We start from the raw sequence: 57,671 nt of genomic DNA on the forward strand, positions 1-57,671 counted from the left end.
CTTGAAAATAGCAGACAGAGTTGCTTATTGGCAGGTGTAGCGATTTTATTAAAAAGATTTTAAACAGGTTCTTAGAAGGAATGCCAGCTAATCTTGCAAAAAGGCATGCGTTACAGTGGCTAGAAAAATTAGAAATGACACCACATTTAAAGAAGAAAACAGAGGAATTGTCAAAGGGAAATCAACAAAAAATTCAATTGATTTCAGCGATATTGCATAATCCGGAATTCATCATACTAGATGAACCATTTAGTGGATTGGATCCTGTAAATGCAGAGATGTTAAAAAATGTTGTGCTCGAGTTAATCGCGCAAAGAAAAACGATTATCTTCTGTAGTCATCAAATGGACAGTGTAGAAACGTTCTGTGAGGAAATTTGTATTATGAAAAATGGTCAACTTGTATTATCGGGTGCCTTGTCAGATATTAAGAAAAGTTATCAATACAAATATATGACGTTGCAAACGGAAGGGGATATTGAACCTATTCTTAAAAAGAAAAATTTCAATTTTGAAAAAGTTAATCGTACGTTCATGATTAAAGTTAATGATGGAGAGGATGCATTTTCGCTGCTTGAAGACATTAAAACTAAACAATATATCCGAGATGTTTCTATTAAAGAACCTTCTTTACATCAAATCTTTGTTGAAAAGGCGGGTGCATAAGTAATGAGGAATTTCTGGATTGTTTTAGGGCAAACGTATTGGGATCGTGTGAGGACGAAAATATTTATTGGGATGACATTGTTATTAATAGGGGGAGGGATATTCTTATTCTCCTTTCCAACTTTAGTACAAAAGTTTTCTGGAGAGAAAGAAAAAGCAAAAGTTGTATTTATTTCCGAAGCACCTAATGTTACTTTGGATCAATCTAATCTTAGTAAAGCTCTTCCAGAATGGGATTGGTCTTTAGGTGATAAAACAAAATTAAATCAATATAAGCAAGATTTGTTAGATAAGAAAGTCGAAGCGCTCTTTATATTAAAAGAGGGTGCGGGTGCTGAACCAGTATTAGATTACTTTATGAAGGTGGATAATCCTAAGTTGATTCAAAGTGCGCAGGTATTTGTACAAAATCAGTATTTTCAAAGTGCGGTAGTTAAACAACAGTTATCAGAAGAGGCTGTGAAATCACTGACGATGAACGTGCAAGCGAAAAAGCAAAACTTAAATAACGAAGAAACAAGCTCATTCTTACTGGTGTATTTATTAGTAGCGATTATGTACTTAGCAATTACTTCGTATGGAAATGCGATTGCTACAGCGGTAGCGTCAGAGAAGGCGTCGCGTGTTATGGAAGTGATGGTAACGAAGGTGTCGCCTGTTCACATGGTCTTTGGGAAGATATTAGGAGTCGGTCTTGCTAGTTTGACACAGTTATTTATTTTCTTCCTTAGTATGGCGCTATATATTAAATCTGGAATTTTCAAGGTATCGGATTCGTTTTTTGGAGTGAATATTGATGTAAATATGATTACAGGTGAGCATGCTGCATATTTCTTGTTATATTTTGTTCTCGGTTACTTCGTTTATGCGGCACTTTTCGCAGTGTTTGGTTCTATGGTAAGTAGGCCAGAAGAATTATCCGGAACAACGATGCCGATTACTCTTATATTGATGGGAAGCTTAGTGGTGGAGTTATTAGTAGTACTTGATAACCCTGAAGGGCTAGTATCAAGGGTGACATCATATGTTCCGTTTACAGCTCCAATTAGTATGGTAGTTAGGATTATTAATGGATCCGTTGGGAGTTTAGAAATTATTACATCTATGGTTGTATTACTGGCTAGCATTAGCTTAATTGCTATGTTTGCAGCGAAGGTCTATCCGAAAGGTGTATTAAGAAGTGGTAAGAGCCTTAAATTCATTCAATTGTTAAAAAATAATTAATTGCAGGGGGGAATAAATTATGGGATTTTTTTCGAAAAGAAAACAAAAAATGATGGATAGTAATAACGAGAGAAGCGTGAAAAAAATAGTTGAGTTGTCTGTGGAAGAGATGAGAGGAATTCAAGGAGCGTCTAGTGAATCGAACGATTATCTCTATGATTCCTATGTAATTAGGAATCAAAGTTCCTTAGCTTTAAATAAGAGGTTTCTTTCTTAATTAAGAATCGTAAAAGAGTAGTTAGGCATAGTGAAGTGTCACTATACCTAAACTGCTCTTTTTATTTTGGAATTGAACAGAGATAAATTTAATGTTGTTATATATAAAATTAAGGGTTACTATTAGTATGTGGTAACAAATAATTGAGTTTATTATTTTCTTTCAATATTATTCAAATTTAGGTTGTAAGTTGTAAATCTCATTAATACATATAAATTAATAATATTTTGGAATGGGTGTCTGTGATAGCATTCTCCTTTTACCAAACTTATTGTACAATAGAAACAAGGGGGAGATTAGTTTGAAGGCAAGTCTTTTACAAGAACAAAGCTTACGTTTGGCAATGACACAAGAGTTAAGGCAAGCGATTACAATGCTCCAGTATAATGTACAAGAATTATCGGAGTTTTTGTATGAGCAATCGTTAGAGAATCCCCTTATTGAGTTAGGTGGTTTTGAGAGGGAGAAGAAAAAGAGCTCTAACAACAGTAAAAGTACCAGCAAACAAGTCGAGAATCAGATGGAGATCTACAGTGTGGATTCTACAACGATTCAGCAACATTTATTAAATCAAATACAGTATTATAAAATAGATGAAGAAGAGCGAAAAGTAGCTTCTTTCATTATTATGAACATGGATGGAAATGGATATTTACAAGAAACGAATGAAGAGTTAGCAGAGCTCCTTTCTGCGCATATTCATGTAGTCGACCGCTCTGTAGAGCTTGTCCAATCACTGGAACCAGCAGGGGTAGGGGCGCGTAATATTCAGGAATGTTTAACCTTGCAATTGAAGCGCTTACAAAGACGGAATGGATTAGCAGAAGAGGTTGTAGAAGATCATTTCGCTTATTTTGTGAAGAAAGATTGGCGAAAGCTCGTTCAAGTGTTGAAATGTAGTAATGAGGAATTACAGAGTGCGGTAAATTGTATAACGTCATTACAACCAAAACCAGGTCTTGCGTTTTCTTCAGATAAACCACTTTATATTGTGCCTGATATGGCGGTGAAAAAAGATGGCGATCGCCTCGTTTTACAAATGAATGAGAGAAATATGCCAAGAATTGAAATTCATTCTGAATATAGTGCGCTTCTTAATAATAGTGAAAGTGAAGTAGCATCTTACGTATCAGAAAAGTATCAGCATGTGCAGTGGATTATGCGCAGTTTGAAGCAGAGAAAACAGACGCTGCTGCAAGTGATGAATATTATTATGGAAAAACAACGTGATTTCTTCTGGAAAGGTCCAGAGTATTTAAGACCTCTCGCTTTAAAAGAGGTAGCGGAAGAGTTAAGTGTGCATGAATCAACAATTAGTCGTGCGACGCGAAATAAATATGTGCAAACACCACACGGTTTATTTGAGATGAAATCGTTCTTTAGCAATGCCGTTTCGACGACTGAAGATGAAGCAGTTTCTACAAAACGTGTAAAACAATTTATTCAAACGCTAATTGGGGCAGAGGATAAGAAAAAGCCACTTTCAGATCAAAAGATTTCAAAATTATTAGAAGAAGAGCATGAAATTGTTATTTCTCGAAGAACAGTGGCGAAGTATAGAGAACAAATGCATATCCCAGCTTCGTCATTACGAAAAACGATCGGATAGGTGAAGAAGATGAAAGTTGTACTGTATACTAAAAAAGATTGTGGCCTTTGCGTGAAGGCGAAACAAGTTTTACAGGAAGTACAATGTGAATATTCTTTTCAAATCGAGGAAATAGATATATATGAAGATAATGACCTTTTAGAAAAATATCACTTAATGATTCCGGTTGTAGAAATGGACGGAAAACAAGTAGAATATGGTAACATTCACAAAGGTGTCATAATAAACTATATAAAGAATGCAGTTAAGAGTTGAATAAGTTTCTATCTCCTGTTACAATAATACACGTAGCAGGGATTATTTTTTTAACCTATGTGGGACACAAAATGTCACTACGGGACGTAAAGTGACCATGAAGGAAAAATGAACCAATGTAGTGAGGAGAAAAGATATGCGCTCATGGATTCAGAACACAAAAAAATTATTACCTGATCTGCTACCTGTTATGCAAACGAGAATGCAAATTCTTCAATACATTAGGCTCATGCAGCCGATTGGAAGAAGAAACTTATCAGCAAGCCTCGGTATGACAGAACGAGTATTGCGAAGTGAAGTTCAAGTTTTGAAAGAACAAAACTTAGTTCACGTCGCTTCTTCTGGAATGACTTTGACAGAAGAAGGAACAGCTTTAGTTCTTGCTTTGGAAGACTTTATGAAAGAAATTTCCGGGTTAAAGGTTTTAGAAAAGCAACTTAAGGAAACATTAGACTTGGATGAAGTTTTCGTTGTCCCTGGTGATAGTGATGAATCACCTTGGGTCAAACTGGAGATGGGCCGTGCTTGTGTGACTTGTATAAAAGACCGTCTGACAGCGAATAATATCGTTGCTGTGGCTGGAGGAACTACGCTAGCTGCTGCTGCGGACATGATGCAACTTGATTGCAAAGATTTACATATGCTATTTGTCCCAGCACGTGGTGGAATTGGAGAAGGTGTTGAATTAGAAGCCAATACCATTTGTGCCAAGATGGCGCAAAATACGATGAGTAATTATCGCTTATTGTATGTTCCAGACCATGTTAGTAGCGAAGCATATGCGTCTATTGTGACAGAGCCTTCCGTGAAAGAAGTTCTTGAGTTGATTCGATCTTCCAATATCGTCATTCATGGAATAGGTGATGCGTTAACAATGGCACGTCGCAGAAGTACTTCAGAAGCAGATTGGTTAAAGATTCAGGCAAGCGAAGCAGTTGGCGAAGCTTTCGGTTACTACTTTAATGAAGAAGGAAATGTTGTTCATAAAGTAAGAACAGTGGGTATGCAACTAGAGGATTTACAAAATGTATCTCACGTTGTTGCAGTCGCTGGAGGTTCTTCAAAGGCAAAAGCAATACAGGCTGTAATAAAGCAAGGGCACACTTCAATTCTAATTACAGATGAAGGTGCAGCAAAACAGTTAACAAAGGGTTTTACCCTTTAATATAATCCCCCAAGGAGGAAATTCAAATGACTAAAATTGGTATTAATGGATTTGGACGTATCGGACGTAACGTATTCCGCGCAGCTCTTAACAACTCTGAGGTAGAAGTAGTAGCAATCAACGACTTAACAGATGCTAAAACATTAGCTCACCTTTTAAAATATGACACAGTTCACGGAACTTTAAATGCAGAAGTATCTGCTAACGAAAACAGCATCGTTGTTAACGGTAAAGAAATTAAAGTTATCGCTGAGCGTGACCCAGCTCAATTACCATGGAGCGACTACGGAGTAGAAGTAGTAGTAGAATCTACTGGCCGTTTCACTAAAAAATCAGACGCTGAAAAACACTTAGGTGGATCAGTTAAGAAAGTTATCATCTCAGCTCCAGCTTCTGACGAAGATATCACTGTAGTTATGGGTGTTAACCACGAACAATACGATGCAGCTAACCACAACGTAGTATCTAACGCTTCTTGTACTACAAACTGTCTAGCTCCATTCGCTAAAGTATTAAACGAAAAATTCGGCGTAAAACGCGGAATGATGACAACGATTCACTCTTACACTAACGACCAACAAATCTTAGACTTACCACACAAAGATTTACGTCGTGCTCGTGCAGCAGCTGAAAACATGATCCCAACATCTACTGGTGCAGCTAAAGCTGTAGCATTAGTATTACCAGAACTTAAAGGTAAATTAAACGGTGGCGCTGTACGTGTTCCAACTGCTAACGTTTCTCTTGTTGACTTAGTTGTTGAACTTGACAAAGAAGTAACAGTTGAAGATGTAAACGCAGCATTCAAAGCAGCAGCTGAAGGCGAATTAAAAGGTATCCTTGGATACAGCGAAGAGCCATTGGTATCTATCGACTATAATGGATGTACAGCTTCTTCTACAATCGATGCATTATCTACAATGGTAATGGAAGGTAACATGGTTAAAGTACTTTCTTGGTACGATAACGAAACTGGTTACTCTAACCGCGTAGTAGACTTAGCAGCTTACATGACTTCAAAAGGTCTTTAATTCTTAATTATATAAGTTATCAATGACAAAACGAGGGAGAGGGTTTGTTCCCTCTCTCTCTTCTTTCGTTTTAAAAGCAAATGTGTTAAGCTTTTGAATGGGTTTTGTCAATCCTAACTAGTAGTCGGAGGGAAATCCAATGAACAAAAAATCAATTCGTGACGTAGATTTAAAAGGTAAGCGTGTATTTTGCCGCGTTGATTTCAACGTACCTATGAAAGAAGGCAAAATTACAGATGAAACTCGTATCCGTGCAGCTCTTCCTACAATTCAATATTTAGTAGAGCAAGGTGCGAAAGTTATTTTAGCAAGCCACTTAGGCCGTCCAAAAGGTCAAGCAGTAGAAGAATTACGTCTTACTCCAGTAGCAGCACGTTTAGGCGAGCTTCTTGGTAAAGATGTTAAAAAAGCGGACGAAGCATTCGGACCAGTTGCACAAGAAATGGTTGCAGCAATGAACGAAGGCGACGTATTAGTTCTTGAAAACGTACGTTTCTATGCGGGCGAAGAAAAGAACGATGCAGAACTTGCGAAAGAATTTGCAGCACTTGCTGACATCTTCGTAAACGATGCATTCGGTGCAGCTCACCGTGCTCATGCTTCTACAGCAGGTATCGCAGACTACCTACCAGCAGTATCTGGTCTATTAATGGAAAAAGAGTTAGATGTACTTGGTAAAGCACTTTCTAACCCAGAACGTCCATTTACAGCTATCATCGGTGGTGCGAAAGTAAAAGATAAAATCGGTGTAATTCGTCATCTATTAGACAAAGTAGATAACTTAATCATCGGTGGCGGACTTGCTTACACATTCGTTAAAGCTTTAGGTCATGAAATTGGTCTATCTCTATGTGAAGACGACAAGATTGAACTAGCTAAAGAATTTATGCAACTTGCAAAAGAAAAAGGCGTAAACTTCTACATGCCAGTTGATGTTGTAATCACTGAGGAATTCTCTGAAACTGCAACAACTAAAATCGTTGGTATCGACTCTATCCCTTCTAACTGGGAAGGCGTGGACATCGGTCCTAAAACACGTGAAATTTATGCAGATGTAATTAAAAATTCTAAGCTTGTTGTATGGAATGGACCAATGGGTGTATTCGAAATGACTCCATTCGCAGAAGGTACAAAAGCAGTAGGACAAGCATTAGCAGATGCAGAAGATACATACTCTGTTATCGGCGGTGGTGACTCTGCAGCAGCTGTTGAAAAATTCGGTATGGCTGATAAAATGAGCCACATTTCTACTGGCGGCGGTGCGTCATTAGAATTCATGGAAGGTAAAGAGCTTCCAGGTGTAGTTTGTCTTAACGACAAATAAGTAGCAGCCAAAGAAAAAGGACGGTGCAAAGCATGCGTAAACCAATTATCGCAGGTAACTGGAAAATGAATAAAACTCTATCTGAAGCAGTTAGCTTCGTAGAGGAAGTTAAAGGTCAAATCCCAGCAGCTTCAGCTGTTGATGCAGTAGTTTGCTCTCCAGCTCTATTCTTAGAGCGCCTTGTAGCAGCAACTGAAGGAACTGACTTACAAGTAGGTGCACAAAACATGCACTTCGAAAAAAATGGTGCATTCACTGGCGAAATTAGCCCAGTAGCACTTAGCGACTTAAAAGTTGGCTATGTAGTACTTGGCCACTCTGAGCGTCGTGAAATGTTTGCTGAAACAGATGAATCAGTAAACAAAAAGACTATCGCAGCATTTGAACATGGTTTAACACCAATCGTATGTTGTGGTGAGACTTTAGAAGAGCGCGAAAGCGGAAAAACATTTGATCTAGTAGCAGGTCAAGTGACAAAAGCACTTGCAGGTTTAACAGAAGAGCAAGTTAAAGCAACTGTTATCGCTTATGAGCCAATCTGGGCTATCGGTACAGGTAAATCTTCTTCTTCTGCAGACGCAAACGAAGTATGTGCGCACATCCGTAAAGTTGTTGCAGAAGCTGTTTCTCCAGAAGCTGCAGAAGCTGTTCGTATCCAATACGGCGGTAGCGTAAAACCAGAAAACATTAAAGAGTATATGGCACAATCTGACATCGACGGCGCTTTAGTTGGCGGTGCTAGCTTAGAGCCTGCTTCGTTCTTAGGTCTTCTGGGGGCGGTAAAATGAGAAAGCCAACAGCTTTAATCATTCTTGACGGTTTCGGACTTCGTGAAGAAACTTACGGGAATGCTGTAGCACAAGCTAAGAAACCTAATTTTGATGGTTACTGGAACAAATTCCCTCATACAACGCTTACAGCTTGTGGTGAGGCGGTAGGTCTTCCAGAAGGTCAAATGGGTAACTCTGAGGTTGGTCACTTAAATATCGGTGCTGGCCGCGTAGTATATCAAAGCTTAACACGCGTTAACGTTGCAATTCGTGAAGGTGAGTTCGATAAGAACGAAACTTTCCAAAATGCAATTAAAAGCGTAAAAGAAAAAGGTACTGCACTTCATTTATTCGGTTTACTTTCTGACGGTGGTGTGCACAGTCACATGAACCATATGTTTGCTCTTCTTCGCTTAGCAGCAAAAGAAGGCGTGGAGAAAGTTTATATCCATGCATTCTTAGACGGCCGCGATGTTGGACCACAAACAGCAAAAGGTTATATCGATGCAACGAATGAAGTAATTAAAGAAACAGGAGTAGGACAATTCGCGACTATCTCTGGTCGTTATTACTCTATGGACCGTGACAAGCGTTGGGATCGCGTAGAAAAATGTTACAGTGCTATGGTGAATGGTGAAGGCCCTACTTATAAATCAGCAGAAGAGTGTGTAGAAGACTCTTATGCGAACGGTATCTATGATGAATTCGTATTGCCGTCTGTAATTGTTAACGAAGATAACACGCCAGTTGCAACAATCAATGATGATGATGCAGTTATCTTCTATAACTTCCGTCCAGACCGTGCAATTCAAATTGCTCGTGTATTTACAAACGAAGACTTCCGTGAGTTCGATCGTGGTGAAAAAGTACCTCACATTCCAGAATTCGTATGTATGACACACTTCAGTGAAACTGTAGATGGTTACGTGGCATTCAAGCCAATGAACCTTGATAACACTTTAGGTGAAGTTGTTGCGCAAGCGGGATTAAAGCAACTTCGCATCGCGGAAACTGAAAAGTATCCGCACGTTACATTCTTCTTTAGCGGTGGTCGTGAGGCTGAATTCCCAGGAGAAGAGCGTATCTTAATTAACTCACCAAAGGTTGCAACGTATGACTTGAAACCTGAAATGAGCATTTACGAAGTAACGGACGCTTTAGTAAATGAAATCGAAAATGATAAACATGATGTTATCATTCTTAACTTTGCGAACTGTGATATGGTTGGCCATTCTGGGATGATGGAACCAACAATTAAAGCAGTAGAAGCAACTGACGAATGTTTAGGAAAAGTTGTAGAAGCAATTCTTGCAAAAGATGGTGTAGCACTTATTACTGCTGACCATGGTAATGCTGATCAGGAGTTAACTGCTGATGGCGGTCCTATGACAGCTCATACAACTAACCCGGTTCCTTTCATCGTTACAAAAAATGATGTAGAGCTTCGTGAAGGTGGTATTTTAGGAGATATCGCTCCAACAATGCTTACACTTTTAAATGTGGAACAACCGAAAGAAATGACAGGTAAAACAATTATTAAATAATTTGCTTATATAAAAAGGAGAGAATTTATTATGTCAACAATTATTGATGTTTATGCTCGCGAAGTCCTTGACTCTCGTGGTAACCCAACTGTAGAAGTAGAAGTTTACACAGAAAGCGGCGCTTTCGGACGCGCTATCGTACCAAGTGGTGCATCTACTGGTGAGCACGAAGCAGTAGAATTACGTGACGGTGACAAATCTCGTTACCTTGGTAAAGGTGTTGTTAACGCAGTAAACAACGTTAACGAAATTATCGCTCCAGAAATCGCTGGTTTCGATGTAACTGACCAAGCTGGTATCGACCGTGCTATGATCGAATTAGATGGCACTCCAAACAAAGGTAAACTAGGCGCTAACGCTATCCTTGGTGTATCTATGGCAGTAGCTCACGCAGCAGCTGACTTCGTAGGTCTTCCATTATACCGTTACCTTGGTGGATTCAATGCAAAACAATTACCAACTCCAATGATGAACATCATCAACGGTGGTTCTCACGCTGATAACAACGTTGACTTCCAAGAGTTCATGATCTTACCAGTTGGTGCTCCAACATTCAAAGAATCAATCCGTATGGGTGCTGAAGTATTCCATGCACTTAAAGCTGTATTACATGACAAAGGTCTTAACACTGCAGTAGGTGACGAAGGTGGATTCGCTCCAAACCTTGGTTCTAACCGTGAAGCTCTAGAAGTAATCATCGAAGCTATCGAAAAAGCTGGTTACAAAGCTGGCGAGAACGTATTCTTAGGAATGGACGTTGCTTCTTCTGAGTTCTACAACAAAGAAACTGGTAAATATGACCTTGCAGGCGAAGGCCGTACTGGCTTAACTTCTGCAGAAATGGTTGATTTCTACGAAGAGCTTTGCAAAGACTTCCCAATCATCTCTATCGAAGATGGTTTAGACGAAAACGACTGGGATGGTCACAAATTATTAACTGAGCGTATCGGTGATAAAGTACAATTAGTTGGTGACGATTTATTCGTAACTAACACTCAAAAACTTGCTGAAGGTATCGAAAAAGGTATCTCTAACTCAATCTTAATTAAAGTTAACCAAATCGGTACTTTAACTGAGACTTTCGAAGCTATCGAAATGGCTAAACGTGCTGGTTACACAGCAGTTGTATCTCACCGTTCTGGTGAAACTGAAGATGCTACAATCGCTGACATCGCAGTTGCAACTAACGCTGGCCAAATCAAAACTGGTTCTATGAGCCGTACTGACCGTATTGCTAAGTACAACCAATTATTACGCATCGAAGACGAACTAGGCGAAATCGCTGTTTACGATGGTATCAAATCTTTCTATAACATCAAACGATAATTGTAGAAAATAAACGACAGACCGTGAGAAATCACGGTCTGTTTTTTTATGTTAAAATTGTTCACCTGTCATAAGTGACATGAAATGTTTGAAGAAGCGGTTATAATCAAAATTAATTGCTATTTGATGACTCGGCCAATCAATAAATGGTTTAGGTTCTCCTAAAGAGCGAAATTCTCCAATGCTTGCCCCCTGTGCATAAGATTCTGTCATGACAACGATAGGTGATTTGTGATAGGTAAACATAGAGTTATCAAGTAAAGCGAGTATTGGCATTGTGTCATGGAAGGGGCTGCCCTTTAAATGTGGTAGGGCGTCTTTATAATATCCGTAGTAATAATGATCGAATAACGGTTTGACAAGTGGGGCTTTTCCTTTGGCCTCAATGTATTCGGCCATTTCTGGTGTAATGATGGAATATTGGGTGACGTTTAATGGGTATATGTACATGTTAGCTGCGGATTGAAGGACTATATTAGCTGCAGTAGGGTCGCCATAAAAGTTTGCTTCGGAAATAGGGGTAACATTACCAGGATGTAAAAAGGCACCGCCCATTACGTAGTAGGGTTTAACTTGCTCCATTAATTGTTTACATACGATAAATAAAATTGCTAGGGAGGTAAGTCTTCCTAAGCTCACAATAATTAATTCATCTTTATACTGTTCAATAAGAGGAATAACTTCAAAAAAATTCTCCATTTCTTCGTTAGTTACATTCACCTTTGGAATAATTGGCCCGAGCCCTTGTTTCCCGTGTACATCTGTAAAAAAAGCAGGAGGAGCACCAGTAATTGGACGTTCTGATCCACCAAAGATTTTGATATTTCTACCCTTTACTTCGCTTGTAAGAAAATGAGCATTTTCTACGGCCATTTTTTTTGGAACATTGCCATAATCAGCAACGATACCGACGATTTCTATTTCATTGATAAAGAATGCTAAGAGGAGAGCCATCGTATCATCAATCCCAGGATCACAAAAAATGAGAACTTTTTTGGGCATATGTTCACCACCTATCTTGTTTATCCCGTACAAACCCGCTTGGTGAGGAATGATCAATGGGGATGAGGAAACCCTCAATGATTAAAGTTTCACTTTATATATATGTAAGTTTAAGGATAAAAAGATTATTTTATTGAAATAACAGTCTTATAAATTCAGAAAATAAAAACTTTTTATATTAGGTCAAGGTTTTTGACGTAATTTTTGTTTGAAAATGCAGTCATATCAAGGTTGTAAGCGTGTAACATAGGCTGTTTTTGCTGTCAAGTTGATAAATTGCAGCTTTTTACAATTTATACTATGATAAAGATATTAACAGAAGATCGTATAAACATGAGGGATGATGAACATGAAATTTACAAAGATTCTTGTCCAAATTGCTGCTCTTTACGTGTTTTATATGGTTGGAACTTGGGTGCAAGAAATGTTAAACATTCCAATTCCAGGAAGTTTGATAGGGATGTTCCTCTTACTTGTTTTACTTAGCCTAAAAGTTCTTCCAGTGAAATGGTTCGATTTAGGAGCAGAAACACTCGTTGCTATTATGCCGTTTTTATTAATTCCGCCAACGCTTGGCCTAATGAATTACGGTGCTTTTTTTATGAGTAAAGGAATTTCTCTTTTCATTACAGTTGTAGCGAGTACATTTTTAATTATTATTGTCGCAGGACATACAGGACAATATCTTGCGAATAGGAAGGAAAGAGAGTCGCGATGAGCCAAATATTAATCGGAATCGGTTGGGTTCTTTTTACGGTGCTATTATATCAATTATCTAAAAAAATCTATAAATTATTTCCAACACCATTCACCATTCCAATGCTTGTAGCAACAGGATTAATGGCTTTCCTATTTATCGTGCTTGATATACCATATCAACATTATATGGAAAGTGGTGGTGGCTGGATTGCAAAGCTACTTGGACCCGGTGTTGTAGCATTTGCAATTCCTCTTTATAAACAACGTCATGTTCTGCAAAAATATGTTGTACCGATTGCTGGCGGGGTATTAGTAGGTACAACAGTCGCAATCGCTAGTGATTTTGCTATTGCTTCACTTATGGGAACAGATAAAAGCTTAATCTTATCGTCTTTACCAAAATCGGTAACAATGCCAGTTGCGATGAGCGTTTCTGAACAAGTTGGTGGTGTACCTTCCTTAACAGCAGCTTTCGTTGTTATCGCAGGTATTACTGGAACAATTACAGGACCTCTCTTATTAAAATGGAGCCGTGTTACAAACTCAGTTGGTAAAGGTATCGGATTTGGATGTGCTTCTCATATTATGGGTGTTATGAGAGCAATGAAAAATAACGAGCATGAAGGTGTTATTGGATCGGTAACAATGACATTAACAGCAATTTTGACATGTTTACTTGGACCGTTATTTGCAATGATGTTTATGTAATAGAAGAAAAGCGAGGGCAACTCTATAGCTCTCGCTTTTCTATAGGATTTATGCTACAGTTACAATAACTGAATCTTTGTAGGAGGTACGCCAAGTGCATACGTTATTATCCGTTTTACTTATTACTGTATCGATTTTAATGATTGTTATGGTACTTATGCAGTCTAGTAATAGCTCAGGCCTTTCAGGTGCAATTTCAGGCGGTGCAGAGCAATTATTTGGTAAGCAAAAAGCACGTGGAATTGAAGCAGTATTAAACCGTATTACAATTGTTTTAGCTGTATTGTTCTTTGTATTAACAATTGCTGTTACGTACTTAAACTTATAGAATTGAAAGAAGAAGCGTTAGTAAGATGTACTAATGGTTCTTCTTTTTTGTTTTGCCATTTGAAAGATGTTTCTAATTAGATTATAGAAATGTAAATATGGTACACTAGATATAGAAAGAATACGACTAGATTACAGAAGAGAAAGAGGAGAAGTACATGATGAAATTAGCATCTCCGAAACCATTTACATTTGAGGGTGGAGACCGCGCTGTTTTATTACTACATGGATTCACAGGGAACTCAGCTGATGTACGTATGTTAGGGCGTTTCTTAGAAAAGAAAGGCTATACTTGTCATGCACCAATTTATAAAGGGCACGGTGTACCACCAGAAGAGCTTGTTCATACAGGCCCTACAGATTGGTGGCAAGATGTAACGGAGGCATATCAGCTTTTAAAAGATAAAGGTTTTGAGAAAATTGCTGTTGTTGGATTGTCACTTGGCGGCGTATTTTCTTTAAAATTAGGTTATACAGTACCGGTTTTAGGTGTAGTACCAATGTGTGCACCGATGTATATTAAGAGCGAAGAAACGATGTACCAAGGTATATTGGCATATGCCCGCGAATATAAAAAATGTGAGCAAAAATCACCAGAACAAATTGAACAAGAAATGTTGGAATTCCAAAAGACACCGATGAATACATTAAAAGCATTACAACAATTAATTGCTGACGTACGTAACAATGTGGATATGATTTATGCACCAACATTTGTTGTACAAGCACGTCATGACGAAATGATTAATACAGATAGTGCTAACATTATTTATAACGGTGTAGAATCTACGTTAAAAGACATTAAATGGTATGAAGACTCTACGCATGTCATTACACTTGATAAACAACGTGACGAGCTACATGAGGATGTATATAACTTCTTGGAGCAACTAGATTGGTAAGATCTAGTTGCCTCTTTTTTTCATAAGGAATTTTTTGTGAAAACTGTAAAAATCATAAGGGGAGTATTGAAGTTTCGCTTTATACATCCCCTATCTTTCGGATACACTAAATAATATAAGGTTTTAAAGGAGGTATTTTTGCTTGGAAGAAATCACACAAGAACATATTGATAAGTTGTTATTATTTATGAGAGAAGAAGCGTATAAACCGCTAACGATACAAGAGTTAGAAGAGGCATTTGGAATTGAAGGTTCTGAGGGCTTTAAAGATTTTGTAAAGGCACTTGTAATGATGGAAGAGAAGGGACTTGTTATTCGTACACGTAGCAACCGTTACGGTCTTCCTGAAAAGATGAATTTAGTAAGAGGTAAGTTAATTGGACATGCACGTGGCTTTGCATTCGTTGTACCAGACGAGAAGAAAACGGGAGACGATGATCTTTTCATCCCTCCTACAGAATTAAACGGTGCACTTCATGGCGATACAGTATTAGCACGACTTAGTTCTCAATCGAGCGGTTCACGTCAAGAAGGTTCAATTGTACGCATTTTAGAGCGTGGAACGAAAGAACTTGTTGGTACATATACAGAATCGAAAAACTTTGGCTTTGTTATACCTGACAATAAGCGCTGGACGAGTGATATCTTTATCTTGAAAAGTGCATCAATGGGTGCTGTAGAAGGTCATAAGGTAGTTGTGAAAATTACGAGCTACCCAGAAAACCGTTTAAGTGCAGAAGGTGAAGTTATTCAAATTCTAGGTCATAAAAATGATCCAGGAGTAGATATTTTATCTGTCATTCATAAACATCATTTACCTTTAGCATTCCCTGAAGAAGTGATGGAGCATGCAAACAGTGTACCAGAAACGATTTCAGAAGAAGATTTAAAAGATCGCCGTGATTTACGTGATCAAATGATCGTAACGATTGATGGTGCAGATGCGAAAGATTTAGATGACGCTGTTACAGTAACGAAGCTTGAGAACGGCAATTACAAGCTAGGCGTTCACATTGCGGATGTAAGTCATTACGTTCAAGAAGGTTCTCCAATTGATGTAGAAGCAGCGGAAAGAGCGACTAGTGTGTATCTTGTTGACCGTGTAATTCCAATGATTCCACATCGTCTATCTAACGGTATTTGCTCATTAAATCCGAAAGTAGACCGTCTGACATTATCTTGTGAAATGGAAATCAACAACTTAGGTGATGTTGTTAAACACGAGATTTTCCAAAGTGTGATTAAAACGACAGAGCGTATGACGTATGCTGACGTAAGAAGCATTTTAGAAGATGAGGACGAAGAGTTAATTAAGCGTTATGAGCCATTAGTACCGATGTTTAAAGAGATGGGGCAATTGGCACAAATTCTACGTGAAAAACGTATGCGCCGTGGTGCAATTGACTTTGACTTTAAAGAAGCGAAAGTATTAGTAGATGAAGAAGGAAAACCGACTGATGTTGTTATGCGCGATCGTTCTGTATCAGAGAAGTTAATTGAAGAATTTATGCTTGTTGCGAACGAAACAGTAGCAGAGCACTTCCACTGGATGAACGTACCGTTTATGTACCGTGTCCATGAAGATCCGAAAGAAGATAAGCTTGAGCGTTTCTTCGAGTTTGTAACGAACTTCGGATATGCGGTAAAAGGACGTGCGAATGAAGTGCACCCTCGTGCGCTGCAACAAATTCTTGAAATGGTTCAAGGACAGCCAGAAGAAGTAGTTATTTCAACGGTTATGCTTCGTTCTATGAAGCAAGCACGTTACGATTCGGAGAGCTTAGGACATTTCGGCTTATCAACTGAGTTCTACACGCATTTCACATCGCCAATTCGTCGTTACCCAGATACGATTGTTCATAGATTAATTCGTGAATACATCATTAACGGTAAAGTCGACAGTGAAACACAAGCAAAATGGCGTGAAAACTTACCAGAGATTGCAGAGCACTCTTCTAATATGGAACGCCGTGCTGTTGAAGCAGAGCGTGAAACAGACGAAATGAAAAAAGCAGAGTATATGGTCGATAAGATCGGTGAAGAGTATGACGGTATGATTAGCTCTGTAACAAACTTCGGTCTGTTTGTAGAGCTTCCAAATACGATTGAAGGTCTTGTACACGTTAGCTACTTAACGGATGATTACTATCGTTACGACGAAAAACATTTCGCAATGATCGGAGAACGTACAGGTAACGTATTCCGCATCGGTGATGAAATTACAATTCGCGTTATTAACGTAAATAAAGACGAGCGTGCAATCGACTTTGAAATCGTTGGCATGAAAGGTACGCCTCGTCGTAAGTTCAAAGATCGTCCAGTCGTTATCGAGCAGCCAAGAACAGGCAGAAAGAAACGCGGTGGACGTAGCGAGCGCAGTAATGAGCGCGGCGGTGAACGTGGCACAGGTAGAAAATTTGACCGTGGTGGCAAAGGAAAAGGAAGAGGATCCGCATCCACATCCGCATCCGCAAGTCAGCCAGGGAAAAAAGATGGTAACGGCAAGAAGAAAAAAGGATTTTTCGAAAACGTACCAGGATTCAAGAAGAAAAAGAAAAAGCGTAAGTAAGAAAAGAGTGGCTTCGCTTTGATGAAAAGCGGGGCCGTTTTCTTTTTTCTTCGTGGCTTGAGAGCGAGCCACTTTCGCTTTTTGTTTACATTTGTTACAATAGTAAAAATAGAGGAGGGACGTTATATGCCAAAGGGTACAGGTAAGGTTATTGCACAAAATAAAAAAGCGTTTCATGATTATTTCATCGAAGAAACATACGAAGCAGGGCTTGTCCTTCAAGGAACGGAAATTAAGTCGATTCGCGCTGGTCGCGTGAACTTGAAAGATGCGTTTGCACGTGTACATAATGGTGAAGTATGGGTTCATAATATGCACATTAATACATACGAACAAGGGAATCGTTTCAACCATGATCCACTTCGTACGAGAAAATTACTTCTTCATAAAAAAGAAATTGATAAGCTAGCGGGCGCTGCAAAAGAAACAGGTTACGCATTAGTTCCACTTAGAATCTATTTGAAAAATGGATTTGCAAAAATGGCACTTGGTTTAGCAAAAGGTAAGAAACAATACGATAAACGTCACGATTTAAAAGAGAAAGAAGCAAAACGTGAAATTGCACGCGTGTTCCGTGATCGCCAAAAGATGTAATACAGATATTTACATTTGTAAAACGGCGCGCGTATGATATAATAACTTATGTAAGGTTGTTGCACATTGAAAAACAGCTTTTAGTAGCTATCACGATATTTTCTTCGTATGCTCCATTTTTATCATGGGGACGTTACGGATTCGACAGGGATAGTTCGAGCTTAGGTTGCGAGTCGAGGGGATCGGCCTCGTTAAAACGTCAAAGCCTATAATTGGCAAACAAAACAATCTTTCTTTAGCTGCTTAATTGCACTAAAGGTTCCTCCCTCCATCGTCCATGTGGTAGGGTAAGGGACTCAAACTAAGTGGACTACGCCGGAGTTCGCCGTCTGAGGACAAAGGAAGAGAACAACCAGACTAGCAACTTGGAAGCCTGTCGATAGGCCGAAGAGTTCGCGAAATGCTAATATATCGACTACACTCGTAGAAGCTTAAGTGCCGATATTTTTGGACGTGGGTTCGACTCCCACCGTCTCCACCAATACATATTTGGTGGTTTTTTTATTTTGTATAACAGGAAGCATAACTTTGCATGATGTGCAGGTTTATGCTTCTTTTTTGTTATGTAAAGATATGCTTCTTCAAAGTGATATTAATTAATAATTCATGTTGTTTTAGAATAAAGTTTGTTCAAGTTAAGCAAATAACCTTGATAAACAAACAAAAAGAAAAAAGCGTGTTTTGAAAAAAGTTTGTTCAAAACACGCCCTTGATATTTTCAATTGGTTTATTCTTTTATAAAAAGTTGGATCATTTCCTATCTATATTGCTCAACAATTCCACCCTATAGCTTAATAAGAAAACCTTTTATTCAAATACAACCATTTCTCCGACATCTATAAATCCAAATCGCTTATAGATATTTTTCCCATCATCTGAAGCCTGTAATACAACTGGTTTTTGTTTATCTGTTGTTTGATTTAGAAGAAATTGAAACATTTCACTGCCAATTCCTTTACCTCTAAATGTTTCTTTTGTCATCACATCATAAATACCATAACTATCTTTGCTTTCTATTAATAAACCAGTAGTTACAGGCATGTCATCTATGCATCCAATAAACATTTGAACTTCTGAACCTAATTTTACTTGTGAAAACTTATTAAAATAACTTTCTAATGCATCTTTTTCTGGTGTACCCTCAAATAAGCTCATGAATACGTCTATATATTTTAAAAGTTCTTCATTATTTTTCACATTAGTAATCATAAGTTGATGGGAAATTCTTTGATCAACATTAAGAGTATTGTCAAGTTTCATCATTACATTACGTTCCGCTTCTTTTAGGTCATATTCTTGCATAAGTTTTGTCCAATCCTCAGTTAAATACTGAGCATCAATCCAAATACTAAAGGGATATTTTTTATATGAAAAATTATCGATTCCATGTCTAATCTTAACTGCATTTTTGATATTTGGAGATTTCGGCAATACAACATTGAATGTATCAGTAGGAATTTCTGTATTTGCTATGATGAAATCTTCTTCCTTTGTAAGTTTTCCACTAACTGTATGAGTAAATACTTTTAATTTTTCTTCCAAATTGTTTATTACTAATTGTTGATTTGTAATCATGTTTTTGCACCTTTCAATTCAATTTAGCGCGCTTTTTTTTATTATAAGGTCAACTAAACACTAAATATACAGTGTTCACAGTATTTACATCCTCCCATAATATTCAGAAAACATTGAAGTGATTTGTTTTCTAGATTTAAAGTAATAGAAAGAATACCGTTTTTTCATTTTGTGGTTTTATAAAATGCTTAAGTTGATGGGAATCGGGCGGTACCTCTGAAACAGAAAATGAAGAACTAGTTATTGATGATAAGCAGATAGATACTATAGCTGACCGTAAACGCCCAATTGGTGAGATCTCATTAAAATTTCACTTTATTCAAATCTCTATATGTTTTGTGTTTTTATCCATACCTATTGTAAGATTATATAGAGTTCTCCTAATAAACTGTTTTAATGGATTATTTAGGAGTTTTAAATTTATAAATCTTAAATTGTTTTTTGGGGATAATTTTTTATCTAAATAAGTTATATTGAAGTAGAGGTGAACCATCGGTGAAGCAGGTGTTGGTGATTAAAAATGAACGGTCTTCAGCAAAGAAAATTGTAAGCGGTCTAACGCAAGAAGGCTATTTCATTTTAAAACTTCACAATGAAAACCAAGGTTTAAATATAATATATGAACAAGATTGGGATATTATCATATTGGATTGGGATTCATTAAGTATATCCGGACCAGAAATTTGTAGACAAATACGATTAGTTAAAACGACACCGATCATTATTGTGACCGACAATGTTTCTAGCAAGGATTGCGTAGCAGGGTTACAAGCAGGAGCAGATGATTATATCAGAAAACCATTTGCGAAAGAAGAATTAGTAGCAAGGGTTCAAGCAATTTTAAGAAGAAGTGATTGTAACCAGCAAAAGGAGATAAACTTTTTTCAGTTTAAAGATCTCTTTGTTGATGCATCAAGCAATATTGTGAAAAAAGGTGGCGAAAACCTGTCGCTTACGAAGCGCGAGTACGATTTACTTGTATTTTTAATCAAGAATAAAAACACAATATTGAGCCGTGAAATGCTTTTGAATCAAGTATGGGGATATAACGTAGTAGTAAATCCAAATGTAGTAGACTTATATATTGGGTATGTAAGAAAAAAGTTAAAGTGCGAGAAGAAAGACAGATATATTCAAACGATACATGGCAGAGGCTATTCAATGATTGACTGATAAAAATAAGATAATAAAAAATGAGTAAAATTATTTCATTCGGTTTTACTCATTTTTTTATTAAATATGATAATCAAATAGTTTCTTAGAAGTATTAAAAGACGTGAAAAAATGGATTACGAAAATATTAGCTATTAATGAGCGTGTTTTGTAGAGGAAATCATGGTTAATCAACACGCCTGACGTCACATATTACTTTTTATGCCTGATTTTATGAATTCACACCATTCACAAGATTTTCACAGAATTAATGACTATACTAATTAACAGGATGTTCAAATGAAAATGATTATCAATAGCGATTCAATTGAATAAAAGTTACCTTCTAATTCAATCTATGGATGTCATCATTTTCGAAATAAATCACACTATAAGGAGTATACATATGAAAAAATCTATGCTTTTAAAATTAGTGAATATTCTAGCAGTTTTCACTTTAATGTTAGTAGCTTGCTCAGATTCAAGTAAAGAAACTTCGAAGGCTAATAATAAAGATAATGGTAGTGATAAGCCAAAAACGGTTGAAATCACTGATGCTCATGGAACTGTTAAAGTCCCTGTAAACCCAAAGAATGTAGTTGCTTTGGATAACAGAACTTTTGAAACTTTATCTGATTGGGGAATTAAATTAGCGGCTGCTCCAAAGGATATCATGCCTGCTGATTCAGCATATAAAAAGGATGAAAAAGTTCAAAATATTGGGAATCACCGTGAACCAAATCTAGAAATTATTGCAGCGGCAAACCCTGACCTTGTAATCGTTGGTCAAAGATTTGCTGACCATTACGAAGAAATCAAAAAATTAGTACCAAATGCAGCAGTTATTGATCTTAATTTTGATGTTTCTGAGAAAGCTACTAAGCCTGGCGAAAACTTAGTAAAAGGACTTAAAGATTCTACAATTACTTTAGGAAAAATCTTTAATAAAGATAAAGAAGCTAAACAATTAGTAGCTGATTTTGATAAATCTATTGAAAAAGCAAAATCTGCTTATAACGGAAAAGATAAAGTTATGAGTGTTATCGTTACTGGTGGTAATATTGGTTTTGCTGCTCCACATTCTGGTCGCGTTTGGGGACCAATGTATGAAATTTTCGGTTGGACTCCAGCGTTAGAAGTTTCAAATTCTACTGCAGGTCATAAAGGTGATGACGTTTCTGTTGAAGCTATTGCACAAACAAATCCTGATTGGATTTTCGTATTAGATCGTGATGCTGCAACATCTGATGCAGCTAAGTCAACACCTGCTAAGGATGTTATTTCTAAATCACCTGCTCTTCAAAACACAACTGCTGTTTCTAAAAAACAAGTTATTTATGCACCAGAAGATACTTACACAAATGAATCAATTCAAACTTATATAGAGTTATTTGGAAATATGGCAAAAACTTTAGCTAAGTAGTGTAAAGGGGTACGAAACAGTGTCAAAAAATATGATTTCTAGGGTTGAGAATATTTCTCAACCCCAGTTTTATAATCAAAATAAAATATGGACAAAACCTTTTATAATAGCAGTTATAGTTGTTATAATTTTAGGGATTATATCACTGTTTACTGGAGTTTATGATATACGTGGACAAGAGGACGGGACAGAGATGTTTTTCATAACTCGTGTTCCGAGAACAGCTGCATTAATGCTTACTGGAGCTGCGATGGCGATGGCAGGGCTCGTAATGCAACTCATTACACAGAATCGCTTTGTTGAACCTACTACAACGGGGACTATTGAATGGTCAGGCTTAGGCCTGCTTTTTGTGTATTTATTATTTCCTGCCCCTACTTTAGTTCAAAGAATGACTGGTGCAATCATTTTTTCTTTTATAGGAACTATGATTTTCTTTCTATTTTTAAGAAGAGTTAAGCTTCGTTCGTCTTTAATTGTTCCGATTATTGGATTGATGCTTGGAGCAGTAATTTCTGCAGTGTCTACTTTTTTAGGACTCCTTTTTCAAAAGACGCAAAGTATTGAAACTTGGTTTGTAGGTTCATTTGCTAACATTCAGGTGGGAAGATATGAATATTTATGGCTGATTGTTATCATTACTTTTCTTATTTTTATGTATGCTAATAGATTGACTTTAGCTGGACTAGGAGAAGATGTCGCAACAAGTCTTGGAGTTAATTACAATAGAATTGTTCTTTTTGGGACTGCTCTTATCTCTGTTGCAGTTGGAATTGTTGCAGCTGTTATTGGACACTTACCTTTCTTAGGATTAATTGTGCCAAATATCGTTTCAATGTTTAGAGGTGATGATCTTAGGAGTAATTTACCTTGGGTTTGTGTGATCGGAATGGGATCAATAACTGCCTGTGACATCATTTCTCGAACAATTATACAGCCTTTTGAATTACCTGTTTCTTTAATACTTGCAACAGTGGGAGCAGTCGTGTTTATTACTATTTTATTGAGACAAAGAAAACCAAGGAGGCTACGATGATCACATTAGAATATAGAAAAAAAGAAAATGTCGAAATCGATTCTAGCCTTCATAATGAAAGTAGATCAGCTAGCGCTTTTCGTTCTAAGAAGGAAGCAAGGCGTTATTGGATTTTACTGATAACATTGATTGGTTTAGGTCTCCTTTCTTCATATGGCCTTTTAGTGTATAACAATCCAGTTCCGATAGATTCACCTTCTTTTATCCCAGTCGTTAAGAGAAGGATAGTAGCTATTGTTGCAATGATTATTGCTGCGGTTTGCCATAGCTTGTCGACAGTTGCTTTCCAATCTATTACGAATAATAAAATTATTACTCCTTCACTTTTAGGTTTCGAATCACTTTATTCAGCAATTCAAACGAGTACAGTATTCTTCTTTGGTGCTAGTGCGTTAATAAATTTTAATGGAATTGGCTCATTTTTATTCCAAGTTGTTGTTATGGTCTTCATGAGTTTAATACTTTATGGATGGTTACTTTCCGGTAAATACGGGAATTTACAACTTATGCTTTTAGTTGGAATTATTATTGGTACCGGGCTAAATTCTGTGTCAACTTTCATGAGAAAACTACTTGCGCCTTCAGAATTTGATATTTTACAAGCAAGATTATTTGGTTCTGTTAATCATGCAGATCCTGCATATTTTCCTATTGTAATTCCTATGATCATAATTGTAGCGGTATTAATTTTTGCTCATTCTAAGAATTTGAATGTTTTGTCACTAGGAAAAGATGTTGCTACTTCTTTTGGAGTTAAATACCAACCTAGTGTAATTTATACGCTTGTATTAGTAGCTATTTTAATGTCCATTTCAACAGCTCTAATTGGGCCACTTACTTTCTACGGCTTTTTAGTGGCAACTTTGAGTTATCAGGCAGCGTCAACTTATGATCATAGATATATTTTTCCGATGGCTTTTGCTATAGGATTTTTAATAATGACGAGCGCATACTTTTTAATGTATCATGTATTCCATGCTCAAGGTGTAGTTTCAGTTATTATTGAATTATTTGGTGGAATCATATTCTTAACTATAGTTTTAAGGAAGAGGGCTTTATGATAAAAATCGATAATGTTAAAAAGTTCTATACTGATAAGGTAAAAATAGGACCTTTGGATATTGAAATACCAAAAGCAGGCTTTACTTCTTTAATTGGACCAAATGGTGCTGGAAAGTCAACAACACTTTTGATGATTGGCAGACTGTTAGATATGGATGAAGGCCAAATTCAGGTAGCAAATATGGATGTTTCTGAATCCAAATCAAAAGATTTAGCAAAAGTTTTGACTATATTGCGACAAGAAAATCATTTTGTAACTAGGCTTACTGTGAGACAACTAGTTGGATTTGGGCGCTTTCCTTATTCAAAGGGAAGATTGACTAAAGAAGATGAGGCTATCATCTCTAAATATATCGATTTCTTAGATTTAACTAGTTTAGAGAATAGATATTTAGATGAGCTTTCTGGTGGTCAAAGACAAAGGGCATATGTAGCGATGGTATTGTGCCAAGAGACGGAATATGTACTTTTGGACGAACCTCTGAACAACCTTGATGTTGCTCGTTCTGTTCAAATGATGGAGCATTTGAGACGTGCAGCTAATGAATTTGGACGAACAATTTTGACTGTCATGCATGACATAAATTTTGCAGCTAAATACTCGGATAAAATTTGTGCTATGAAAGATGGACAAATTGCTGCTTTTGGAACAGTAGAAGAAGTTATGGACCCAACACTTTTGACAGATATTTTTGAAACAAAAATAGAAATTATTAATGGTCCTTATGGGCCGATCGCAGTTTATTAGTTATAAAATGTCTTGCGTAGATTATGCAAGCTACTCTAGTTGAAGTTGCTGTCTATATTTTATAGGCAGCAGCTTTTTTTATGTGATTACTCATAAAATGCAAAAGAATGCTTCACCTTTTCAAGTATGTACCAAACGAAAAAATATCTCTGTATAATTTTTCAAAAGAATTCAGCTTGTTTTTTGTATATGTAATATTGCATATCAGAGTGTATTGATAAAAGTGTAAGGGGTCACTATAATGAGGGCATAAAGATAAATCACATTTTCGTAGCAATAAAAAGGAGGAAATAATATGGAAATCGCAATGGCAGTTTTAAAATTTGTAGGTGGCGTAATCCCGTTAATTCAAGAACTTTTAAAAGCATTTATGTAAATTTATTAGTTAGCAATCATTTATCAATCATTATCATATTTTACTAAAAAAAGAACGGGGTGATTTTTCTGAATATTAAGAAAAACACTAAAAGAAGAAAGTTCCTTGCATGTTTATTAGTTAGTCTATGCACTATTAATTATTCATCTATTTCCTTCGCAGAAACACAAGCAAGTAATGCAACTGATGTAACCAAAAATGCTAGTGGCATTGATACTGGTATAGCAAATCTTAAATATAATAATCAAGAGGTTTTAGCTGTAAATGGTGATAAAGTAGAAAGTTTTGTTCCGAAAGAAAGTATCAATTCAAATGGTAAATTTGTAGTAGTGGAACGCGAGAAAAAATCACTTACAACGTCACCAGTCGATATTTCAATTATTGATTCTGTAGTGAATCGCACGTATCCAGGAGCTGTACAACTTGCTAATAAAGCTTTTGCAGACAATCAACCGAGTTTATTAGTGGCTAAGAGAAAGCCTTTGAATATTAGTATAGACTTACCGGGCATGAGAAAAGAAAATACAATCACTGTCCAAAATCCGACATATGGTAATGTAGCTGGAGCAGTAGACGATTTAGTATCTACTTGGAATGAAAAGTATTCTACAACACATACGTTACCTGCAAGAATGCAGTATACGGAATCTATGGTTTATAGTAAATCACAAATTGCAAGTGCTCTTAATGTTAACGCTAAATATCTTGATAACAGTCTAAATATTGATTTTAATGCGGTTGCAAATGGAGAGAAAAAAGTGATGGTAGCGGCGTATAAGCAAATATTTTATACGGTAAGTGCTGAACTACCTAACAATCCATCCGACCTTTTTGATAATAGCGTTACTTTTGACGAGTTAACTCGAAAAGGCGTAAATAATTCGGCTCCACCTGTTATGGTTTCAAATGTAGCTTATGGTAGAACGATTTATGTAAAATTAGAAACAACATCTAAGAGCAAAGATGTACAAGCTGCTTTTAAAGCCTTACTTAAGAATAACAGCGTTGAAACAAGTGGACAGTATAAAGATATTTTTGAAGAAAGTACCTTTACTGCTGTAGTATTAGGCGGAGATGCGAAAGAACATAACAAGGTTGTTACTAAAGATTTCAATGAAATCCGAAATATTATTAAAGATAATGCTGAATTAAGTCTTAAAAATCCAGCATACCCAATTTCATATACAAGTACTTTCTTAAAAGATAATGCAACTGCTGCTGTTCATAACAATACAGATTATATTGAGACGACAACTACAGAATATTCAAGTGCTAAAATGACACTTGATCATTACGGTGCTTACGTTGCTCAATTTGATGTATCTTGGGATGAATTCACATTTGATCAAAAGGGTAACGAAGTACTAACACATAAAACGTGGGATGGTAGTGGAAAAGACAAAACGGCTCATTACTCTACAGTTATCCCTCTTCCACCGAATTCAAAAAATATAAAAATTGTAGCAAGAGAATGTACAGGTCTTGCATGGGAATGGTGGAGAACAATTATTAATGAACAAAACGTTCCATTAACAAATGAAATAAAAGTTTCAATTGGAGGAACAACATTATACCCAACAGCTAGTATTAGTCATTAAGTATAAAAAAACACTTTTTCCACGGAAGAAGTGTTTTTTTATAGGGAATACAAATAAAATTATTTTCAAAATATGTGGTTGGAATTCAAGTAAACGCAATTTTAGTGAATACATTTTAAAGTCTTGCAATCAAATCAATCTTGATATATAGTTTAGTTAAGTAAACTAAATTAAATTGTATTCGGGGGTTTTGAAATGGAAAAAGAAATAATTTCAAACGAAAATAAACAAAAAAAGCCATTGCTTTTTAAAATTGGAATAGGACTTCTAATCGTATATGTTCTACTTTGGGGAAGTGCTTTAATCATACCATTTACTTCACTTTCGACGCAGGTAAAGACCATTGTCATTCCAGGGTGTATAGTAATAGGAGAAATTCTATTTTTGATAGGTGCTGTCTTTGTTGGAAAAGAAGTGGTGGCAAAATATAAAAAGTATTTAAACCCGAAAAATTGGAGAAGAAAAGGTGAGAGAGAGAAGTATGATAAATAAAAATATAGCTGAGGAAATCAATCAAACACTTGAAGAACTATGGATATTACTTGAAACGAAAGAAAGATCTTATACGAATTTTAATTTAAATAATCAGCAATATACGTTGTTAACATTAATTATTAGGTACCCATCATCCACTCCTAAAGAGTTAGCTGAAAAAATGAATGTGACGAAAAGTGCCATTAGCCAGCAGTTAGTGAAACTTGAAACGGAAGGATATATTTTCAGAAGGCAACATGCAGAAGATAAACGTGCATTTTCAGTTGAATTAGGTGAGAAAGGCTTGTTATATAAAAAAGAAATGGACGCATATATGCAACAGGTTTCTGAAAAATATTATGCAAGTTTATCACCTGAAGAGTTAACAAACCTTTTATCAGCGCTTCAAAAGCTAACGAAAGTAATTGATGAGCTGTAGTGGTTATTCAATGTAAAAAATAGTATACGCTGAACAAAACGGTCAGCGTATACTAATTCATGTTTCGAATATAAAAAGTAGATTTTTAATCAAATCAATTAAAAACTAAATTGTGGTTTCATATCACCTTTATAAGGTTCATGTTCAACGAATATAGTTATATCCTTACCAGTTTGGTCTTTACCAATTCTTTTATACGTAAATTTATTCTTATTTAGTTCAGTAAGCTCAAGAGCAGCACCGTATTTATTATTTCCAATTGAAACATGGGCTCTTATTTTATTTTCGTGTACAACATCGAAGTAGCCATAATCACCGCGGCTTTGACCTGTTTCGCTATTGAAGAACTCATATTTATTAGATTTGTCATCAAATTTTGCTAAACTTATATAATTCGAATTAAACTGTGTTACATCGTTACCAGCTTCGTCTAATACCTTTGTTCCGTGCCAAAGGGTACCGCCCAAAATTTTATCTCCATCAACGTTTTTAACAATATCTCCTGTAGTCGTGTTCAGCTGCTTGTCCGGATCAGTGAAAGAAAGTTCTTTTTCTTTATATGGGACATGTTCAACGAAAACTTCTACATCTTTACCGTTAGCGTCTTTCCCCATTCGTTTATAAGTAAATACATTTTTATTTAGTTTTGTCATGTCAACGACAGCTTGATACTTCATTGATTCTGAAATTAATATTCTCTTCTTCCCATCATTTGTGACAAAGAAAGTTCCTTTATCGCCACGACTTGCACCTGTTTTAGCATCAAAAAATTCATATCTGCCTGACTTCGCATCATATTTTGCAAGACCAATGAAGTTTGCATTCTCTTTTGTTAAGTCATTCTTATCTTTGTCATACACTCGTGTACCTTGCCAATTTGTCTCGCTAAGAATATTAGCCATTTTTTGCCCTTTAGTTTATTTATTTTCCTTTTTTGTTTCTTTAGCAACTTGTTCTTGTTTTTGTTTCCCATGATTTTCTTCAGCTTTAGTACCAGCACACCCTGTTAATGCTAATGTGAATCCGAGCAATACGGATGATAGTGCTTTTGCTTTTTTGTTCATGTTTTATCGTCTCCTTATTTTATGATTTCAAGTAGTACGGTTAGCGATTATAGTAGCAGTGCGTCATATATGAACTTAGTTGCTACGTTTCTTATGTTAATACCCGACTATAAACTGCCTCTAAATAAAACATTAAAAAAAGATAAACTAATTCCTAAAATTTGTTCATATTTATAAAAAATTGCTAGCTTGCTGTAGTACCTACGAGTAATCCAAAAAATACATTGTAAAGAAGAAGGAAAGCCACTAACAATAATGTAATTGCTAATAGAGCTAATCGATTGTAGTGCAAAACTTTTGAGAAAAACTGTAGGAGAAATGAAGATTTTATAGAATTCGTTTCGTATAGGAAGGGGATGCCCATGTTTGATTCAACAGATTTTAAGATTATACAATTACTACAAGGAAACGCTAGAATGAACTGGAAGGAAATTGGGGAGATAGTACATTTGACTGGTCAGGCTGTTGGGAAGCGAATTAATAAATTAGAAGAGGCAGGTGTCATTCAAAAATATACGATAAATATTGACAGGGCTAAGCTAGAAGGATCTATTATGACCTTTGTTACACTATTTTTGCATGCACCGCATTATCATAATCAAATTCAAAATTTTTTTGAAAAAACGGACGTAATTACTGAAATGTATCGTATAAGCGGCGATGGTTGCTATGTCATGACTCTTCACACATCTTCGCATCAGCAATTAGAAGAGACTCTTGCAGATGTTTTACATTATGGTGATTATCGTATAAATACTGTCATTAAGACGATGGAAAAAAAGAAAGAATAAGATACTTATCCTTTCTTTTTTCATATGGAACTGTAATTCTTTATTTGCTTTTGGTTATAAAACAGTTTGCTGACATGACTGTTGCATAAATATCACCAAACTCTAATGCACTCATGAACGATTGATGAGCGTGTACTGCGGGGATTAGATTTCTTTGGAATTCTAAATCTTTTGTTGTACAAGCATCTTCAATTACAATACATTGAAATCCGAAGTCACTGGCAGCGCGTACTGTTGCATCAATACATACATGAGTCATCATACCGCAAATGACTAGTTGGTCTATTTTTTCTGTCTTTAATGTTTCTAATAAATTTGTTCTTAAAAAACTGTTGGGGTGATGTTTTTGTAGGACTCTTTCGTTAACAATCGGTTGTGCATCATCATGAATTTGAACACCTACTGTATCAGGTAAGAAGAAAGTAGCTCCTTCATTGTTCGCGATATGTTGTACGTGAATAACTGTTTTCTGTTTTTCACGAAATACTTTCAAAACTTCTTTCGCTTTTTGTGCGGCTTTTTCAGGTTGATGTAATTCCATATTGCCGCCTTCAAAGTAATCATTTTGTATGTCTACTAATAGTAACGCTTCGTTCATCGTTATTCCCCCATACTTAGTGATTCAGCACGTTATTTGTACTGTACCGTTATTATATAAATTGTAGCTATGCGGAAGTAATAACGGTATGAAACGATTTTAACGGATATAGTTTCAGTGTGAAAAAAGTGAAAGTTGGTATAAGTACAAATGGATTTTGTGGAATTCACAGCAAGGTTATAGATAGAGTGGCATCGCAGGGTTAAAAATCATACCTTTGCTGGAGGAGCGGGTTATGTTTTTTTATGAGGAAATGCGATTTTAAGTTTTTGCTGAAGATGTTTTTCTAGGATATGCTGTGAGTGATTGGAGTGAGGTAGTGTCAGATATTGTCGACCAATCGATATATTGGAAAAATCGTTGATATATTGTGAGTTGTGATAGATATATTGAGAAAATCGTTGATATATTGTGAGTTGTGATAGATATATTGAAAAAATCGTTGATATATTTGTAAAGGGGTGTTTGAGGTGATTGTGAAAGAGAGAAAAATGCCGATTTATATAAGACAGTTAGAAGCACTTCTTAGAAGGTTACCTGTACATCATCCGAAACGAAATTTAATTGGAGAAAACTTGGCAAAACACATGGCGGGGTATAAAGGAGAGCAAGCGATTGATTATCCGCTTAGTTTTATTTCTGAGAAAGAGTATAGTGTTTTACATGATGTTCGCTTATGTAATTATGATAAATACTTTCAAATTGATACTATTATCCTTTCCACAAAGTTTCTTCTTTTTCTTGAGATAAAAAATATAGCAGGTACATTAATGTTTGATGCAAAGTTTAATCAACTTATCTGAATAACAGAAGGAAATTCAGAGGGATTTCAAGATCCGGTTTTACAAATAAAAAGGCAAGAAATACAACTAAAGAAATGGTTAAACTCACATGGATTTTCCTCTAGTCTTCCAATTGAGTCCCTCGTTGTTATTAGCTCGCCTCGTACCATTATAAAATCTTCAGATGACAATCTTCTTCATACAATTATTCATAGTGCCAATTTACCTCATAAAATAAAGTGGTTTGAAAGTAAATATAAGAGAAAAGTTATAGATAATGTAGATAGGCTCATTCATCAAATAATAGCGGAGCATTCTCCACTTCAACAAAATATACTTGAGCAATATAAAATAGAAAAAGAGGAGTTGCTAAATGGAGTACAATGTGAGAAATGCTTAGTTATTCCAATGGTTAAAGTTAAGAAGGGTTGGCGTTGTACAAGTTGTAAAGATTTTTCAAAAGTGGCACATGTGGATGCTATACGAGATTATGCATTGCTCATTAGTAAGACATGTACGAATGGTAATTTGAAAGAGTTTCTCAATGTTTCGTCGGGTATGGTTGTAAACAGAATTCTCCAAACACTAAATCTTCCCTACACTGGAAACAACAAAGGACGAATATATGATTTAACTTCTTTCCAATCGTAATTTTGCTATAATAAATAAGTACTTATACGAAGGGGAGTCTAAAGAGAAAATGAAGTCATTTAATATCGATCATGTTATAGCTAGTGTTTTGCAATGGATATTAAATATAGCTTTAATTATATTATCCATTGTGTTATCAATTTTCTTAGTGAATGAGACGATCACGTTTGTGCAGTATATTTTTTCGTCAAAAGAGTATACGTCTTATAAATTGGTTGAAAGTATCATCGTCTATTTCTTATACTTCGAGTTCATTGCATTAATTATTAAGTATTTTAAATCGAATTATCATTTCCCGTTACGTTATTTTATTTATATCGGAATTACGGCTTTAATTCGATTAATTATTGTGTCTCATGAGGAACCGATGGAGACGTTATTATACGCAGGAGCAATTCTTGTTTTAGTTATTGCTTTATACATATCGAATATGAGAGATTTGAGAAAAGAGTAGTAGTGCAGACGTAAGTTTGCACTACTTTTTTCATCTTGACCTTCAAGTTGCTTGAAAGTTTACAATGAAATTAGGGCGTTTGAAATCGAAAAAAATTGAGAAATTAAGTGAAGAGGTTTCTTTTACTTGGAGGTTATAGGAATGAATCAGGAATTGAAGTTACGTCCATTAGAGCGAGAAGATTTAAAGTTTGTACACGAACTTAATAATAATGCACATATTATGTCTTATTGGTTTGAAGAGCCTTATGAGGCATTTGTGGAGCTGCAAGACTTATATGATAAACATATACATGATCAAAGTGAACGCCGATTTATCGTTGAGAAAGACAATGAAATGGTTGGATTAGTTGAGTTAGTAGAAATCGATTATATTCACCGTAGAACAGAATTCCAAATTATTATTGATCCGAATTATCAAGGATATGGTTATGCAGTGGATGCGACGCGTTTAGCAATGGATTACGCTTTTTCCGTACTAAATATGCATAAGATTTATTTAGTTGTAGATAAGGAAAATGAAAAAGCAGTACATGTTTATAAAAAAGTTGGGTTTATGATAGAAGGTGAGCTTATCGATGAGTTTTTCGTTGATGGTAACTATCATAATGCAATAAGAATGTGTATGTTCCAAAAGGCATACTTTGGCACAAAATAACCGATTGGAAGAGCTATAGATAAAATATTATCTGTAGCTTTTTTGTGATGTGAAAAACATTTTTATTGTAAAACGATAAATAATTGTTGATTTTTAATAATTTCAGGCGTATTATGATGGTAATAAGATCAGTGAGAATTAAAGGAGAGCATATGATGAAAAATAAATACGTAGTAGCTATTTCTTTAATGATTTTAGCGATTATTTCTTTAACTATACATGCTTCAAACAGTAAAGTAGGAGCGGATGGATTCCTTGAAGAACCTTTCTTTTTCCTAGTACCGATAAGTTATATATTGTTCCTTAGTGGTATAGGTGTATTATTATTTGGATTTATTACTTCCAAGCTAAAAAAGGGCAATAGATAGGGGCAACCCATAGGGACAAAACACTTACTATGAAATAGAAACATACCATATGGAAGAAAAAGAATAAGTGAGATGAATCATGATGAATCATCATTTTTATAATGGAAGACAAGTAGGAGCAGCTATTACACTGGCTGGGGCACAGGGGACAATTCATGCTATGAATCAAGCTATTCAAATGCAACAACAAGCATATTTTGCACAAATGATGCAAAGTCAGTATATGCCGTATTCACAGTTTCCGATGCAAATTGTACATTACGATGTACATCCAGCTGGTTTATTTTCCATTCCATATGGCGGGACATATTTCTTATGAAAGAAAGCGACTGGTTAGAGTCGCTTTCTTTTTTTATCCCGCTATGGGCGGCCTGATTAAAGTTTCATTTTATATTCCACCTAGCTTCATCCCAAGGAATGCGAAGAGGATACCAATTATGTAAGTAGCACTTAAATATAAAAGGAAGATGTATAGTTTTTTACGATTGAGAAGCTGAACAGATTCTAATTTAAACGTAGAAAATGTAGTGAATGCGCCCATAAATCCAGTACCTAATAATAGTTGCCAGCCTGTAGTGACTCCGTTGCCAATTATATATCCAAGTAAAAACGCCCCTGTTATATTAATAAGGAATGTAGCAATTGGAAATTGTGTTTTATTTCTTTTCTTAAACCAATTGCTAATTGCAAATCGTGTAATCGCACCGAAAAATCCTCCTGTTGCGACTAATAAAGCTTCTATCATGAGTAATCACCTTCCGTAAGAGATTTCTTAATTAAGAAATCTCCAAGTGTATAGCCAAGGCCAGACATAATGAGGCCACCAAGTATGCTGCATGATACATATAAGAAGGCTATGCTCCACTCAGAATGATTGATTAATTGCACAGTTTCTACACTAAATGTTGAAAAAGTCGTAAAGGAACCGATGAATCCAGTTCCGATGCCTGTGATAACCTCTGAAGGTAAGATGTTTAGCCGAGCGATATAAGTAGTTAGCCACGCTAAGAAAAAGCAACCGATTAAGTTAATGAGTAATGTTGCCAATGGAAATGAATGATGCCAAAATGTGTTGATATTAAGACCTAAATAATAACGAGAAAGAGCTCCTAATATACCAGCAATGCCAAAGATAATATAAATCAATTTTCTCACCTCTTTAAATAGCTTACTCAAAAAAATAGACTCCTACCAGTATCTATACTGGTAGGAGTCATTAGCTAAGCAGCGTTTATGGCGAACTCCATCGCCTATGATTATTACATATAGTGTACTAAATATAACGTTTAATTTCCAGTGAGGAGGAGGGTGTAACTTTTCTTTTTTTGATGTCTGAAGGCTTTTTAAGTAATTAAAATGGGATCGATTGCTTATCAACTAAATATAGTGATATAAGGTTTTAATTATGATAAAATGTTTCTTATGTGTGTCGTTTTATTTTATTTGACTGAAAATAAAGAAAAATAAATTCGCGTGAAAAGGAGTCATTTATTTGAAGAAATTTTTAAAAATCATATTTATATGTGTTTTAGTAGTAGCAGGCATTGTAGGAGGATTTCTAGCGTATATGACACTTACTAAAGAACAGCCTGCTGATGTTATAAGTTTGAAGGTGGAGAATAATAAGGAGCGCGTATTAGCGACTGGAAATGAATTTAAAGTTACGACATTTAATATTGGCTATGCTGGATTAGATAAGAATCAAGATTTCTTTATGGATGGTGGAAAGGGATCTGGTTCAAGTAGTAAAGAGCAAACGGAAACTAATTTAAAGAATATGCTTTCGTTTTTACAAAATGAGAATAGTGATTTTGCGTTATTACAAGAAGTTGATATAAAGTCACTTCGTTCATTTGATGTAAATGGACATGAATTTTTGAAAAAAGGATTACCTGATTATGTTTCGTCATTTGGAAAGAACTACGATACGAAATGGGTTCCGGTGCCAATAACAAATCCAATGGGCTATGCGGAGGCTGGATTAAGTACGTTTTCTAAATACACTGTTCAAGAAGCGAAGAGGTTCCAGCTTCCTGGAATGGAGCCTTGGCCAAAGCGTTTGTTTGATTTAGATCGAGCAATTGTGGAGTATAAAATTCCTGTTAATAATGGGAAACATGTTAGACTCGTAAATTTACATTTGTCTGCTTATGATGAAGGCGGGAAAATTAGAAAACAGCAAGTAGAGTATTTAAAAGAATATATGAACAAGCATTATGAAAATGGTGATTACGTAATAATGGGCGGAGATTGGAATCAATTGGTTTCGAACGCTCAATTAAGTGATCCGAAGTTCGTGAAAGAGCGTCCTGAGTGGTTAGTAGAGTTACCGAAGGACTTTACGGATGGTGGCTTTAAGTGGGCTGTAGATCCGTCTGTTATGACTGTGAGAGATGATGTGAAGAAATATGTAGAAGGTGAAAATTTCGTCACTATTATTGATGGCTTTATCGTTTCACCGAATGTAGAGATTGTAAATGTACAAGGGAAAGATTTAAAGTTTGAAAATAGCGATCATAACCCAGTGAGTGCAGTATTTAAACTGAAGTAATTGATATGTATAAGTAGAAGGTGGGGCTTCATATGGAGTGGTTAAAGAGGACTTGTTTTTCTAACCTTGAGAAAGAATCACAGAAAAATCATTTATTACTGTTTATAACGATTTGTAGTTTCTTCCTTGGGATAATCGCGATTGGGTATTATGGATATATTTTTACAGAGAGAGCAATAGCGTTTTGGATTTGTGGTATTTCTGTCGTTGTATTTGGAACGCTTTTTACTTTTATAAAAAGTATGGAATCAGCGTATAAATATATCATGACATTTATGTTGCTTACAATGTCTTACATTATGGTACAAGCTTTTAATGAAAGCCCGGCTGTATTTCAAATGGTCTATTTTACATTAGCTGTTTCACTTATTTACTTAAGTGAGCGCCTCATTTTAATTCTTGGCGGGGTAGCTGTTGTGATCACATTTATCCTTTGTAGCTATTGGCCGGAGCAATTTTTTGCTTATACAGCCTCATCTGAAGCTGCTAATTTCGCAAGTTTGTTAGCGATTGTAACAATCGCTATGTGGGGCGTCACGAAAATCGGTTCTAATCTGCTCCTTCGTTTAAGTGATGAGAAGCAAGAAGTAATGAGAAAAGCTCAGGAGTTAGAAGAGACGCAAAGACTTATTGAAGAAACAGTTGTGAAACTAGATAGTAATTTCAATCATTTAAGACAAAATATGAACACGTCGATGGAATCGATGAGTGAAATTAATTTTGCCTTTGAAGAGGTAGCAGTTGGTACGCAATCACAATCAGAAATGATGTATCGTTCGGTAGAAGTATTGAATGATATGGAGGGAAATATTGAACAAATCATCTCTCAAGTAAGAACTGCATCGGCTCGTGTGGATGAAAGTTTAGAAATTTCAAAGGGTAGCGTACATACTTTAAGAAATTTTGAAGCTAACATGAGAAGTTTAAATGATGTTGTTTCACAGTCTGGAATTATATTTAGAGATTTAATGATGCAATCGAAACAAATTAATGAAATTGTAGATGTAATAACGAATATTTCAAGTCAGACGAGTTTGCTAGCTTTAAATGCAAATATTGAAGCTGCGAGGGCAGGCGAGCATGGAAAAGGTTTTGCTATTGTAGCGAGTGAAGTGTTAAAGCTTGCTGAAGAATCAAATCGTTCTGCGGGAAGAATTCAAGGGATTTTGAAGGAGTTTAGTAATCAAGCAAGTAAGGTAGAAGTGCAGGTAGAGAAGTCAGAAAGAGTACAAGAAGAATGTAACGAGATGTTAGCAAGCGTTTTAACAAACGTAACTGATTTAGGGAAGTTTATTGATACGATTAATGAAGTAATGCGAGAGGTTGTTGTTCATCAAGAAAGTTTCCACGTTAAAACGACGAATATCGTAAAGGATGTTACGTATGCTTCTAACGTAATTCAGCAAACTTCTACAGCTACAGAAGAAGTGCTAGCGAGTGTGGAAGAAGAAAAACATCGAAATGATACGTCAGTGAAGACGTTACAAACTGTTAGCGAGCAAGTGAAGTTGTTAGAAGATATTTTAGAAAAGTAATATTGCTTGGAAAGAGCACAAATGATGTGCTCTTTTTTCATTGAAATGAATACTTGATAGGAATTTAATTGCTTTTCTGCGCGTTTTCTGCCAAGCTTAAGGAGATAAAGTGAGACTAGTACATACTGATTATTAGCCCTCACTAATCAAGCTATCCGCAAATAGCGGAATAAAATACTTCAAAGAAAGAATTATATAGGTGACGCATATGATCGAAGTTAAGACTTCTGAACTTAGTGATGGAGAATTTAATAGAGGTGTATTTGCAACTCGTGATATTAAAAAGGGTGAGTTGATACACGCAGCACCAGTTATCTCTTATCCGAATGAACAGCATGAACATATTGAGAAAACGTTACTTGCTGACTACGCATTTGAGTATGGGATCAATCATACGGCAATCCTTTTAGGATACGGTATGTTATTTAATCATTCATATAAACCGAATGCAACGTATGATATTGTCTTCGAGAACCATACGTTTAACTTCTTTGCTTATAAGGATATAAAAGCAGGAGAAGAAATTTTAATCAATTATAATGGTGAAGTTGATAACGATGAGCTGTTATGGTTTGATAAAGAAAAAGAAGAGAACGAAAAGTAATATAAAGAGTATAGAAAGAGCACATTCTGTCGGATGTGCTTTTTTTTATTGATGTAAATAAAGTAAAAAGTACAAAAAAATACCACTTTCTTTTTGTATGGTATAGTAAGATACTGAGGGATAGTGTTTTGAAAAAGTCACATATTTTACAAATTGTTGTCTTTCTGATGACATGTCAAGTTTAGTAGTCCATTTGGGTTGCTTTATTATGCAATATATATTTTAATATGAGTGGCACCTCTTATAAATTAAGAGGTTTATAGGTGTCTCGAATTGATTTTGGGTACACTGTATCCACCACTTTAGGTTCTTTCATGTACGTGGGGATATTATGGGCCCGTATAACGGGATAAAATGAATATAGAAATAGAGGAATCGTAAAATGAATATGCAAGAGGTTTATAAATATTTAAGTACGGTATTGCCTGAAGGACATGTTAAACAAGATGAAATGTTAAAGAATCATACGCATATTAAAGTTGGTGGAAAAGCAGATGTTTTTGTTGCGCCTACAAATTATGATGAAATTCAAGAAGTTATCAAATATGCGAACGAATATAATATTCCAGTTACGTTTTTAGGAAATGGATCGAATGTCATTATTAAAGATGGTGGAATTCGCGGGATTACAGTAAGTTTAATTCATATTACAGGTGTTACTGTAACAGGAACGACGATTGTAGCACAGTGTGGTACAGCAATTATTGACGTATCACGTATTGCTTTAGACCATAACTTAACGGGTCTTGAGTTTGCTTGTGGTATTCCAGGTTCAGTTGGCGGAGCGTTATATATGAATGCTGGTGCTTACGGTGGTGAAGTATCTTTTGTGTTAACAGAAGCTGTTGTAATGACAGGTGATGGAGAACTACGTACTTTGACGAAAGAAGCATTTGAATTTGGATATCGTAAGAGTGTATTTGCTAACAACCATTACATTATTCTTGAAGCGAGATTTGAACTTGAAGAAGGTGTACATGAAGAAATTAAAGCCAAAATGGACGATTTAACGTTTAAACGTGAGTCAAAACAGCCTCTAGAATATCCTTCATGTGGTAGTGTATTTAAGCGCCCACCAAATAACTTTGCTGGTAAGTTAATTCAAGACTCAGGACTACAAGGTAAGCGAATTGGTGGAGTAGAAGTTTCTTTAAAACACGCTGGATTTATGGTGAATGTTGATAACGGAACAGCACAAGATTACATCGATTTAATTCACTTCGTACAAAAGACAGTTGAAGAGAAATTTGGCGTGAAGTTGGAGCGAGAAGTAAGGATTATTGGAGAAGATAAAGAATAACGAAATACGTATGAAGATATGAATTATTTTAAAATAATATTTGGGTATTGTTGACAATTTGTTTTCAATTCAATATAATGGCTAATAATTTAACAAATAACATACGTTGAAAGAGCCCAGTAGCAGTTTGTCACTGTTAACGAGAGAGCTAGGGGTTGCTGGAACCTAGCACAAACAAACTTGCGAATTACACTCTGGAGTATCTTAGGTAATGCTAAGCGGACTAGCAATCGATATTATTGCTAAGAGTGGTATGAGTAGCTATGCTATTTATGCAAACTGGGTGGTAACACGGTGAATAATCGTCCCTATGTCTATCGTAGACATAGGGGCTTTTTTGTTTTTAAAAAATAAAGGGGATGACAAAAGATGAATATTATTGATGAATTAGAATGGCGCGGCGCCGTTAATCAGCAGACTGACGAAGAAGGCTTACGTAAGCTAGTAGAAGAGAAAAAGATTTCACTATACTGCGGAGTTGATCCGACTGGTGATAGTATGCATATCGGACATTTGATTCCGTTTATGATGATGAAGAGATTCCAATTAGCTGGTCATCATCCTGTTATTTTAATTGGCGGGGCAACAGGAACAATTGGTGATCCGAGTGGACGACAATCAGAGCGTCAACTTCAAACGTTAGAAGTGGTTCAACATAATGTAGATGCGTTAACAGCACAAATGAAAAAGCTATTTGATTTTGGTGGAAATAGCGAAGTGAAGATGGTAAATAACTATGATTGGACACATGAAATAAATATTATTGAGTTTTTACGTGATTACGGGAAAAACTTTAGCATCAATAGCATGTTAGCGAAGGATATTGTAGCAAGCCGTTTGGATACAGGTATTTCTTTCACGGAATTCACGTACCAAATTTTGCAAGCAATGGATTTCCATCATTTATACACGAAAGAGGATGTTCAACTTCAAATTGGTGGTAGTGACCAATGGGGAAATATTACGAGTGGTTTAGATTTAATTCGTAAGTTAGAAGGTCATGAGGCGAAAGTATTCGGATTAACGATTCCGTTATTATTAAAATCGGACGGTACAAAGTTTGGTAAATCAGCAGGTGGTGCGGTTTGGCTTGATCCCGAAAAAACGACACCGTTTGAATTTTACCAGTTCTGGGTAAATACAGATGACCGTGACGTAATTAAATACTTGAAATACTTTACGTTCTTAACGAAAGAGCGTATTGATGAATTAGCAGCGAAGGTAGAAACAGAGCCTCATAAACGTGAAGCGCAAAAAGTATTAGCAGAAGAAATGACGAAATTCGTTCATGGAGAAGAGGCGTTATTACAAGCTGAGAAAATTACAGCAGCGTTATTTAGCGGAGATATTAAATCGTTAACAGCTGATGAAATTGAACAAGGCTTTAAAGAGATGCCGACATTCCAGTCTTCAAAAGAGACGAAAAATATTGTAGAGTGGCTAGTTGATTTAGGAATTGAACCATCTAGACGACAAGCGCGTGAGGATATTAATAATGGAGCTATATCTATGAATGGCGAGAAAGTAACAGATGTGGGTATAGATGTTACTGTAGAAAACTCGTTTGATGGAAGATTTATTATTATCCGTAAAGGAAAGAAGAACTATAGCTTAGTGAAATTGGGATAATAGTTTTTGTGGAAGAGTGGAAGGAAAGAAGATGCTTTCACTCTTTTCATATACACAATTTAGACATAAAATAATCAGTAAATTTAGATAATTAAAAGGGTTATATTATTCTTTTGCCGAATAAATAAATTAGAGAAAATTACGGATAAAAAATAGCCCGAACCATGCAGGGCATGATTCGGGCTTATATTCAGATTAGTAAGCTAAGCTGAATAGACCTTTAATGTGTGATAAGTAACGAACGTTACTTGCTTCTTTCATTAATGATGCTGGTAGACCTTTAAGTGGAGTATTGCTTGCTCCGATTGTAGCAACAGCATCTTTACGTCCTAGACTAGCAAGTGTTCCAGAGTTTACAGGTGCGAACTCTTCGAATGCTTTGCCTTCTAGTGCTGCGTATAAGTTGTATCCAATTAACTCACCCATTTGCCAAGCGATTTGTGCAGTTGGTGGGTATGGACGACCGTCTGGAGAGAAGACAACAGCGCTGTCTCCAGCAACGAATACGTCTTTGTGAGAAGTAGATTGTAGGTATGCATCAACTGTTGCACGTCCACGGTTAACTTCAAGACCTGATTCACCGATTAATGGGTTACCTTGAACGCCACCTGTCCAAACGAATGTGTTAGCAACAAGTTTTTGACCGTCTTTTAAGTCGATTTCATTGCCAGCAACGTTTGTTACAGGAAGACCAGTTAAGAATGTAACGCCGCGTGCTTCTAGGCTAGTAGTTGCACGTTCGATTAAGTGGTCTGGTAATACTGGAAGGATTTTTGGACCTGCTTCAACAAGAAGAAGTTTAACTTCTTTTGGATTTACGCCGTGGCTTTTTGCAAGTTTAGGCATAATGTCAGCAAGCTCACCAACTAGCTCAACGCCAGTTAATCCGCCACCACCGATTACGATTGTAGCATCAGCTTCGTTTTTCGTTTTCGCGTATTCACGAATACGGTCTTCAACGTGTTTGTAGATTTTGTTTGCATCAGCAGCAGATTTTAATACCATGCTGTTTTCTTCTAGTCCTGGAATACCGAAGTAAGCAGTTTTACTTCCTAAAGCAACTACAAGTGCATCGTAAGATAAAGTAGTACCGCCAGCTAGTTTGATTTCTTTGCTATCAACTGAGAATGACTCAACTGTTGCAATTTTAAGATCGATATCTTTACCTTTGAAAAGCTTTGTAAGTGGCATTGCAATTGCTTGCTCAGACACGTTACCAGCTGCAAGGCGGTGTAATTCAGTGATGATTTGGTGTGTTGGGTATTGGTTAATCACTGTAACTTGTGCTTCTGATTTGCTGTAATATTTACGTACGTTTAAAGCGGCAAGAAGACCGCCATAACCAGCGCCTAAGATGACAATTTGTTTTGACATAGTATGATATCCCCCGTCTTTACTAATTGTTGTTATAAGTTAAATTATTTATTGTTACGTTCTGCACTAATTTGAAGATATGCGTTCACAAAGCGGAACATTTTTTGTGCTTGTGGATCTTTTAGTAATTTTAACAGACCGAATAGGCCGATAACTTCGTTGCTTTCGTCAGCACGATCTTTCGCTTCGATTGCAGTTGCAGCCATGCTTTTCACTGTATCTTTTACAGGTTCTACAAGCTCTGTAATTGCACCAACAGTGTCGCTTTTTAATACTTCATCAGTAGCAACAGTTTGAGCGAAGTCATAAGACTTAGTTAAAATGTTAACAAGCTCAGTTAATTTTGGAAGCTGTTCTACTAGTGTTGTTAATGATTCTTGTACCTCAGGTTTTAACAACTGATCAAGTACATCAAGTTGTCCTTGGCTAGCAGAAATTTGTACAGTTTCTTGTTCTGGCTTTGTTTGAGTCATAGTTTCTGGCATCTCCAATTCTCCTTTACGATAGCAATACTCTTATTTTTTTATAAGTAAGATAGTAAACGTTTACGAAACTTTATGCAAAGTTTCACAAAACACAATAAAATGCCTTTAAATTTATGACAGCAAGTAAGCTGCAAACATAAATCTAAAACCATAACGTCTTACTTATTATTTATGAACTGTCCGATATATGGCTTGTCCGCATAATGGAAAAGCTCCGTTACCGGAAAGTGTATATAATATATATCCTATATTATATACTATATACACCTATGTTAACATAAAAATGATTCCTAATTATTTGATATTGAGTGTATAACGTAGTGCTGACAAGGTATGAAAGCGTATAAAATATTTTGTTTCAGTTAGAAATGTACATATATATATAGAAAAAAAGGAAAAAACGAACAAATTCATGTTCGTTTTTTCCTTTTTCCTATTATTCACCTTCCGCAATTAGCATCGATGTGTTACCTTCTTTTTCAAGATGGCATTCACCCCAAGAACAAAGAGAATCAAGAATGGATTCTAAAGACCAACCGTAGTCGGTAAGAGAATATTCTACTTTCGGTGGGACTTGGTTGTATACTTTTCTTTGAATAACACCGTCGTCTTCTAATTCACGTAATTGCTGCGTTAACATTTTTTGTGTAATACCAGGCATTGAGCGTTTTAATTCACTCGTTCTCTTTGTACCTTTCGTTAAGTGACAAAGAATAACAACTTTCCATTTGCCGCCGATAACTTCTAAAGTCGCCTCTACAGGAATATTGTATTTCTTCATATGAAACCCTCCCTTTTTGAGTAAAGTAAGTTTAATAATACAAATGTTACTTTTTAGTACCTATAGCACTTTAAAGTACGTACTTTTTATTATGTTAAATATGTTTCATAATAGCACATGTAAGAGGCAAATGAGTAGTACGGTACCGAAAAGTGACTATGTTACTTTTTAGTGCCTATCGTACTTTAAAGTGCGTTCTTCAAAAAAGGAATGAAACCATTCATAATAGCATTTGTAAGTATGAAATATATTTTTTAGAAGATAAAAGGGCCTTTTTATCACACTATTATGATTGGATTTCTTGTAATAAGGAGGAATTCAATTGAGTTCATATACAGTACCATCTTCGGAAGCTCAGACGAGTCGAAGAAGTATGTTTGCTTTATTAGCACTAGCAATTAGTGCATTTGGGATTGGTACGACCGAGTTTATTAGTGTCGGTTTACTACCATCTATTTCAAAAGATTTAAATGTGTCGGTTACAACAGCTGGTTTAACGGTTTCCTTATATGCGTTAGGAGCGGCAGTAGGAGCTCCTGTTTTAACAGCGTTAACGGCTAGTATGTCGCGAAAGACATTATTAATGTGGATTATGGTTATTTTCATTATTGGTAATGGCATTGCGGCTGTTGCAACAAGCTTCACTGTATTAATTATCGCAAGGATTGTAGCTGCATTTGCACACGGTGTGTTTATGTCGATAGGATCTACAATTGCGGCTGCAATCGTACCAGAAAATAAACGTGCTAGCGCAATTGCGATTATGTTTACTGGATTAACAGTTGCGACTATTACTGGTGTGCCAATTGGAACATTTATCGGTCAAGAGTTTGGCTGGAGAGCGTCATTTATGGCGATTGTTGTAATTGGAATTATTGCTTTCATCGCAAACAGTATATTGGTCCCATCTAATTTAAAAAATGGTGTACCTGTATCGTTTCGTGATCAATTTAAACTAATTAAAAATGGAAGACTGTTACTTGTTTTCATTATTACTGCACTTGGATACGGTGGTACATTCGTAACATTTACTTATTTATCACCCCTATTACAAGAAGTAACAGGATTTGAAGCAAGTACCGTTACCATCATTTTATTAGTGTATGGAATTGCCATTGCGATAGGGAATATGGTCGGCGGAAAATTATCGAATCATAATCCGATCCGAGCGCTATTTTACATGTTCCTTATTCAAGCGATTATATTATTTGTTTTAACATTTACAGCGCCATTTAAAGTAGCTGGATTAATCACAATTATTTTCATGGGACTATTCGCATTTATGAATGTTCCGGGGCTACAAGTATATGTAGTTATATTGGCAGAGCGCTTTGTTCCAAGTGCGGTTGATGTTGCTTCAGCAATTAATATTGCCGCATTTAACGGAGGAATCGCTTTAGGTTCTTATATAGGTGGCCTTGTAACGAATTCGTTAGGATTAATCCATACTGCTTGGGTAGGCGGTCTTATGGTAGTAGGTGCTGTGATTTTAACAGCATGGAGCATGACATTAGAAAAAAGAGATCAAGTAAAATAAAAGGAGAGAAAATAAAATGAAAAACTTACAAAGTAAAACAGTATTAAATAATGGTGTAGAAATGCCTTGGTTCGGTTTAGGTGTATTTAAAGTAGAAGAAGGACCAGAACTTGTAGAAGCTGTAAAATCAGCGATTAAAGCAGGATACCGTAGCATCGATACAGCTGCAATTTACGGAAATGAAAAAGCTGTAGGTTAAGGAATCCGTGCAGGTATTGAAGCGACTGGTATTTCAAGAGAAGAATTATTCATCACTTCAAAAGTATGGAACGCAGATCAAGGATATGAAACAACAATCGCTGCATACGAAGAGAGTCTAAAAAAATTAGGACTAGATTATTTAGATTTATATCTTGTTCACTGGCCTTCAGAAGGAAAATATAAAGATACATGGAGAGCGCTAGAAACACTTTATAAAGAAAAGCGCGTACGTGCAATTGGTGTAAGTAACTTCCAAATCCATCACTTACAAGATGTAATGAAAGATGCAGAAATTAAACCAATGATTAACCAAGTAGAATACCACCCTCGTTTAACACAAAAAGAACTACAAGCTTTCTGTAAAGAACAAGGTATTCAAATGGAAGCATGGTCACCACTAATGCAAGGTCAATTATTAGATAACGAAACATTACAAGAGATTGCTGAGAAACACGGTAAAACAACAGCTCAAGTTATTTTACGTTGGGATCTTCAAAACGGAGTAATTACAATTCCAAAATCAACGAAAGAACACCGTATTATTGCAAATGCTGATGTATTTAACTTTGAATTAACAAAAGAAGACATGGAAAAAATCGATGCGTTAAACCAAAATCACCGCGTTGGTCCAGATCCTGATAACTTCGATTTCTAAGATTAAAGTAAGAAAGAAAAAAGAGTGCTTTTATGCGCTCTTTTTTTTGCATAAAAATATTTTCTAATTAAATACTACTTAGTATTAAGTTTGTTATTAAGGGGCTGTAAACATGAATATAAAGCAATCGTTCAAACTTTTAGCTATGTTTTTAAGTGTCTTATTTGTATTATTCCCACTTCAAAAAGCATTCGCAGAAGTTATGGATCATACAAAGTATGAAATGAATTGGAGTTATAGTAAGTCAAAGAAGAAACCAATTCGAACAGAACTTATTAAAACGGCAGATGGAAAAATTGCATTTTGCTTAAATGTAGATTTAAAATCTCCGAGTGGTCAAGATTTACCAGAAATGGGTAAAGTGGATATTAATGTGTACCGTGTACTGTTGAATGGATATCCACAAAAGAGCCCACAAGAATTAGGAGTATCTGATTGGAGAGAGGCGCATTACGCAACGCAGCTTGCAGTATGGAATGCGTTAAAACAAATTGATGTTAATGATTTAGATTTCCGAAATAAAAATGTAGAGAAAGTAACAAAAGATATCGTTGCAAAAGCAAACGCTAGCGAAGAGCTACAAGAAATTACGATGAGTGTAACTCCTACAGAAGAACAAGAAGCAGTATTAAAAAATGATTTCTTTGAAACAGGTTTATATACGGTAGAAACAAATGCAAAAAGCGGAACGTATAAAGTGCAAGCAACAGGTGCACCAGCGGGCGTGAAATTTGCAAATGAAAAAGGCGAAACAAAAACAGAATTTAATGTAGGAGAGAAGTTCCGCATTTTAATTCCGAAACAAACGCCAGCTGGTGGATTTAGCTTTAAAGTATCAGGAAATTTAACGAAACTACAAGGAATTGCGCATAAAGGTACACCGACTATTCAAAATGCAGTAGTATTACTTGAGCGTAGTGAAGAAAAAACAAGTCCAGAGTTAGCGGTAAGTTGGAAGAAACCAGAAGGGCCACAGACGCCAAATAAACCGTATACTCCAAATGAGCCACATAAACCGAATCAAAAAAGATAATGAAAAAGCATTGGCGTGTGCCAATGCTTTTTCATTATGGATTCTTTAAAGATATACCAAGATAATAATTAATCAAGTGAAACACTATTTCAACGTTTTAAAAAGTATTTTAAAATAATAAAATATAACAAAATCTAAACGTTACAATCAACGGATTTTATTCACAAAATTGTAACATTATTCTAATTGGAGAGGCTATCAAACAAAGTGTAAAGCGTGTACAATTCAGTTGGAAAAACTACCTATAGATGGTCATATATGAAGAAAATGTAAGATTCTATTACTATTTTTACTTTTAGATGTATAGATGACAATACTAAAGTGTATCTTTTACTATTCTCTTTTTATGTACGAAGAGAACTCATCACAAATAGAGAGAAGTGAGGAGGGCGTATTACATAAAAATTTTACAATGTAAGAAAGCGAATACATAGGGAGGAATGCGGTAGTAATTGATACAGGTGCGCGAGGTGTTAGTCTATTCATTAAATGTTTTTATAAAAATAATAGGATTTCTTATTAAATGGATATATAGGATAGTTTCTCTAAATAAAGGAACAGGGGACACAGATTATGTCGAAGAAAAAGACGAGTAGGGTATTAGTAGCTGGTATATGTATATCTACATTATTATCACCAGTAGCTTTCGAAGCATCGAAAGGATATGCCGCACCTTTGGAAGAGAATAAGGGCGGGCAGTTGGAAGAGAGTAAAGAGAATAAATTTGAGCAGAAAGTATTTCAGTTGCCGGGTAAAGGTAGTGTAGATGCAGAACATGAGCGCTTAAGAGGAACTTGGAAATTTTCTACCAATGAGCCGACTGGAATTTATGCGGAGCCAAATGAAGAGATTACAATTGATATAAAAGGAACACAGTCTATCCAAGGTTTCATAGGAACGAGATCTTATGATGAAAAGGATCCAGAAGAATTTAATCTAAAACCAGGGAAAAACGTTATCTCATCTCCAAGAGGCGGTATTTTATATTTTTATAATATGAATAATGGAGGGGAAGTAACAGCTTCAGTTACGAATGGTGGTAGCCATATTCCTTTGTTTATTTTAGGGAAGCATACGAAAAAAGATTGGGATGAAATGTTAAAAAAATATAAGGCCCCTTATGCAGTTGAATTAAAAGGTGAGAGAAGCTTAATTACTACTACTTACGATTCTGTGCAGAAATATATGAAGAATACGGATCCAACAGATTTAATGAAATTGCATGATAAGATTATTCGTTTGGAAAATGCAGCGGCAGGATTATATGAGGTCGGTGCTGGAGTTGCAAAATCTCCAACTCATTATGTTCAGTTTGTTGAAAAACGGAAGCCTGCTAAAGGGGACTTTATGTTTGCGAAACATTATCATACAGGGTATATTCCAACTGCAATGAATAGAGTTTTAGATATAGAGGTACTTGAGAAGGATGGATGGGGACCGTGGCATGAAGTTGGTCATTTACATCAGCAAGAACCGTGGAAATGGTCTAAGGTGAGAGAAGTAACGGTTAATATTTATTCTTTAATTGTGCAAAAGGCATTAGGGAATGAATTAGAAATGGATGAGCACTATAAAAAGTCATTTGAGTATTTAGAGAAACCTATAGAAGAAAGAATAATTGATAAATTTGATCCTCTTACAATGTTTTGGCAATTAAATGTGGTTTACGGAGAGCATTTTTACCCGAGATTGCATCAAGCTTATCGTATGTTACCTAAGGAGGAAGTACCTACTTCTGATGAAGAGAAAAAGCAAATGTTTGTTTATATGACATCAAAAGTGGCAGGACAAAATTTAGTTCCATTCTTTAAAGAATGGGGATTAACTCCAAGTGATAAGACTAGAGAAAAAATAGAAAAATTAAATTTACCTAAATTAGAAAAAGAAATATGGAAAGCTACAGATAGTAATGATATTCGTGAAAAGCAAGTTGAAGCGTACACAATTCCATACGGTGAACCATCAAGTGAGGTGCAAAACCTTTTATTTGGTACGGATTTTGATGAAGAACAAGCAAATAAACTTGTTCAAAATTTAGGTAAAAATGTAAAAGTAACAGGTAAGATTATATGGTCTAAATTAGAGGATGGAAAACAGGAAGTATTAGTAGAAATTGAGGGTAATAAAGGGAATAAGAATGTAATAACTGTTCCAGTCAATACTCGTTATGGGGATGCTATGGTAGTTAAAGGTTTTGATGATGAAGTGAATTCTGTTATAACGCTCCTTCATAATGAGAAGAAAATTGATGTTGATTTCAGTGTTAATGCACTTCATGATCGATTTGAAAACGAAAAGTATGTAGAGGTTACAGTATACGATAAAGAAGGTAATGAAAAGAGAAATATTTCTGTAGAGGGGCAAGAAAGTTCAGAAAAAATTGCTGAGCAATTGAAAGAGATTGAATTTCAATATGGAGATATTGTGAAAGTATTTCATGCGGAACCAGATCGCTTTAGTTGGTATCAAAGCGGAAAATTGGTAAATTCTACAGAGAATAGAAATAAAAAAGAGAAGTTTTTCAAAATCACTCCACAAGGATTTGAATTAAAAAATAGTTTACATGAAGTAATAGCATCACCACAAAAAGTAGTAGTCGGAACAGAAGTAGAAAAGCTAGAAGCGAAAAACTTTGTTGAAGTGAAAGACGGAGAGGTAATTGGCTTTGTAGAAAAGCCAACTACAACGAAAATCGGAAAACAAACAGCCAAAGTAGAAACGAAAGATCGTTTTGGAAATAAGCAAGTAACAGAAGTACCATTAGAAGTGGTTTATGGAGATAGCATTGCATATGCAGGATATAACAATGATATTGCTTCAGTGGTAACGTTAAAGCATGATGAGAAGAAATTCCATGTGACTGATATGAATAGCCAGATTCATAAGTATTTTAATAAAGAGCTATACATGGGAATCACGTTATATGATGGAGAAGGAAAAGAGAAAAAACGTGTAACAGCAGAAGGACAAGAAACTTCAAAAAACTTTGCAGAACAAGTGAATGGTACGCAGTTTGAGTATGGAGATGTAGTGAAAGTATTCCATGCAGAACCAGATCGTTTGAAATGGTATCAAAATAATACTCTTACTGGTCAAGGTGAGAAAAAAGGAACAAAAGAACTATTCTTTAAAGTGACAGAAAAAGGTTTCGAGAAAATGGATATGTTGCAAGAAGTAACAGCAGTACCACAAAAAGTAGTTATTGGAACTGACGTTGAAAAATTAGAAGCAAAAGATTTTGTTCAAGTGAAAGATGGAGAAGTAATTGGATTTGTAGAAAAACCAATTACGACAAAAATCGGTGAACAAAAAGTAAAAGTGGAAACGAAAGATCGCTTTGGAAATAAGCAAGTGACGGAAGTTCTCCTGGAAGTAACATGTGGAGATAGCTTACTTGTATATGGGTTAAGCTATGGTGGTGACGATATGAAATCAATTGTAACGTTACATCATGATGCGAAAAAAATGAGTGCGACGGATACGAGTAATTTGATTCATGATTATTTTGGAGATGAGAAGTATTTTGCATTCACTCTGTACAACAGAGAGGGAAAAGAGAAGAAAAATATAGAGGTAAAAGGGCTGGAGAGTACAGAAGCTTTTGCTAAGGAAATAAACGGACTAGCGTTTGAATATGGAGATGTGGTGAAAGTGTATCATGCTGAATCTTCACGCTTACACTGGTACAAAAAAGATGTATATGCGGGAGAAGGAAAGAATAAAGAGATAAAGGAACTAGTCTTCAAAATTACTGAAAACGGCTTTGAAAGAATGGAAGCTAAGCAAGAAGTAACAACTGTACCGCAAAAAGTAGTAATCGGAACAAACGCTGATAAATTAGATGCCAAAAACTTTGTTCAAGTAAAAGACGGAGAAGTAATTGGTTTTGTAGAAAAACCGAATACAACAAAAATTGGTGAACAAAAAGTAAAAGTAGAAACGAAAGATCGCTTTGGAAATAAGAAAGTGACGGAAGTTTCATTAGAAGTAACATATGGAGATAGTATAGTATATCAAGGTGTAGCTAATGTAACACGTTCAATCGTTACGTTAAATAATGAAGAAAAGAAATTACATGCGACATTTACCGATGATGAAATACATTATCGTTTTGTAAATGAACAGTATATAGGACTTACGATTTATGATAAAAATGGAAAAGAGAAGAAGCATGTAACGGCAGAAGGACAAGAGACTTCAAAGAATTTTGCTGGGCAAGTAAATGGAACGGCATTTGAGTATGGAGATGTACTGAAAGTATACCATGCGGAACCGAGTCGTTTGAATTGGTACAAAAAGAATGAGTTAGTTAAAAAAGAGGATGCGATGAAGGGGCAAGAAATATCCTTTAAGATTACTCAAAATGGATTAGAGCAAGTGCAATAATAAGAAAAAGCTCGTAAAACATAATGTTTTACGAGCTTTTTTTATTATTCAGCTTCAGAAACTACTGTGAAGCGTTCATTTACGTGTTTTGGGTTTTCTATTTCATCAAGTGCTGCAACTGCGAAGTCTTCGTAACTTACGTAGCTATCACCTTTTGCGTTAACAAGGAGATTGTCTTTGCCAGCTTTGTAAGAACCAGTGCGTTTTCCTAATGCGAATAGTGCAGAAGGGCTGATGAATGTCCAAGTGATATCATTTGTTTGTTGTAAGATTTCTAGGTTTTTACCTTGGTTTTGAGCTGTTGCAAGGTATTCGCCTGGGAAACCTGATGTCTCAAATACACGTGTTGTTTTCTCTTCGTCTACAAATAAGCTTCCAGCGCCACCAACTACAAGTAATTTTGTATTAGGTGCACCTTTCATAGCTTCAATTAGTACGTTTCCTGCATCTACGTGAAGGTGTTCTTGTCCTGCTGGAGCGCCAAATGCATTTACAACTACGTCGAATGCTTGTAGGTCGTTAGATGTAAGAGAAAATACGTCTTTTTCTAAAACTTTTACGTTTTCTTCTGTAATTTTTGCAGCGTTTCTTACGATTGCAGTTACTTCATGTCCACGATCTAATGCTTCTTTTAAAATACGACTTCCTGCTTTACCAGTTGCTCCGATAATTCCGATTTTCATAATAAATCCCTCCAAAGTGTTTTGTTAAATTGTATATCTGAAAGTGAATGAATATATTGTAATTAAGTTTGTTACAACCTGTTGTAATCATTATAGTTACAGGTTGGTGTTTTTGTCAATGGGGTAGTTTGTAGATTTATTTTTTGTTTTAGTATGCACAGTTAGAGGGAGGAGAGTCATAAAGATATTGTTACTTCGCGCTTGGCTAATATTTGGAAATTGCAAATTGTCGAAAAATGTTGATTTTTGAATGTTTTTTAAATATAATTCGTTTTATGGAGAAAAGGAGGGGTTAATTGTATGAATATTTTGGAACAATTCGTTTCGTCAACGAATACGATTCTTTGGTCATATATTCTTATTGCAATGTTAATTGGTTTAGGGCTTTATTTTTCTATTAAATTAAAATTCGTACAACTTACTCATTTAGGGGAAATGATTCGTTTAATGAGTGATGGACTAACTGGCAAGACACGTAAAAAGGGCAGCGTATCATCGTTCCAAGCATTTTGTATGAGTTCTGCAGCTCGTATTGGTATCGGGAACTTAGCTGGTGTAGCGTTAGCTATTTCTATGGGAGGACCTGGGGCTGTATTTTGGATGTGGGTTATTGCGATTATCGGTGCGTCTTCAAGTTTCGTAGAAAGTACGCTTGCGCAAATTTATAAAATAAAAGATGGCAGTGGCTTCCGTGGTGGTCCTGCTTATTATATGGAAAAAGGTTTAAATAAACGTTGGATGGGGATTTGGTTCTCTATTCTGATTACAATTAGTTACGGTTTAATTTTCAACTCAGTACAAGCAAATACAGTAACATTAGCGTTTGAAAATGCATTTGGCTTAGAGCGTTATATTGTTGGTATTGTATTAGCTGCATTAGTTGGGGTTATTATTTTTGGTGGTGTAAAAAGTATTGCACGTATGTCGGAAATGATTGTTCCGCCAATGGCACTTATTTATATTGCAGTAGCTATTTTTGTTGTCATTAAAAACTTCTATTTAATACCAGATGTGTTTACGGAAATCTTTAAAGGTGCATTCGGTTTAGATTCAGCTGTAGGTGGCGGTATCGGTGCTGCGATGAAATATGGTATTCAGCGCGGATTATTTGCGAACGAAGCAGGTATGGGTAGTGCGCCGAACGCGGCAGCAACAGCTGATGTAACGCATCCAGCAAAACAAGGTTTTATTCAAACGATTGGAGTATTAGTAGATACATTCTTAGTGTGTACATCAACAGCATTTATCGTACTATGTTCTGGTGCGTATAAAGCAACGAATTTAGAAGGTATTGAATTAACACAAAATGCATTAAGTTCACAAATTGGCCCATGGGCGAGCAGTTTCTTAGCGATTATTATTTTCTTATTTGCATTTAGTTCACTTCTAGGAAACTACTATTATGGTGAAACAAATATTGAATTCATTAAGCAAAGCAAAACGTGGTTAACAATTTACCGTATTGCGGTAGTTGGAATGGTATTATTCGGTTCTGTTGCGACGCTTCAAGTTGTATGGAATATGGCAGACTTATTTATGGGTCTAATGGTAATCACGAACTTAATTGCGATTACACTTCTTGGCCGATTTGCGTATGTAGCATTAGCAGACTATGTAAGGCAAAAGAAACAAGGGAAAGATCCAGTCTTCAGTGCAGATTCTATTCCTGGTTTAACGAATACAGAGTGTTGGGATAAGTCAGCGGTAACAGATAAAGAAAAAGCAGTGTAAATGAAAAGGCGAGCATCGAGGTGAATTCGATGCTCGCCTTTTTTGTTGTAGTAAATGATGAAAAGGGTGAGAGGTAGTTATTAATATAACTTTTTTTATTTGTTCCTCTCGTTATTTTTGGGGAACGTGCTGTTTTAAAAGTATGACTGGTTGAAGAGGATAAGTGATTGAGTATTGGATAAATGCATGTAATAGCTATATTTTTATGAAAAAAAACACGTATGTTAAGATAGTTGACATACTAATGTCATAAAACCTTACATAAAGTTCTTGATTACTTAAAGTTTTTAGAATATAATTTTCTTATTGTTAGGAAGAGGGGGCAATACAAATATGGATTTTTTAGCTAGGGTAATTGGGGATGTAAATAATATCCTTTGGTCATATGTCATTATTGCGATGTTAATTGGGTTAGGGCTCTATTTTTCATTTCGTGTGAAATTTGTCCAAGTTCGTTACTTCGGTGAAATGATTCGTTTGCTTGGGGATGGAGCAAGCTCGAAAACGAGAAAAGCGCAAAAAGAGAAGAGCGGCGTATCATCATTCCAAGCGTTTTGTATGAGTACAGCTTCTCGTGTAGGTACTGGTAACTTAGCAGGTGTAGCTATTGCGATCTCAGCAGGTGGTCCAGGAGCAGTATTTTGGATGTGGTTAATTGCGGTAATTGGGGGTGCTTCTGCATTTGTAGAGAGCACATTAGCGCAAATTTATAAAGTAAAAGATGGGAATGCATTCCGTGGGGGCCCAGCGTATTATATGGAAAAGGGTTTAAAGAAACGCTGGTTAGGTGTTGTGTTCTCTGTTCTAATAACAGTAAGTTTCGGATTGATTTTTAACGCTGTACAGTCTAATACTGTAGCAGCTGCCTTTGATGGTGCATTTAAAACAGATAGCAGATTAGTAGGTCTTGTTATGGCTGGTTTACTTGCAGTTATTATTTTCGGCGGAGTAAAACGAATTGCTCGCGCGGTTGAAATGATTGTTCCAGTAATGGCAATTATTTATGTAGCAGTAGCATTATTCGTTGTTGTAACAAACATTACGGCAATTCCATATGTATTTAAAGAAATTTTCTTACATGCTTTCGGAATTAAAGAAGTAGTAGGCGGAGGATTAGGAGCTGCGATTTTATTAGGGGTAAAACGTGGATTATTCTCAAATGAAGCAGGTATGGGTAGTGCGCCAAACGCAGCAGCGACTGCAAACGTAACGCACCCAGTTAAACAAGGTTTCATTCAAACTTTAGGGGTATTTACAGATACATTATTAATTTGTAGTTGTACAGCATTTATCATTCTTTTATCAGACGTGCATAATGCAGCTGATTTAAATGGAATTCAATTAACGCAGCAGGCGTTAAGTCAACATATCGGTCCATGGGCTTCTATATTTGTAGCAGTTGCAATCTTCTTGTTTGCATTCAGTTCATTAGTAGGTAACTACTACTATGGTGAAACAAATATTGAATTCTTAAATGGAAGTAAAGTGCTATTAAATGCATACCGTATTGCTGTACTTGGTATGGTTATGCTAGGATCTGTAGCGACAATTCAAATCGTTTGGGATTTAGCAGATTTATTTATGGGAATTATGGCTGTTATTAACTTAGTAGCAATTGTATTCCTTTCTAAGTATGCTTTCGCAGCGTTATCAGATTATATTAAGCAAAAGAAGCAAGGGAAAGATCCAGTCTTTTATGCGGAGTCTATTCCAGGTTTGAACAATACAGAGTGTTGGGATAATCCAGCGGTAGCTGATAAAGAAAAAGCAGTATAATGAGGTGAGCATCAAGTGAAACTTGATGCTCATTTTTTGTTGGTTCAGCTATTTGTGTGAAGTGAAACTCCTGATCATTAAAGTTTCGCTTTATAATGAAAAAGACGAACATTCATGAATGTTTCATAATAAAATGTATTTTTTTAAGAAAAGTGCGGATATGAGTTGTGATTTATGTTAGAATGGAAAATGCCTTTGAAATAAGAGGTTTTATGATCTTTCCTATCCGATTGAAGATTTTGGAGGAGAAATGGAAAGTTCGGATTATTTCTTGTTTTGAATGGTCAGACGTTCAACGTTAATGAAGAGTTAAATGGAGGATTTTATTAATGAAGTTTGTTATGTTCCTTGTAGGATTACTCGTTGTATTTGTACTCGGTTTTCTTATAAGTGCCGATCGAAAGAAGATTAAGTATAAACCAATCGCAACTATGCTTATTATTCAGCTAGCATTATCTTATTTCTTATTAAATACGCAAGTTGGTTATATTTTAGTAAAAGGAATTTCAGATGGATTTGGCGCACTTCTTGGATATGCGGAAGCTGGAATCGTTTTCGTATTTGGTGGTCTTGTTAATAAAGGAGAGGTTTCATTCTTCTTAACAGCGTTATTACCAATCGTATTCTTTGCGGTTTTAATCGGAATTCTGCAACACTTTAAAATTTTACCGATATTTATTCGTGCTATTGGTACGTTGTTAAGTAAAGTGAATGGTCTAGGAAAACTAGAATCATATAACGCAGTAGCAGCTGCCATTGTTGGACAAGCAGAAGTATTTATTACAGTAAAAGATCAATTAAGTAAAATCCCAAAACATCGTTTATATACATTATGTGCATCTTCTATGTCGACAGTGTCGATGTCAATCGTTGGTTCTTATATGAAAATGATCGAACCGAAATATGTAGTAACAGCACTTGTATTAAATTTATTTAGTGGTTTCATTATCATTCATATTATTAACCCGTACGATATTACAGAAGAAGAAGATACACTGAAATTAGAAAATAAGAAAAAACAATCATTCTTTGAAATGCTGAGCGAGTACATTATGCTTGGTTTCACGATTGCGATTACAGTAGCAGCTATGTTACTCGGTTTCGTAGCATTAATTACAGCAATCAATAGCTTGTTTGATACAATGTTCGGTATTACATTCCAAGCTATTTTAGGATATATTTTCTCACCATTAGCATTCGTAATGGGCATCCCGCAAGCAGAAATGGTAACAGCGGGAAAAATTATGGCAACAAAATTAGTATCAAACGAGTTTGTTGCGATGCTTGATCTTGGTAAAGTAGCTGGTGATTTATCGGCTCGTACAGTTGGTATTCTTTCTGTATTCCTTGTATCATTTGCGAACTTCTCATCTATCGGAATTATTGCAGGTGCAACGAAAGGTATCGATGAAAATCAATCAAATGTTGTATCATCATTCGGTCTACGCCTTGTGTACGGTGCGACATTAGTAAGTATTCTATCAGCGATTATCGTTGGTGTTATGTTATAAAAAAAGGATGGCTCTAGCTCATAGCTAGGGCCATCCTTTTTTTATGGTAAATTTGCATGAAAAAACCAATTAATTAGGAATATATTAACATATAAAAATCTTTTAAAATTTATATTGCATTTCACCTAGATAACGCTTACAATTTGATTTGTAGGTGGTATCAATTTCAGACTTTCAAGTATGGTAGGAGAGAAGAAGCTACCTTTTATAAATTGCAATTTATGTAAACGCTTACTAATTTTAGATGACAGTTGAATAGTTTTAGGGGTTTTAAATTTTTTTAACAACAATGGTCAGACGTCATTCGTTATACGTTATACGACCGATAATTCGTGGGAGAAGTGGGGGATTCACATATGAAAATAGTAATGTTTCTAGTCGGTTTACTTGTAGTGTTTGTACTAGGTTTCCTTATCAGTTCAGATCGTAAGAAGATTAAATATAAACCAATTGCACTTATGCTTGTTATTCAATTGGTACTTGCGTATTTCTTACTAAATACAAAGGTCGGATTTGTATTAGTGAAAGGGATCGCAGATGGATTTGGTTCTATTTTAAAATTTGCGGAAGCTGGGGTTAATTTCGTATTTGGTGGTCTAGCAAACGATGGACAAGCACCATTCTTCTTAACAGTATTATTACCGATTATTTTCTTAGCAGTATTAATCGGGATCCTGCAACATATTAAAGTTTTACCGATTATCATTCGTGCAGTCGGTT

Annotated in this window: 51 protein-coding genes, 1 other RNA gene, 3 pseudogenes, 1 riboswitch and 1 other annotated feature (1 of these 57 running past the window's edge); of the genes and pseudogenes, 45 read left to right on the forward strand and 10 right to left on the reverse strand. The window is 35.8% G+C overall.

Annotation, left to right across the window (positions count from 1 at the left end):
* The first annotated feature begins 80 nt into the window (after positions 1-80).
* The 11 genes from ACQRBL_RS24665 to eno all read left to right on the forward strand — a co-directional run bounded on the left by ACQRBL_RS24665 (position 81) and on the right by eno (position 11,130).
* Entirely contained in the window at positions 81-665 is a 585-nt protein-coding gene (locus ACQRBL_RS24665; RefSeq protein ID WP_411996021.1) for an ABC transporter ATP-binding protein, read from the forward strand.
* A 3-nt stretch (positions 666-668) separates the two neighbouring features.
* Complete coding sequence (locus ACQRBL_RS24670) at positions 669-1,889, forward strand: ABC transporter permease (RefSeq protein ID WP_001243601.1); 1,221 nt, start codon at positions 669-671, stop codon at positions 1,887-1,889.
* A 19-nt stretch (positions 1,890-1,908) separates the two neighbouring features.
* The gene (locus ACQRBL_RS24675) at positions 1,909-2,106 is read left to right on the forward strand and encodes a hypothetical protein (RefSeq protein WP_000505575.1); all 198 of its coding nucleotides are present in this window, start codon (positions 1,909-1,911) and stop codon (positions 2,104-2,106) included.
* 301 nt (positions 2,107-2,407) lie between these two features.
* The gene (gene rpoN / locus ACQRBL_RS24680) at positions 2,408-3,715 is read left to right on the forward strand and encodes an RNA polymerase factor sigma-54 (protein ID WP_000647953.1); all 1,308 of its coding nucleotides are present in this window, start codon (positions 2,408-2,410) and stop codon (positions 3,713-3,715) included.
* Between the two features lie 9 nt (positions 3,716-3,724).
* On the forward strand, positions 3,725-3,970 hold the full coding sequence (locus tag ACQRBL_RS24685) for a glutaredoxin family protein (protein WP_000869730.1): 246 nt from the start codon (positions 3,725-3,727) through the stop codon (positions 3,968-3,970).
* Positions 3,971-4,106: 136 nt separating this feature from the next.
* Positions 4,107-5,135, forward strand: a complete 1,029-nt coding sequence (gene cggR, locus ACQRBL_RS24690) for a gapA transcriptional regulator CggR (RefSeq protein WP_001258185.1) — start codon at positions 4,107-4,109, stop codon at positions 5,133-5,135.
* A 26-nt stretch (positions 5,136-5,161) separates the two neighbouring features.
* The gene (gene gap, locus ACQRBL_RS24695; RefSeq protein WP_000161234.1) at positions 5,162-6,166 is read left to right on the forward strand and encodes a type I glyceraldehyde-3-phosphate dehydrogenase; all 1,005 of its coding nucleotides are present in this window, start codon (positions 5,162-5,164) and stop codon (positions 6,164-6,166) included.
* 139 nt (positions 6,167-6,305) lie between these two features.
* Positions 6,306-7,490, forward strand: coding sequence for a phosphoglycerate kinase (locus ACQRBL_RS24700; RefSeq protein WP_001036331.1), 1,185 nt, complete (start codon positions 6,306-6,308; stop codon positions 7,488-7,490).
* A gap of 32 nt (positions 7,491-7,522) precedes the next feature.
* Positions 7,523-8,278 carry a triose-phosphate isomerase gene (tpiA, locus tag ACQRBL_RS24705; RefSeq protein WP_001231038.1) on the forward strand — a complete coding sequence of 252 codons (756 nt, stop codon included), beginning with the start codon at positions 7,523-7,525 and terminating at the stop codon, positions 8,276-8,278.
* Positions 8,275-9,804: a 2,3-bisphosphoglycerate-independent phosphoglycerate mutase gene (gene gpmI, locus ACQRBL_RS24710; protein WP_001231158.1), complete on the forward strand. Its 1,530-nt coding sequence runs from the start codon at positions 8,275-8,277 to the stop codon at positions 9,802-9,804. Before tpiA ends, gpmI begins: the two co-directional genes overlap by 4 nt.
* Before the next feature lie 30 nt (positions 9,805-9,834).
* A complete protein-coding gene (gene eno / locus ACQRBL_RS24715; RefSeq protein ID WP_000103951.1) occupies positions 9,835-11,130 on the forward strand; it encodes a phosphopyruvate hydratase in 1,296 nt (431 codons plus the stop codon).
* 51 nt (positions 11,131-11,181) lie between these two features.
* Here eno and ACQRBL_RS24720 read toward each other — a convergent pair whose 3' ends face one another.
* Complete coding sequence (locus ACQRBL_RS24720; RefSeq protein ID WP_065485768.1) at positions 11,182-12,132, reverse strand: nucleoside hydrolase; 951 nt, start codon at positions 12,130-12,132, stop codon at positions 11,182-11,184.
* 349 nt (positions 12,133-12,481) lie between these two features.
* Here ACQRBL_RS24720 and ACQRBL_RS24725 point away from each other — a divergent pair, with 349 nt between their 5' ends.
* From ACQRBL_RS24725 to ssrA, 7 genes are all read left to right on the forward strand, one after another.
* The gene (locus ACQRBL_RS24725; RefSeq protein ID WP_000673222.1) at positions 12,482-12,850 is read left to right on the forward strand and encodes a CidA/LrgA family holin-like protein; all 369 of its coding nucleotides are present in this window, start codon (positions 12,482-12,484) and stop codon (positions 12,848-12,850) included.
* The gene (locus ACQRBL_RS24730; RefSeq protein WP_000078304.1) at positions 12,847-13,539 is read left to right on the forward strand and encodes an LrgB family protein; all 693 of its coding nucleotides are present in this window, start codon (positions 12,847-12,849) and stop codon (positions 13,537-13,539) included. The genes ACQRBL_RS24725 and ACQRBL_RS24730 overlap by 4 nt, the downstream gene beginning before the upstream one ends.
* A gap of 94 nt (positions 13,540-13,633) precedes the next feature.
* The gene (gene secG, locus ACQRBL_RS24735) at positions 13,634-13,867 is read left to right on the forward strand and encodes a preprotein translocase subunit SecG (RefSeq protein ID WP_000557266.1); all 234 of its coding nucleotides are present in this window, start codon (positions 13,634-13,636) and stop codon (positions 13,865-13,867) included.
* 160 nt (positions 13,868-14,027) lie between these two features.
* On the forward strand, positions 14,028-14,768 hold the full coding sequence (gene estA, locus ACQRBL_RS24740; RefSeq protein WP_411996022.1) for a carboxylesterase: 741 nt from the start codon (positions 14,028-14,030) through the stop codon (positions 14,766-14,768).
* 142 nt (positions 14,769-14,910) lie between these two features.
* Positions 14,911-17,337 carry a ribonuclease R gene (gene rnr / locus ACQRBL_RS24745; protein WP_411996023.1) on the forward strand — a complete coding sequence of 809 codons (2,427 nt, stop codon included), beginning with the start codon at positions 14,911-14,913 and terminating at the stop codon, positions 17,335-17,337.
* 126 nt (positions 17,338-17,463) lie between these two features.
* Positions 17,464-17,931, forward strand: a complete 468-nt coding sequence (gene smpB / locus ACQRBL_RS24750; RefSeq protein ID WP_001123920.1) for an SsrA-binding protein — start codon at positions 17,464-17,466, stop codon at positions 17,929-17,931.
* 126 nt (positions 17,932-18,057) lie between these two features.
* Positions 18,058-18,412: a transfer-messenger RNA gene (ssrA, locus tag ACQRBL_RS24755) on the forward strand.
* Between the two features lie 326 nt (positions 18,413-18,738).
* Here the strand turns inward: ssrA and ACQRBL_RS24760 are convergent.
* Entirely contained in the window at positions 18,739-19,506 is a 768-nt protein-coding gene (locus ACQRBL_RS24760) for a GNAT family N-acetyltransferase (protein WP_016123739.1), read from the reverse strand.
* A 495-nt stretch (positions 19,507-20,001) separates the two neighbouring features.
* Between ACQRBL_RS24760 and ACQRBL_RS24765 the strand changes: the two genes are divergently transcribed.
* The 8 genes from ACQRBL_RS24765 to ACQRBL_RS24800 all read left to right on the forward strand — a co-directional run bounded on the left by ACQRBL_RS24765 (position 20,002) and on the right by ACQRBL_RS24800 (position 27,814).
* Positions 20,002-20,679, forward strand: a complete 678-nt coding sequence (locus ACQRBL_RS24765; RefSeq protein ID WP_411996024.1) for a response regulator transcription factor — start codon at positions 20,002-20,004, stop codon at positions 20,677-20,679.
* Positions 20,680-21,064: 385 nt separating this feature from the next.
* Complete coding sequence (locus ACQRBL_RS24770; protein WP_411996025.1) at positions 21,065-22,081, forward strand: siderophore ABC transporter substrate-binding protein; 1,017 nt, start codon at positions 21,065-21,067, stop codon at positions 22,079-22,081.
* Between the two features lie 19 nt (positions 22,082-22,100).
* Complete coding sequence (locus tag ACQRBL_RS24775; protein ID WP_000042077.1) at positions 22,101-23,117, forward strand: ABC transporter permease; 1,017 nt, start codon at positions 22,101-22,103, stop codon at positions 23,115-23,117.
* A complete protein-coding gene (locus ACQRBL_RS24780; protein ID WP_000631247.1) occupies positions 23,114-24,178 on the forward strand; it encodes an iron chelate uptake ABC transporter family permease subunit in 1,065 nt (354 codons plus the stop codon). The genes ACQRBL_RS24775 and ACQRBL_RS24780 overlap by 4 nt, the downstream gene beginning before the upstream one ends.
* Positions 24,175-24,927 carry an ABC transporter ATP-binding protein gene (locus ACQRBL_RS24785; protein WP_000590061.1) on the forward strand — a complete coding sequence of 251 codons (753 nt, stop codon included), beginning with the start codon at positions 24,175-24,177 and terminating at the stop codon, positions 24,925-24,927. The genes ACQRBL_RS24780 and ACQRBL_RS24785 overlap by 4 nt, the downstream gene beginning before the upstream one ends.
* A 435-nt stretch (positions 24,928-25,362) precedes the next feature.
* Positions 25,363-26,901, forward strand: a complete 1,539-nt coding sequence (gene alo / locus ACQRBL_RS24790; RefSeq protein WP_000576726.1) for an anthrolysin O/cereolysin O family cholesterol-dependent cytolysin Alo — start codon at positions 25,363-25,365, stop codon at positions 26,899-26,901.
* Between the two features lie 195 nt (positions 26,902-27,096).
* On the forward strand, positions 27,097-27,393 hold the full coding sequence (locus tag ACQRBL_RS24795) for a transporter suffix domain-containing protein (protein ID WP_411996026.1): 297 nt from the start codon (positions 27,097-27,099) through the stop codon (positions 27,391-27,393).
* Positions 27,383-27,814: a MarR family winged helix-turn-helix transcriptional regulator gene (locus ACQRBL_RS24800; protein ID WP_000608841.1), complete on the forward strand. Its 432-nt coding sequence runs from the start codon at positions 27,383-27,385 to the stop codon at positions 27,812-27,814. The genes ACQRBL_RS24795 and ACQRBL_RS24800 overlap by 11 nt, the downstream gene beginning before the upstream one ends.
* A 98-nt stretch (positions 27,815-27,912) precedes the next feature.
* On the opposite strand, the pseudogene ACQRBL_RS24805 reads toward ACQRBL_RS24800, so the two are convergent.
* Positions 27,913-28,878, reverse strand: a pseudogene (locus ACQRBL_RS24805) (DUF4822 domain-containing protein).
* 362 nt (positions 28,879-29,240) lie between these two features.
* On the opposite strand from ACQRBL_RS24805, the gene ACQRBL_RS24810 reads away from it, so the two are divergent.
* A complete protein-coding gene (locus tag ACQRBL_RS24810; RefSeq protein ID WP_000460485.1) occupies positions 29,241-29,669 on the forward strand; it encodes an Lrp/AsnC family transcriptional regulator in 429 nt (142 codons plus the stop codon).
* A gap of 40 nt (positions 29,670-29,709) precedes the next feature.
* Here ACQRBL_RS24810 and ACQRBL_RS24815 read toward each other — a convergent pair whose 3' ends face one another.
* Positions 29,710-30,267 carry a cysteine hydrolase family protein gene (locus ACQRBL_RS24815; RefSeq protein WP_411996027.1) on the reverse strand — a complete coding sequence of 186 codons (558 nt, stop codon included), beginning with the start codon at positions 30,265-30,267 and terminating at the stop codon, positions 29,710-29,712.
* Positions 30,268-30,743: 476 nt separating this feature from the next.
* Here ACQRBL_RS24815 and ACQRBL_RS24820 point away from each other — a divergent pair.
* The 5 genes and pseudogenes from ACQRBL_RS24820 (at position 30,744) to ACQRBL_RS24840 (ending at position 33,498) form a co-directional block, all read left to right on the forward strand.
* Positions 30,744-31,700, forward strand: a pseudogene (locus ACQRBL_RS24820) (nuclease-related domain-containing protein).
* A gap of 49 nt (positions 31,701-31,749) precedes the next feature.
* Entirely contained in the window at positions 31,750-32,154 is a 405-nt protein-coding gene (gene psiE / locus ACQRBL_RS24825; RefSeq protein WP_000834709.1) for a phosphate-starvation-inducible protein PsiE, read from the forward strand.
* A 141-nt stretch (positions 32,155-32,295) separates the two neighbouring features.
* On the forward strand, positions 32,296-32,811 hold the full coding sequence (gene speG / locus ACQRBL_RS24830; RefSeq protein WP_001071090.1) for a spermidine N1-acetyltransferase: 516 nt from the start codon (positions 32,296-32,298) through the stop codon (positions 32,809-32,811).
* 152 nt (positions 32,812-32,963) lie between these two features.
* Complete coding sequence (locus ACQRBL_RS24835) at positions 32,964-33,179, forward strand: DUF3955 domain-containing protein (protein ID WP_223617937.1); 216 nt, start codon at positions 32,964-32,966, stop codon at positions 33,177-33,179.
* Positions 33,180-33,258: 79 nt separating this feature from the next.
* A complete protein-coding gene (locus ACQRBL_RS24840; protein ID WP_023523378.1) occupies positions 33,259-33,498 on the forward strand; it encodes a DUF3947 family protein in 240 nt (79 codons plus the stop codon).
* A gap of 69 nt (positions 33,499-33,567) precedes the next feature.
* On the opposite strand, the gene crcB (ACQRBL_RS24845) is transcribed toward ACQRBL_RS24840, so the two are convergent.
* Together crcB (ACQRBL_RS24845) and crcB (ACQRBL_RS24850) are read right to left on the reverse strand one after the other, a co-directional pair.
* The gene (crcB, locus tag ACQRBL_RS24845) at positions 33,568-33,924 is read right to left on the reverse strand and encodes a fluoride efflux transporter CrcB (protein WP_000568581.1); all 357 of its coding nucleotides are present in this window, start codon (positions 33,922-33,924) and stop codon (positions 33,568-33,570) included.
* A complete protein-coding gene (gene crcB / locus ACQRBL_RS24850) occupies positions 33,921-34,325 on the reverse strand; it encodes a fluoride efflux transporter CrcB (protein WP_411996051.1) in 405 nt (134 codons plus the stop codon). The genes crcB (ACQRBL_RS24845) and crcB (ACQRBL_RS24850) overlap by 4 nt, the downstream gene beginning before the upstream one ends.
* Positions 34,326-34,379: 54 nt before the next feature.
* A riboswitch (Fluoride riboswitch) is annotated at positions 34,380-34,439 on the reverse strand.
* A 232-nt stretch (positions 34,440-34,671) separates the two neighbouring features.
* Here crcB (ACQRBL_RS24850) and ACQRBL_RS24855 point away from each other — a divergent pair.
* The 5 genes from ACQRBL_RS24855 (at position 34,672) to tyrS (ending at position 40,798) form a co-directional block, all read left to right on the forward strand.
* A complete protein-coding gene (locus ACQRBL_RS24855) occupies positions 34,672-35,730 on the forward strand; it encodes an endonuclease/exonuclease/phosphatase family protein (RefSeq protein ID WP_327897753.1) in 1,059 nt (352 codons plus the stop codon).
* Between the two features lie 32 nt (positions 35,731-35,762).
* The gene (locus ACQRBL_RS24860; RefSeq protein WP_327946268.1) at positions 35,763-37,265 is read left to right on the forward strand and encodes a DUF4077 domain-containing protein; all 1,503 of its coding nucleotides are present in this window, start codon (positions 35,763-35,765) and stop codon (positions 37,263-37,265) included.
* Between the two features lie 208 nt (positions 37,266-37,473).
* A complete protein-coding gene (locus ACQRBL_RS24865) occupies positions 37,474-37,869 on the forward strand; it encodes an SET domain-containing protein (RefSeq protein WP_000573647.1) in 396 nt (131 codons plus the stop codon).
* A gap of 382 nt (positions 37,870-38,251) precedes the next feature.
* Entirely contained in the window at positions 38,252-39,169 is a 918-nt protein-coding gene (gene murB / locus ACQRBL_RS24870) for a UDP-N-acetylmuramate dehydrogenase (protein WP_411996028.1), read from the forward strand.
* Between the two features lie 97 nt (positions 39,170-39,266).
* Positions 39,267-39,482, forward strand: a binding site (T-box leader).
* Between the two features lie 56 nt (positions 39,483-39,538).
* Positions 39,539-40,798, forward strand: a complete 1,260-nt coding sequence (gene tyrS, locus ACQRBL_RS24875; RefSeq protein WP_001021094.1) for a tyrosine--tRNA ligase — start codon at positions 39,539-39,541, stop codon at positions 40,796-40,798.
* Between the two features lie 195 nt (positions 40,799-40,993).
* Here the strand turns inward: tyrS and ACQRBL_RS24880 are convergent, their stop codons facing one another.
* From ACQRBL_RS24880 to ACQRBL_RS24890, 3 genes are all read right to left on the reverse strand, one after another.
* Positions 40,994-42,172 (reverse strand): NAD(P)/FAD-dependent oxidoreductase, encoded by a 1,179-nt coding sequence (locus ACQRBL_RS24880; RefSeq protein ID WP_000043199.1) that lies wholly within the window; start codon positions 42,170-42,172, stop codon positions 40,994-40,996.
* A 44-nt stretch (positions 42,173-42,216) separates the two neighbouring features.
* On the reverse strand, positions 42,217-42,657 hold the full coding sequence (locus tag ACQRBL_RS24885; protein WP_001115309.1) for a DUF1641 domain-containing protein: 441 nt from the start codon (positions 42,655-42,657) through the stop codon (positions 42,217-42,219).
* Between the two features lie 436 nt (positions 42,658-43,093).
* Positions 43,094-43,438, reverse strand: coding sequence for a winged helix-turn-helix transcriptional regulator (locus ACQRBL_RS24890; protein ID WP_000760481.1), 345 nt, complete (start codon positions 43,436-43,438; stop codon positions 43,094-43,096).
* Between the two features lie 373 nt (positions 43,439-43,811).
* Here ACQRBL_RS24890 and ACQRBL_RS24895 point away from each other — a divergent pair, with 373 nt between their 5' ends.
* The 4 genes and pseudogenes from ACQRBL_RS24895 to ACQRBL_RS24910 all read left to right on the forward strand — a co-directional run bounded on the left by ACQRBL_RS24895 (position 43,812) and on the right by ACQRBL_RS24910 (position 51,250).
* Positions 43,812-44,975, forward strand: coding sequence for an MFS transporter (locus ACQRBL_RS24895; protein ID WP_003272282.1), 1,164 nt, complete (start codon positions 43,812-43,814; stop codon positions 44,973-44,975).
* Between the two features lie 16 nt (positions 44,976-44,991).
* Positions 44,992-45,831 (forward strand): annotated as a pseudogene (locus ACQRBL_RS24900) (aldo/keto reductase).
* Between the two features lie 112 nt (positions 45,832-45,943).
* Entirely contained in the window at positions 45,944-46,864 is a 921-nt protein-coding gene (locus tag ACQRBL_RS24905) for a thioester domain-containing protein (protein WP_001022535.1), read from the forward strand.
* 573 nt (positions 46,865-47,437) lie between these two features.
* Positions 47,438-51,250: a putative mucin/carbohydrate-binding domain-containing protein gene (locus ACQRBL_RS24910; protein ID WP_427735768.1), complete on the forward strand. Its 3,813-nt coding sequence runs from the start codon at positions 47,438-47,440 to the stop codon at positions 51,248-51,250.
* Positions 51,251-51,294: 44 nt separating this feature from the next.
* Here the strand turns inward: ACQRBL_RS24910 and ACQRBL_RS24915 are convergent, their stop codons facing one another.
* Positions 51,295-51,933, reverse strand: coding sequence for an NAD(P)-dependent oxidoreductase (locus tag ACQRBL_RS24915; protein ID WP_097961002.1), 639 nt, complete (start codon positions 51,931-51,933; stop codon positions 51,295-51,297).
* 300 nt (positions 51,934-52,233) lie between these two features.
* Between ACQRBL_RS24915 and ACQRBL_RS24920 the strand changes: the two genes are divergently transcribed.
* From ACQRBL_RS24920 to ACQRBL_RS24935, 4 genes are all read left to right on the forward strand, one after another.
* Positions 52,234-53,664: an alanine/glycine:cation symporter family protein gene (locus ACQRBL_RS24920; protein WP_411996030.1), complete on the forward strand. Its 1,431-nt coding sequence runs from the start codon at positions 52,234-52,236 to the stop codon at positions 53,662-53,664.
* Between the two features lie 333 nt (positions 53,665-53,997).
* Entirely contained in the window at positions 53,998-55,440 is a 1,443-nt protein-coding gene (locus ACQRBL_RS24925; RefSeq protein WP_377901428.1) for an alanine/glycine:cation symporter family protein, read from the forward strand.
* 329 nt (positions 55,441-55,769) lie between these two features.
* The gene (locus tag ACQRBL_RS24930; RefSeq protein WP_411996031.1) at positions 55,770-56,951 is read left to right on the forward strand and encodes a NupC/NupG family nucleoside CNT transporter; all 1,182 of its coding nucleotides are present in this window, start codon (positions 55,770-55,772) and stop codon (positions 56,949-56,951) included.
* A 356-nt stretch (positions 56,952-57,307) separates the two neighbouring features.
* On the forward strand, positions 57,308-57,671 hold the beginning of the coding sequence (locus tag ACQRBL_RS24935) for a NupC/NupG family nucleoside CNT transporter (protein ID WP_411996032.1). 818 nt of this gene lie beyond the right edge of the window; only the first 364 of its 1,182 coding nucleotides appear in the window; the start codon lies at positions 57,308-57,310; its stop codon lies beyond the right edge, outside the window.

The organism is Bacillus sp. AF62 (assembly GCF_050312695.1).
Lineage (GTDB): Bacteria > Bacillota > Bacilli > Bacillales > Bacillaceae_G > Bacillus_A > Bacillus_A cereus.

What these genes read in the sequence shown, in the direction of transcription:
- speG (WP_001071090.1), top strand. Translation starts at nt 32,296, where the DNA reads ATGAATCAGGAATTGAAGTTACGTCCATTAGAGCGAGAAGATTTAAAG.
- tyrS (WP_001021094.1), top strand. Translation starts at nt 39,539, where the DNA reads ATGAATATTATTGATGAATTAGAATGGCGCGGCGCCGTTAATCAGCAG.
- ACQRBL_RS24670 (WP_001243601.1), top strand. Translation starts at nt 669, where the DNA reads ATGAGGAATTTCTGGATTGTTTTAGGGCAAACGTATTGGGATCGTGTG.
- ACQRBL_RS24920 (WP_411996030.1), top strand. Translation starts at nt 52,234, where the DNA reads ATGAATATTTTGGAACAATTCGTTTCGTCAACGAATACGATTCTTTGG.
- ACQRBL_RS24780 (WP_000631247.1), top strand. Translation starts at nt 23,114, where the DNA reads ATGATCACATTAGAATATAGAAAAAAAGAAAATGTCGAAATCGATTCT.
- ACQRBL_RS24835 (WP_223617937.1), top strand. Translation starts at nt 32,964, where the DNA reads ATGATGAAAAATAAATACGTAGTAGCTATTTCTTTAATGATTTTAGCG.
- gpmI (WP_001231158.1), top strand. Translation starts at nt 8,275, where the DNA reads ATGAGAAAGCCAACAGCTTTAATCATTCTTGACGGTTTCGGACTTCGT.
- ACQRBL_RS24800 (WP_000608841.1), top strand. Translation starts at nt 27,383, where the DNA reads ATGATAAATAAAAATATAGCTGAGGAAATCAATCAAACACTTGAAGAA.
- crcB (WP_000568581.1), bottom strand. Translation starts at nt 33,924, where the DNA reads ATGATAGAAGCTTTATTAGTCGCAACAGGAGGATTTTTCGGTGCGATT.
- ACQRBL_RS24665 (WP_411996021.1), top strand. Translation starts at nt 81, where the DNA reads ATGCCAGCTAATCTTGCAAAAAGGCATGCGTTACAGTGGCTAGAAAAA.
- psiE (WP_000834709.1), top strand. Translation starts at nt 31,750, where the DNA reads ATGAAGTCATTTAATATCGATCATGTTATAGCTAGTGTTTTGCAATGG.
- ACQRBL_RS24840 (WP_023523378.1), top strand. Translation starts at nt 33,259, where the DNA reads ATGATGAATCATCATTTTTATAATGGAAGACAAGTAGGAGCAGCTATT.
- ACQRBL_RS24760 (WP_016123739.1), bottom strand. Translation starts at nt 19,506, where the DNA reads ATGATTACAAATCAACAATTAGTAATAAACAATTTGGAAGAAAAATTA.
- eno (WP_000103951.1), top strand. Translation starts at nt 9,835, where the DNA reads ATGTCAACAATTATTGATGTTTATGCTCGCGAAGTCCTTGACTCTCGT.
- ACQRBL_RS24785 (WP_000590061.1), top strand. Translation starts at nt 24,175, where the DNA reads ATGATAAAAATCGATAATGTTAAAAAGTTCTATACTGATAAGGTAAAA.
- cggR (WP_001258185.1), top strand. Translation starts at nt 4,107, where the DNA reads ATGCGCTCATGGATTCAGAACACAAAAAAATTATTACCTGATCTGCTA.
- ACQRBL_RS24810 (WP_000460485.1), top strand. Translation starts at nt 29,241, where the DNA reads ATGTTTGATTCAACAGATTTTAAGATTATACAATTACTACAAGGAAAC.
- gap (WP_000161234.1), top strand. Translation starts at nt 5,162, where the DNA reads ATGACTAAAATTGGTATTAATGGATTTGGACGTATCGGACGTAACGTA.
- ACQRBL_RS24910 (WP_427735768.1), top strand. Translation starts at nt 47,438, where the DNA reads ATGTCGAAGAAAAAGACGAGTAGGGTATTAGTAGCTGGTATATGTATA.
- ACQRBL_RS24700 (WP_001036331.1), top strand. Translation starts at nt 6,306, where the DNA reads ATGAACAAAAAATCAATTCGTGACGTAGATTTAAAAGGTAAGCGTGTA.
- ACQRBL_RS24915 (WP_097961002.1), bottom strand. Translation starts at nt 51,933, where the DNA reads ATGAAAATCGGAATTATCGGAGCAACTGGTAAAGCAGGAAGTCGTATT.
- ACQRBL_RS24685 (WP_000869730.1), top strand. Translation starts at nt 3,725, where the DNA reads ATGAAAGTTGTACTGTATACTAAAAAAGATTGTGGCCTTTGCGTGAAG.
- ACQRBL_RS24725 (WP_000673222.1), top strand. Translation starts at nt 12,482, where the DNA reads ATGAAATTTACAAAGATTCTTGTCCAAATTGCTGCTCTTTACGTGTTT.
- ACQRBL_RS24795 (WP_411996026.1), top strand. Translation starts at nt 27,097, where the DNA reads ATGGAAAAAGAAATAATTTCAAACGAAAATAAACAAAAAAAGCCATTG.
- ACQRBL_RS24815 (WP_411996027.1), bottom strand. Translation starts at nt 30,267, where the DNA reads ATGAACGAAGCGTTACTATTAGTAGACATACAAAATGATTACTTTGAA.
- ACQRBL_RS24930 (WP_411996031.1), top strand. Translation starts at nt 55,770, where the DNA reads ATGAAGTTTGTTATGTTCCTTGTAGGATTACTCGTTGTATTTGTACTC.
- ACQRBL_RS24925 (WP_377901428.1), top strand. Translation starts at nt 53,998, where the DNA reads ATGGATTTTTTAGCTAGGGTAATTGGGGATGTAAATAATATCCTTTGG.
- ACQRBL_RS24770 (WP_411996025.1), top strand. Translation starts at nt 21,065, where the DNA reads ATGAAAAAATCTATGCTTTTAAAATTAGTGAATATTCTAGCAGTTTTC.
- ACQRBL_RS24880 (WP_000043199.1), bottom strand. Translation starts at nt 42,172, where the DNA reads ATGTCAAAACAAATTGTCATCTTAGGCGCTGGTTATGGCGGTCTTCTT.
- ACQRBL_RS24730 (WP_000078304.1), top strand. Translation starts at nt 12,847, where the DNA reads ATGAGCCAAATATTAATCGGAATCGGTTGGGTTCTTTTTACGGTGCTA.
- ACQRBL_RS24860 (WP_327946268.1), top strand. Translation starts at nt 35,763, where the DNA reads ATGGAGTGGTTAAAGAGGACTTGTTTTTCTAACCTTGAGAAAGAATCA.
- murB (WP_411996028.1), top strand. Translation starts at nt 38,252, where the DNA reads ATGAATATGCAAGAGGTTTATAAATATTTAAGTACGGTATTGCCTGAA.
- ACQRBL_RS24675 (WP_000505575.1), top strand. Translation starts at nt 1,909, where the DNA reads ATGGGATTTTTTTCGAAAAGAAAACAAAAAATGATGGATAGTAATAAC.
- ACQRBL_RS24865 (WP_000573647.1), top strand. Translation starts at nt 37,474, where the DNA reads ATGATCGAAGTTAAGACTTCTGAACTTAGTGATGGAGAATTTAATAGA.
- ACQRBL_RS24890 (WP_000760481.1), bottom strand. Translation starts at nt 43,438, where the DNA reads ATGAAGAAATACAATATTCCTGTAGAGGCGACTTTAGAAGTTATCGGC.
- ACQRBL_RS24905 (WP_001022535.1), top strand. Translation starts at nt 45,944, where the DNA reads ATGAATATAAAGCAATCGTTCAAACTTTTAGCTATGTTTTTAAGTGTC.
- smpB (WP_001123920.1), top strand. Translation starts at nt 17,464, where the DNA reads ATGCCAAAGGGTACAGGTAAGGTTATTGCACAAAATAAAAAAGCGTTT.
- ACQRBL_RS24895 (WP_003272282.1), top strand. Translation starts at nt 43,812, where the DNA reads ATGTTTGCTTTATTAGCACTAGCAATTAGTGCATTTGGGATTGGTACG.
- estA (WP_411996022.1), top strand. Translation starts at nt 14,028, where the DNA reads ATGAAATTAGCATCTCCGAAACCATTTACATTTGAGGGTGGAGACCGC.
- ACQRBL_RS24885 (WP_001115309.1), bottom strand. Translation starts at nt 42,657, where the DNA reads ATGCCAGAAACTATGACTCAAACAAAGCCAGAACAAGAAACTGTACAA.
- tpiA (WP_001231038.1), top strand. Translation starts at nt 7,523, where the DNA reads ATGCGTAAACCAATTATCGCAGGTAACTGGAAAATGAATAAAACTCTA.
- ACQRBL_RS24720 (WP_065485768.1), bottom strand. Translation starts at nt 12,132, where the DNA reads ATGCCCAAAAAAGTTCTCATTTTTTGTGATCCTGGGATTGATGATACG.